Source organism: Pseudoalteromonas sp. APC 3250 (assembly GCF_030407915.1).
GTDB classification, from domain to species: domain Bacteria; phylum Pseudomonadota; class Gammaproteobacteria; order Enterobacterales; family Alteromonadaceae; genus Pseudoalteromonas; species Pseudoalteromonas tetraodonis.
In genome coordinates this window covers 1-57,671 of record NZ_JASDCM010000010.1, presented here as the reverse complement: position 1 = coordinate 57,671, position 57,671 = coordinate 1, and the positions used below count along the sequence as shown (strand labels likewise).

54 protein-coding genes and 2 pseudogenes (1 of these 56 running past the window's edge) are annotated in these 57,671 nt (G+C 39.0%); 18 read left to right on the top strand and 38 right to left on the bottom strand.

The window, feature by feature from the left end:
- The 3 genes in view from QL986_RS11780 to QL986_RS11770 are tightly spaced (at most 25 nt apart) and all read right to left on the bottom strand, a layout consistent with a single transcriptional unit that may run on beyond the window.
- Positions 1-2,064: the 5' end (the start) of an EAL domain-containing protein gene (locus QL986_RS11780; protein ID WP_290191567.1), read on the bottom strand. 2,442 nt of this gene lie to the left of the window's left edge; 2,064 of the gene's 4,506 nt are visible here — the first part of the coding sequence; its start codon is at positions 2,062-2,064; its stop codon lies beyond the left edge, outside the window.
- Positions 2,065-2,089: 25 nt separating this feature from the next.
- A complete protein-coding gene (locus QL986_RS11775) occupies positions 2,090-2,491 on the bottom strand; it encodes a GNAT family N-acetyltransferase (protein ID WP_076922118.1) in 402 nt (133 codons plus the stop codon).
- Positions 2,492-2,503: 12 nt separating this feature from the next.
- Positions 2,504-2,707 (bottom strand): DUF3283 family protein, encoded by a 204-nt coding sequence (locus tag QL986_RS11770; protein WP_013465864.1) that lies wholly within the window; start codon positions 2,705-2,707, stop codon positions 2,504-2,506.
- A 381-nt stretch (positions 2,708-3,088) separates the two neighbouring features.
- Here QL986_RS11770 and QL986_RS11765 point away from each other — a divergent pair, with 381 nt between their 5' ends.
- The gene (locus tag QL986_RS11765; RefSeq protein WP_254843657.1) at positions 3,089-3,787 is read left to right on the top strand and encodes a transporter substrate-binding domain-containing protein; all 699 of its coding nucleotides are present in this window, start codon (positions 3,089-3,091) and stop codon (positions 3,785-3,787) included.
- Here QL986_RS11765 and QL986_RS11760 read toward each other — a convergent pair.
- Together QL986_RS11760 and QL986_RS11755 are read right to left on the bottom strand one after the other, a co-directional pair.
- The gene (locus QL986_RS11760) at positions 3,784-4,029 is read right to left on the bottom strand and encodes a DUF1289 domain-containing protein (RefSeq protein WP_013465866.1); all 246 of its coding nucleotides are present in this window, start codon (positions 4,027-4,029) and stop codon (positions 3,784-3,786) included. The genes QL986_RS11765 and QL986_RS11760 overlap by 4 nt on opposite strands.
- Before the next feature lie 103 nt (positions 4,030-4,132).
- Positions 4,133-5,266 carry a 1-acyl-sn-glycerol-3-phosphate acyltransferase gene (locus QL986_RS11755; RefSeq protein ID WP_013465867.1) on the bottom strand — a complete coding sequence of 378 codons (1,134 nt, stop codon included), beginning with the start codon at positions 5,264-5,266 and terminating at the stop codon, positions 4,133-4,135.
- Between the two features lie 440 nt (positions 5,267-5,706).
- On the opposite strand from QL986_RS11755, the gene QL986_RS11750 reads away from it, so the two are divergent.
- Positions 5,707-6,651 carry a D-2-hydroxyacid dehydrogenase gene (locus QL986_RS11750; RefSeq protein ID WP_290191566.1) on the top strand — a complete coding sequence of 315 codons (945 nt, stop codon included), beginning with the start codon at positions 5,707-5,709 and terminating at the stop codon, positions 6,649-6,651.
- Between the two features lie 174 nt (positions 6,652-6,825).
- Positions 6,826-7,206, top strand: a complete 381-nt coding sequence (locus QL986_RS11745; protein WP_013465869.1) for a DUF3192 domain-containing protein — start codon at positions 6,826-6,828, stop codon at positions 7,204-7,206.
- A 13-nt stretch (positions 7,207-7,219) separates the two neighbouring features.
- Here QL986_RS11745 and QL986_RS11740 read toward each other — a convergent pair whose 3' ends face one another.
- The 3 genes and pseudogenes from QL986_RS11740 to QL986_RS11730 all read right to left on the bottom strand — a co-directional run.
- Positions 7,220-8,119: a diguanylate cyclase gene (locus tag QL986_RS11740; protein WP_290191565.1), complete on the bottom strand. Its 900-nt coding sequence runs from the start codon at positions 8,117-8,119 to the stop codon at positions 7,220-7,222.
- Positions 8,109-11,879, bottom strand: coding sequence for an ATP-binding protein (locus tag QL986_RS11735; protein ID WP_290191564.1), 3,771 nt, complete (start codon positions 11,877-11,879; stop codon positions 8,109-8,111). Before QL986_RS11735 ends, QL986_RS11740 begins: the two co-directional genes overlap by 11 nt.
- A 66-nt stretch (positions 11,880-11,945) precedes the next feature.
- Positions 11,946-12,203: pseudogene (locus QL986_RS11730) on the bottom strand (PhoH family protein); the annotation flags it as partial.
- 85 nt (positions 12,204-12,288) lie between these two features.
- Between QL986_RS11730 and QL986_RS11725 the strand changes: the two are divergent.
- From QL986_RS11725 to QL986_RS11695, 7 genes are all read left to right on the top strand, one after another.
- The gene (locus tag QL986_RS11725) at positions 12,289-13,779 is read left to right on the top strand and encodes a site-specific integrase (RefSeq protein WP_008113382.1); all 1,491 of its coding nucleotides are present in this window, start codon (positions 12,289-12,291) and stop codon (positions 13,777-13,779) included.
- The gene (locus QL986_RS11720; RefSeq protein WP_013465872.1) at positions 13,763-16,534 is read left to right on the top strand and encodes a hypothetical protein; all 2,772 of its coding nucleotides are present in this window, start codon (positions 13,763-13,765) and stop codon (positions 16,532-16,534) included. Before QL986_RS11725 ends, QL986_RS11720 begins: the two co-directional genes overlap by 17 nt.
- Positions 16,531-18,615 carry a hypothetical protein gene (locus QL986_RS11715; RefSeq protein WP_008113384.1) on the top strand — a complete coding sequence of 695 codons (2,085 nt, stop codon included), beginning with the start codon at positions 16,531-16,533 and terminating at the stop codon, positions 18,613-18,615. Before QL986_RS11720 ends, QL986_RS11715 begins: the two co-directional genes overlap by 4 nt.
- A complete protein-coding gene (locus tag QL986_RS11710) occupies positions 18,612-19,076 on the top strand; it encodes a hypothetical protein (RefSeq protein ID WP_008113385.1) in 465 nt (154 codons plus the stop codon). The genes QL986_RS11715 and QL986_RS11710 overlap by 4 nt, the downstream gene beginning before the upstream one ends.
- A gap of 222 nt (positions 19,077-19,298) precedes the next feature.
- Complete coding sequence (locus QL986_RS11705; RefSeq protein WP_008464133.1) at positions 19,299-19,676, top strand: MerR family transcriptional regulator; 378 nt, start codon at positions 19,299-19,301, stop codon at positions 19,674-19,676.
- A gap of 60 nt (positions 19,677-19,736) precedes the next feature.
- Positions 19,737-20,126 (top strand): organomercurial transporter MerC, encoded by a 390-nt coding sequence (merC, locus tag QL986_RS11700; protein ID WP_008109712.1) that lies wholly within the window; start codon positions 19,737-19,739, stop codon positions 20,124-20,126.
- Complete coding sequence (locus QL986_RS11695; protein WP_008109710.1) at positions 20,114-20,332, top strand: GDCCVxC domain-containing (seleno)protein; 219 nt, start codon at positions 20,114-20,116, stop codon at positions 20,330-20,332. The genes merC and QL986_RS11695 overlap by 13 nt, the downstream gene beginning before the upstream one ends.
- Positions 20,333-20,354: 22 nt before the next feature.
- On the opposite strand, the gene QL986_RS11690 is transcribed toward QL986_RS11695, so the two are convergent.
- Genes QL986_RS11690 through QL986_RS11665 form a run of 6 tightly spaced genes read right to left on the bottom strand, consistent with a single transcriptional unit; the run spans position 20,355 to position 25,914 of the window.
- Entirely contained in the window at positions 20,355-20,894 is a 540-nt protein-coding gene (locus tag QL986_RS11690) for a manganese efflux pump MntP family protein (protein ID WP_008109708.1), read from the bottom strand.
- Positions 20,895-20,945: 51 nt separating this feature from the next.
- On the bottom strand, positions 20,946-21,677 hold the full coding sequence (qatD, locus tag QL986_RS11685; protein ID WP_128583154.1) for a Qat anti-phage system TatD family nuclease QatD: 732 nt from the start codon (positions 21,675-21,677) through the stop codon (positions 20,946-20,948).
- Positions 21,674-23,008 carry a Qat anti-phage system QueC-like protein QatC gene (qatC, locus tag QL986_RS11680; protein ID WP_008109704.1) on the bottom strand — a complete coding sequence of 445 codons (1,335 nt, stop codon included), beginning with the start codon at positions 23,006-23,008 and terminating at the stop codon, positions 21,674-21,676. Before qatC ends, qatD begins: the two co-directional genes overlap by 4 nt.
- Positions 23,001-23,888, bottom strand: a complete 888-nt coding sequence (locus QL986_RS11675) for a hypothetical protein (RefSeq protein ID WP_008109702.1) — start codon at positions 23,886-23,888, stop codon at positions 23,001-23,003. The genes qatC and QL986_RS11675 overlap by 8 nt, the downstream gene beginning before the upstream one ends.
- Position 23,889: 1 nt before the next feature.
- Positions 23,890-25,650 carry a P-loop NTPase fold protein gene (locus tag QL986_RS11670; protein ID WP_024596196.1) on the bottom strand — a complete coding sequence of 587 codons (1,761 nt, stop codon included), beginning with the start codon at positions 25,648-25,650 and terminating at the stop codon, positions 23,890-23,892.
- Between the two features lie 18 nt (positions 25,651-25,668).
- Entirely contained in the window at positions 25,669-25,914 is a 246-nt protein-coding gene (locus QL986_RS11665) for a helix-turn-helix domain-containing protein (protein WP_016899212.1), read from the bottom strand.
- 509 nt (positions 25,915-26,423) lie between these two features.
- Here QL986_RS11665 and QL986_RS11660 point away from each other — a divergent pair.
- From QL986_RS11660 to QL986_RS11640, 5 genes are all read left to right on the top strand, one after another.
- The gene (locus QL986_RS11660; protein ID WP_013465880.1) at positions 26,424-27,323 is read left to right on the top strand and encodes a cation diffusion facilitator family transporter; all 900 of its coding nucleotides are present in this window, start codon (positions 26,424-26,426) and stop codon (positions 27,321-27,323) included.
- A gap of 8 nt (positions 27,324-27,331) precedes the next feature.
- Entirely contained in the window at positions 27,332-27,703 is a 372-nt protein-coding gene (locus QL986_RS11655; protein ID WP_016899211.1) for a hypothetical protein, read from the top strand.
- A gap of 72 nt (positions 27,704-27,775) precedes the next feature.
- Positions 27,776-29,068 (top strand): TolC family protein, encoded by a 1,293-nt coding sequence (locus QL986_RS11650; RefSeq protein WP_033103104.1) that lies wholly within the window; start codon positions 27,776-27,778, stop codon positions 29,066-29,068.
- A gap of 70 nt (positions 29,069-29,138) precedes the next feature.
- Entirely contained in the window at positions 29,139-30,035 is an 897-nt protein-coding gene (locus tag QL986_RS11645) for an efflux RND transporter periplasmic adaptor subunit (protein WP_008109684.1), read from the top strand.
- 10 nt (positions 30,036-30,045) lie between these two features.
- On the top strand, positions 30,046-33,174 hold the full coding sequence (locus QL986_RS11640; RefSeq protein ID WP_290191563.1) for a CusA/CzcA family heavy metal efflux RND transporter: 3,129 nt from the start codon (positions 30,046-30,048) through the stop codon (positions 33,172-33,174).
- Positions 33,175-33,257: 83 nt separating this feature from the next.
- On the opposite strand, the gene QL986_RS11635 is transcribed toward QL986_RS11640, so the two are convergent.
- Positions 33,258-34,145, bottom strand: coding sequence for a cation diffusion facilitator family transporter (locus QL986_RS11635; RefSeq protein ID WP_005245161.1), 888 nt, complete (start codon positions 34,143-34,145; stop codon positions 33,258-33,260).
- Positions 34,132-34,863: a transglutaminase family protein gene (locus tag QL986_RS11630; protein ID WP_005245162.1), complete on the bottom strand. Its 732-nt coding sequence runs from the start codon at positions 34,861-34,863 to the stop codon at positions 34,132-34,134. The genes QL986_RS11635 and QL986_RS11630 overlap by 14 nt, the downstream gene beginning before the upstream one ends.
- A gap of 79 nt (positions 34,864-34,942) precedes the next feature.
- Between QL986_RS11630 and cadR the strand changes: the two genes are divergently transcribed.
- Positions 34,943-35,338: a Cd(II)/Pb(II)-responsive transcriptional regulator gene (cadR, locus tag QL986_RS11625; protein WP_016899209.1), complete on the top strand. Its 396-nt coding sequence runs from the start codon at positions 34,943-34,945 to the stop codon at positions 35,336-35,338.
- Between the two features lie 517 nt (positions 35,339-35,855).
- Here cadR and QL986_RS11620 read toward each other — a convergent pair.
- Positions 35,856-36,218, bottom strand: a pseudogene (locus tag QL986_RS11620) (recombinase family protein).
- Positions 36,219-36,651: 433 nt separating this feature from the next.
- Here QL986_RS11620 and QL986_RS11615 point away from each other — a divergent pair.
- Positions 36,652-37,173: a DUF305 domain-containing protein gene (locus tag QL986_RS11615; protein WP_008109672.1), complete on the top strand. Its 522-nt coding sequence runs from the start codon at positions 36,652-36,654 to the stop codon at positions 37,171-37,173.
- A gap of 1 nt (position 37,174) precedes the next feature.
- On the top strand, positions 37,175-37,906 hold the full coding sequence (locus QL986_RS11610; RefSeq protein ID WP_008109669.1) for a glutaredoxin: 732 nt from the start codon (positions 37,175-37,177) through the stop codon (positions 37,904-37,906).
- A gap of 216 nt (positions 37,907-38,122) precedes the next feature.
- On the opposite strand, the gene QL986_RS11605 is transcribed toward QL986_RS11610, so the two are convergent.
- The 21 genes from QL986_RS11605 to QL986_RS11505 form a co-directional block, all read right to left on the bottom strand.
- The gene (locus QL986_RS11605) at positions 38,123-38,473 is read right to left on the bottom strand and encodes a hypothetical protein (RefSeq protein ID WP_004589646.1); all 351 of its coding nucleotides are present in this window, start codon (positions 38,471-38,473) and stop codon (positions 38,123-38,125) included.
- Between the two features lie 50 nt (positions 38,474-38,523).
- On the bottom strand, positions 38,524-38,895 hold the full coding sequence (locus tag QL986_RS11600) for a hypothetical protein (protein ID WP_008467865.1): 372 nt from the start codon (positions 38,893-38,895) through the stop codon (positions 38,524-38,526).
- Positions 38,896-38,905: 10 nt separating this feature from the next.
- Positions 38,906-39,328, bottom strand: coding sequence for a hypothetical protein (locus tag QL986_RS11595; RefSeq protein WP_008467863.1), 423 nt, complete (start codon positions 39,326-39,328; stop codon positions 38,906-38,908).
- A complete protein-coding gene (locus tag QL986_RS11590) occupies positions 39,312-39,977 on the bottom strand; it encodes an isoprenylcysteine carboxylmethyltransferase family protein (protein WP_008467861.1) in 666 nt (221 codons plus the stop codon). The genes QL986_RS11595 and QL986_RS11590 overlap by 17 nt, the downstream gene beginning before the upstream one ends.
- Positions 39,970-40,305 carry a DUF2933 domain-containing protein gene (locus QL986_RS11585; protein WP_016899208.1) on the bottom strand — a complete coding sequence of 112 codons (336 nt, stop codon included), beginning with the start codon at positions 40,303-40,305 and terminating at the stop codon, positions 39,970-39,972. Before QL986_RS11585 ends, QL986_RS11590 begins: the two co-directional genes overlap by 8 nt.
- Positions 40,306-40,314: 9 nt before the next feature.
- The gene (locus QL986_RS11580) at positions 40,315-40,668 is read right to left on the bottom strand and encodes a cupredoxin domain-containing protein (protein ID WP_004589267.1); all 354 of its coding nucleotides are present in this window, start codon (positions 40,666-40,668) and stop codon (positions 40,315-40,317) included.
- Positions 40,669-40,679: 11 nt separating this feature from the next.
- Positions 40,680-42,923, bottom strand: coding sequence for a heavy metal translocating P-type ATPase (locus QL986_RS11575; protein ID WP_016899207.1), 2,244 nt, complete (start codon positions 42,921-42,923; stop codon positions 40,680-40,682).
- A gap of 101 nt (positions 42,924-43,024) precedes the next feature.
- The gene (locus QL986_RS11570) at positions 43,025-43,438 is read right to left on the bottom strand and encodes a MerR family transcriptional regulator (protein ID WP_008467855.1); all 414 of its coding nucleotides are present in this window, start codon (positions 43,436-43,438) and stop codon (positions 43,025-43,027) included.
- Between the two features lie 299 nt (positions 43,439-43,737).
- Complete coding sequence (locus QL986_RS11565) at positions 43,738-44,160, bottom strand: hypothetical protein (protein ID WP_290191562.1); 423 nt, start codon at positions 44,158-44,160, stop codon at positions 43,738-43,740.
- A 642-nt stretch (positions 44,161-44,802) separates the two neighbouring features.
- Complete coding sequence (locus QL986_RS11560; RefSeq protein ID WP_016899204.1) at positions 44,803-45,663, bottom strand: copper resistance protein B; 861 nt, start codon at positions 45,661-45,663, stop codon at positions 44,803-44,805.
- Positions 45,660-47,483, bottom strand: coding sequence for a copper resistance system multicopper oxidase (locus QL986_RS11555; RefSeq protein WP_013465888.1), 1,824 nt, complete (start codon positions 47,481-47,483; stop codon positions 45,660-45,662). The genes QL986_RS11560 and QL986_RS11555 overlap by 4 nt, the downstream gene beginning before the upstream one ends.
- 27 nt (positions 47,484-47,510) lie before the next feature.
- Positions 47,511-47,975 carry a nuclear transport factor 2 family protein gene (locus tag QL986_RS11550; protein ID WP_016899203.1) on the bottom strand — a complete coding sequence of 155 codons (465 nt, stop codon included), beginning with the start codon at positions 47,973-47,975 and terminating at the stop codon, positions 47,511-47,513.
- 21 nt (positions 47,976-47,996) lie between these two features.
- Positions 47,997-48,884, bottom strand: a complete 888-nt coding sequence (locus tag QL986_RS11545; protein WP_016899202.1) for a CopD family protein — start codon at positions 48,882-48,884, stop codon at positions 47,997-47,999.
- Positions 48,885-48,903: 19 nt separating this feature from the next.
- Positions 48,904-49,251, bottom strand: a complete 348-nt coding sequence (locus QL986_RS11540) for a copper resistance CopC family protein (protein WP_008132134.1) — start codon at positions 49,249-49,251, stop codon at positions 48,904-48,906.
- A 53-nt stretch (positions 49,252-49,304) separates the two neighbouring features.
- Positions 49,305-52,469, bottom strand: coding sequence for an efflux RND transporter permease subunit (locus QL986_RS11535; protein ID WP_016899201.1), 3,165 nt, complete (start codon positions 52,467-52,469; stop codon positions 49,305-49,307).
- 14 nt (positions 52,470-52,483) lie between these two features.
- Positions 52,484-54,241: an efflux RND transporter periplasmic adaptor subunit gene (locus QL986_RS11530; RefSeq protein ID WP_016899200.1), complete on the bottom strand. Its 1,758-nt coding sequence runs from the start codon at positions 54,239-54,241 to the stop codon at positions 52,484-52,486.
- Positions 54,241-55,668 carry a TolC family protein gene (locus QL986_RS11525; protein ID WP_290191561.1) on the bottom strand — a complete coding sequence of 476 codons (1,428 nt, stop codon included), beginning with the start codon at positions 55,666-55,668 and terminating at the stop codon, positions 54,241-54,243. Before QL986_RS11525 ends, QL986_RS11530 begins: the two co-directional genes overlap by 1 nt.
- Positions 55,668-56,165, bottom strand: a complete 498-nt coding sequence (locus tag QL986_RS11520; RefSeq protein ID WP_036956660.1) for a DUF411 domain-containing protein — start codon at positions 56,163-56,165, stop codon at positions 55,668-55,670. The genes QL986_RS11525 and QL986_RS11520 overlap by 1 nt, the downstream gene beginning before the upstream one ends.
- A 107-nt stretch (positions 56,166-56,272) precedes the next feature.
- Entirely contained in the window at positions 56,273-56,632 is a 360-nt protein-coding gene (locus QL986_RS11515) for a hypothetical protein (protein WP_004589251.1), read from the bottom strand.
- A 157-nt stretch (positions 56,633-56,789) separates the two neighbouring features.
- A complete protein-coding gene (locus QL986_RS11510) occupies positions 56,790-57,137 on the bottom strand; it encodes a hypothetical protein (protein WP_016899198.1) in 348 nt (115 codons plus the stop codon).
- A 12-nt stretch (positions 57,138-57,149) separates the two neighbouring features.
- On the bottom strand, positions 57,150-57,467 hold the full coding sequence (locus QL986_RS11505) for a hypothetical protein (protein ID WP_008109627.1): 318 nt from the start codon (positions 57,465-57,467) through the stop codon (positions 57,150-57,152).
- Between the last annotated feature and the right edge of the window lie 204 nt (positions 57,468-57,671).

Sequence of the window (57,671 nt, the reverse complement as noted above, 5' to 3'; positions counted from 1 at the left end):
GTCCCGAGACATTAAGTTGATGCGCGTGATATTGACCTGATCTAATAAACCTTGGCTATTTTTATTGTCTTTAGGGTCAAAGTAGGTAAAACCCTTGAGGCTACCGAAGGCAATTCGACCATCCGCTAACTTAGCCATAGCGCCATTATTAAACTCAGCAGAGAGCACCCCATCTGATGTTGTAAATTGCTGAAAATGAATTGTTTCAGGATTTAGTCGCCATATTCCTTTATGGCTACTCATCCAAATCATTCCCTCTTCATCAAGAACCATATCGTACAACAAGGTACCGAGTTTATTTTTATCTAAATCAATTGTGTGCACTAACTCATAGGTCGTTGCATCTATACCAATCAGCCCAAAATTAGATAACGATAGCCAAAGTATGTCTTGCCCATCTACCACGTAGGAAAGAATACTAACGGCTACATTTTCATGGTGTTTTGGCACTTTATAAATGGTGTTTAAACTTAAATCATTGGGGTTAAATTGATATAAAACGCCACCACTAAAAAATAATGGCTTCTCGGGTTGGTTCGGTAATGGGGGTAAAAAGCCATGCGCTAAAAAAGGGTCAAATTGTGCTAATTCGCCTTTTAAGTGAACTAATTGTCGGCTATCAATATTATATTTAAACATACCATGATCTGGGTGTACAAAATACAAATCCCCGTTTGGTAGCAATGTCAGGCCATGCATCCAATCATTTAAAAAAATCTGATTGGTAGGACTGTTGGTTTTTGGTTGGGTAAGTTGCTGAGTTTGCGGGTCAAAAATGAATAATCCTCGGTTTGAGTGCAACCAGAGTTTATCTTTGTAAGGCATAATTTTGAAAATAGTAAACTCTGTGGTCAGTAAATCGACTTTATAATCTTTTAAATACACCTTTGAGCGATTACTTTTTAAATCAACCGCAGTTAAACCATTGTGTGTGCCTAACCATAGCTTTTCTTGGAACTCCTTAATTGACCATACCGAATGATGTGATAAACCATCCCCAACCAGTGCATTTCCCTCTACATTATAAAACTTGTAATTGTCGCCCGATAAATAAAACGCACCATCGGTTTTAGTGGCTAGCCACATTCCGCCCGATTTATCTTTCACCATATCAATAATACTGTTATCGGCGAGGGTGTACTTACTCTGTTGGATACGTTTATTTTTTACCACTTTTTTAGTAGTTAAATTAAAACAAAGCAGGCCTTTATCTGTTGCTAAATCGAGCACTCCTTGCTGATTATCAATATCCCAAACATTCAAATCGGCCAGTAATTTTTGGCTTGTAAATGATTGTTCGCGGTTGTTAAACATTGCCTCTAAATTACTAATATCAACAGCGTATAAGCCCTTAACCGCACCTACAAGCAACTGATTGTTATTACCTAGCGCAAATGATTTCACATTCTTTTGATAAATATGTACATCCGTTTCGCTCAAGTACTCGAGTGGCCTTACCTGCTGTGTTGCGATGTTAAAAACATACGCGCCGTCTGTGCTACCGATAAAAATATAACCGTTATAATGAAACAAAGTACGCACAAACGCATTTTCAAATTGCTCAGGAAGTGTAAATAATGAGGTAATAGAGCCGTTGTCTATATCGAGTTTTGCAAACTCTCGGCCTTGTCCAATCCATAAGGTTTTATCATCGGTGGCTAACATAGTAAAAACGGACTGCTGTAGTATTTGCTCTTCTGTGACAGGTTTTTCTATGTATTGTTGGTAGGTATCCGTTTTCGGATCGTATCTGAACAAGCCTGCTAATAAGGAGGCAATCCAGATATGCCCTTGTTGGTCTTGATATATGCGATCGATGATCGCCTCTTCTAACTCACCATTAGGGCCATTGATTGGAATAACTTGATAGCCATCGTATCGGTTAAGGCCTCCCTCAGTAGAGAGCCATAAATACCCATTGTTATCGATAAGCATGGTATTAACGTAACTTTGAGATAAGCCTTCGCTTGGGGATAATCGTTTTACTTGCGCTGTTACTTCAACGCTTATGAGCATAAACAGCACAAATATGGCTGTGATAAACCCATTAATACTCATACCCATGCTTGTCCTATTGCTAATTTATGTTTTATTGATATTTCAATGCGGTAATATTTCGGTGCTTATAGGCATCAAATAGCGTTAATAATGCAGGAGTATATGTTAACACTTGGTTAAAACCAAGTGCTTGATAAAAATCAGTAAGGCGTTGATAAGCAAAGGTGTAAACTGGTTCTGTTTGCGCATTTAAAAGGGCAACTAATAACTGGGTTGCCACCCCCTTTAAACGATAAGAAGGAGCCACGAACACCGTTGATAAAAATAAAAAAGTGGGCTTATTCTGTAACCGGCAGGCGGCAATAATCGTATTATTATCGTAAGCGACCCAGACTTGATCCTGTTTGTTAGCACGGCCGCGGACGTGATGTAACGTATAAAACTTATTAACTAAGGGCGTTTTAATTGATTCTAATTGTTTAATTACAAGCATAGTAGGCAAACCCTAGCTAAGCATAATAGCCAAATACTGCTCAAATTTTTGTTTTAAAACACCTTGCTCTGCAACAGGACGACTATGCAGAGTGTCGTACACTTGCTCACGCGTTTTTTTACCGCGCTTAATTTGATAAGCCCAAAATGAGGCCTCGTAATCTAACTGAATTTGATACTTTTGCTCTCGCGGCAAGTTACACAGATTAAAACTCATATTCACTCCAATTATTAGGGGCTATAAACTTATTGTTGCCTGCATGAATACAGGTAAGGGCCGTGAGCAGCACACGGAGGCTTTGCTCGACTTTTACTAGCCCACTAGATTAAACAACTCGCGCCGAGCGCCCCTAGTTTGAACAAATTTTCATCCGCAAAGGTCAACAACCCCTCGCTCAATAAAACGTAGATTATACGTTTAAACTTATAAAAAACTAACTCAATAACTAATAAAAATAAGCGACTGTAAATAATTCAACGTAATCAATAATTGTTGGTGGTAACTGTTGCAAGATTACTAATGCAAACTGTGCAAAAGACAGACAATTTGTTACTATAGCCGCTTATTATCTTGCCGCAATTAATTGGAAATACTGACGTGCTTAAACGCTTTAACGGATTGCTGGTATTACTGTGCTTAGTTTTTAGTAATATGTCTTTTGCGCACAGTTATAGCTACACATTTAATCGCCCGCAAAACACTCAACAAGCAAACTATACCATTGAGCTATTACAATTGGCCTATGCAGATATGGGCTTTAAACTAAATATTGTCGATTTTAATCGTCAAAATGCATTATTTGCAGCGGATAATGGCATGTTGGATGGGCAGCTTGCTCGCGATATCAGTATTGAAAGTGCCTATAAAAATTTAATTCGAGTTAACTATCCACTCTTTAAATTTAACCTTGAGCTTTATAAACACTGTGAGCCCAGCTCCACTAAAACCATAGATAGCATTGCCATTATTGCCAGTTACCCTGTGCAACAGCGATATTTAGACAGTATTGATTTTCAAGGTAAGGTAATTGAAGTTAAAAATAATAATACGCAGCTTAACTTACTGATCCAGCAAAAAGTACAAGGAGCGTTACTTATTGATTTTGCGATGGCAAATAAAACCATTCCCCCCTCTTTAGGCTGCTATGAAAAACAAGTAGTTACAACCTACCCGCTTTATCATTATTTACATAACAGTCATGCGGATATTGTTCCCCAGCTAGAAGCAACACTGGATAAGTTACACAATAACGGCGCAGTTGCAAAACTCAGGTCAAAATACAACCTACAGTTTTAAAAATCAAAACCTTGTTGATCTGCTTGCGGTGATGATTGTGCCACTTTATTTTTTTGCTGTAAGTAACGTTTATAGCGCTGCTGGCATAAACTCAATACTTTTTTCTTTTGGGAATTCGTTAACGAATTCCAAGAAAAACGTTCATCGCGACTGCGATAGCAGCCTTTGCAATAACCGCGATTATTAACTAAGCAAATACCTTTACAAGGGCTAGGAATATCAAATATTTCAATTTGTTGCATTTTACCCTCCGGTATTAAAAGCATAGCCTGAGTATAGCGCTATTTTTGTGCAAAAAAAAAGCAGCAAATAAATTGCTGCTTTGTTGTTAGCTTAAACTGTTAATTACTGCTCACAGCTTTGTTCATCTACTTGTGTTTTTCGATGAAATGGCTTGGCATACATAGCTAAAACCAAAGCCCTTAACTCTTCTGGCACCTTGGCCAAACGTTCTTCAAACTGTGCTGCGTCATTTTTATTGATCACCGCCTCAGTGCAACCAGCAGCAATAAAGTTGCCTGGGTGTAAGTAAAACGAATCAATAATTTGCTTATCAATGGTTTTTGCCAGTTCATCGGCACTGTCACAACCTGACTCAATGGGCTGACCAAACGATAAATGCACATGCCCTTTGGCTGAACTAAACCCTTCAACAATGCTGGCAATATCTTCACCCGCCGATTTAACATACTTGCCATGATGTTGTTTATGATATAGCTCTTTTGCCTTGGCAATTGCACATGGTTCGTATTGGTAAGAGATTGCAACCGGCACCACTTTGAGCTCTTTAATGTATTCGCCAAATTCTTTCTTTTGTTTACGGCCATTAAGTTGCAACATTTTTAAAAGCGCAGGATCAGTTTGATCAACCCCATCTTTAGCGCGCCCTTCTTTTTGTGCAATCCAAATTGAGTGCCCGCTACTGAGTGAATCATAAATATAAGCCGATAACTGAGTCAGCGCTTTTAACATCTCTTTTGGGGCTTTTGCTGAGCGTTTCACAATAAAACTTTTATTTAAGCGCATAAGCTCAGTAATGTAAGGAATTTGCAGCAAGTTATCGCCAATCGCAATTCTCACTGTTTTCATTTTATGCTGGAATAAGCCCCAATTAACCAGTGCAGGGTCAAGTACAATATCTCTGTGGTTTGAAACAAAAAGATAGGCTTGATTAGGGTCTAAGTCTTCTAAGCCAGAAAAAGTGACTTTTGAGGTGGTACGTTTTATTAATTTATTTAAGTAATGTGCCACTTCATTTTGTACATCTTCAACCGTTTTAACTTTGCCCCACTTTTTGCGCAACTGATGCTTTATTATAGCGCGTGCTAAAAACCCAACTGCGGATATAAAGCGTGGCAAATTGTATTTTGCAATTACATCAATAAACGCATTATCATTAATTAATCGCGTTAATGAGGCGGCAACTTCATCGTCATTGTAAGGTCTTATATCTGCGTACTTATCTTCTAATTCAATCATTTACTGCATCTACAAAGTTAAAAACGGCGCGTTAAAACGCCCCGCTGTGTCTGATTTTGATTATAACTCAATCAAAAATACGAAACTAGCAATACTAAAGTTCGATTTACTGAGTTTTCATAGCGTTATAGTTTAACGCCGAGCCAAGCTGTCTTGCTAACAACGCATACGTATAAACTATGGCTATTAATTATTAATTTAAATGGGTAGACCCTACTAACAGCACTTTGTTCAAGTTAACTTAGCAAGGCAGTTGATCATAATAACATGCAAGTTAACCGTCAGTGGGCAGACCACATTTAAATATGGCTCTACAACTGCTAATGTAAACGCAACATGATAAACCCAATAACATTCAAATAGATGATACTCTTTTTATCACAAGCATTTTGCGTACAGGGGTTATTATTCCCTTAACACATACACTATTAGGACACACCGTGAACATAACAATTCTTGATAACGCTACACTGGCAAACACCTCACTTGATTGTATCTCAGCACTGGGAAAGCTTACCGTGCATCAGCTAACTAGCCCAGAGCAAGTGCTAGCACATAGCCAAAATGCAGAGGTGTTAATCACCAATAAAGTAGTGATTAATCGTGACACCATGGCACAATTAACATCACTCAAACTTATTTGTGTTAGTGCCACCGGCACCAATAATGTTGATTTAAATGCCGCGAAAGATTTAGGTATTGCGGTAACCAATGTTGCTGGTTATTCAACCCCCTCGGTTGTGCAGCATACCTTTTCGTTAATTACTAACTTATTAGGCAATACTCATCGCTACCAAGCGGACTGCCAACAAGGCGCATGGCAAAAAAGTGAAATGTTTTGTCGCCTTGATTACAGCTTTAATGACATTCAGGGTAAAACATTAGCCATTATTGGTGGGGGAACTCTGGGCAATGCTGTATCTAAAGTGGCTGAAGCCTTTGGTGCTCATGTCATTGTTGCAGAGCGCAAAGGTGCTGAGTGTCGCCAAGGACGCACGCCTTTTGAAACCGCAATAAAAACAGCGGATATTATCAGCGTACATTGCCCACTTAATGATGAAACGCGTGACTTAATTACGCTTAATGAATTAAAAATGATGAAACCGACTGCGCTAATTATTAATACCGCGCGCGGGGGGATCATTAACGAAGCCGACTTAGCACAAGCCTTAAAAACCAATGTGATTGCTGGTGCAGGTGTTGACGTACTAACCAAAGAGCCTGCTGAGCACAACAATCCACTGGCCAATTACACGGGAGATAACTTACTACTAACCCCACATATAGCGTGGGCCAGTACCGAATCTATTGTGCGCTTGGTTAAAGAAGTGAGTTTAAATATCGCTGCATTTAGTCAACACGAGTCGCGTAATCGCTTGGTTTAATGCCGTTAAATTAAGTTAGTCAAAATAACTAAAAAGTGGCTTTTTAATTTTATTTCTTAAAAAAGCCACCACCCCACCAAACACAACAAAAACAACCCATTGATTTTTAAGGATTAAAAAACTGGCCTAGTCTTTGCTCTAAAGTCTGTAATTAATTATCTAGGATAATAAAAAATGAAAAAAACACTTTTAATCGCCGCCCTCACCGCTCCTTTTTTAACTGGCTGTGTTATTGCTGTATCCGATGGCGAAGCGGAAGGTCATTGGGCTGGTAATAGTTCTTCTAGCTGGCAAGCAACACATAAGAATAATCGTGAAATTATTTCAGGCTTGGCAATGGATAGCTCTTATCAGTCGGTATTAAAAACCCTAAAAACACCTGACTTCACCGAATTACTCAAAAAAGAAGAGGATGTTTACCAAGTCTTATTTTATGCAACGCACAGCATCCATTCAGATGGTAAAATGACTAAAGATGAATGCACACCGTTGGTATTTAAAAATGATAAATTAGTTGGTATTGGTGCCTCAGCACTGCAAATGCTGACAAACTAAGTAACTACAGCATTTATTGGGCGCTAATTTGATTGCGCCCTAACTTTTTCGCATTATACAAACCGGAGTCAGCTTCTTCTAACAATGCTTTTTCAGTGTAAGCTTGGCTACTCTCACTAGAAGCAATACCGATGCTAATGGTGACGTGTGTAGCGTTTAAAGACGCATTATGTTCAATATTCAAATCATTAACGGCGTTACATAACTTGTTGGCAAAAGCGATTGCACCTTGCTGATTGGTTTCTGGTAATACGGCCACAAATTCTTCACCGCCGTAACGCGCAACAAAATCACCGCCACGCTCACATTGCGCGGCTAACGTTTTTGCCACTGTTTTTAAACATTCGTCTCCAGCTCGGTGGCCATAGTAGTCGTTATAACGTTTAAAATGATCAATATCTATGAGTAAAACGCACAAAGGAGAGTTGTTACGCTTACTTCTACGCCACTCTCTTTCTAAGTTCTCATCTAAATAACGTCTATTGGGTATTTCTGTTAAGCCATCAATAGAGGCAAGCATTTCTAGCAAATCATTTTTTTGCTTAATTAATAACTGGTTCCGCACTCTAACTTTCACAATAGCGGCACTAAATGGCTTACCAATATAATCCATTGCGCCGAGCTCTAGCCCCTTTACCTCATCTTCATGACGGTTGTTTGCAGAGATAAAAATAATAGGAATAGCCTGGCTTATACTGTTCTCTTTTAGCTGTACGAGTACTTCATAACCATTCATACCAGGCATCATGATATCTAAAATGATTAAGTCTACTTGTGTGTGTTTAACAAACGCCAGCGCGTCTTCGCCGCTTGTCACTAAGTAAACATCATGCTCATCACTTAAGGTTTTTTCTAAAATGATTCGGTTAAGCGCATCGTCATCTACAATTAATATTTTTGCTTTATTTATCATTGCTTACATCTAAAATTTTTATATAAATATGAACTTGTTTTAACTGTATTATCAGCTCTTTAATTGCAGCATTGGCGCTCTTGTCGCCCACTTTTAATAATTGCTCAGTATGTTGAGCACATAATAACAATCGGTTAAACCCTAAGTTTCCTGCTATCCCTTTTAGACTATGCACTAAGCGTACCATTTCAATAGTAGGTATGTCTTTTTGAAGCTCAGCTGAATATGACTCACTTAACACCGCTAACTTAGTAAGCATGCTTTGCAATAGCTTCTCATCATCATTGAACTGTGTCAAAGCGAAGGTTTTATCAAAAAAGCAAGGCTTAGATATGCCTAAATCAGCTATCGATGCAAATAAAATAGGCGCAACCACGGGCTTAGTTAAATGTTTATTCATACCACTATTCAATGAACGTGCAATATCGGCAGGCTCACAATGTGCAGTTAATGCAAAAATAGGCAATTGCTGGGCGTCAAACTGTTGGCGTATTATTTGGGTTGCTTGATAGCCATCAATACCCGGCATTTGAATATCCATTAAAACTAAATCGGGGCGTAATATATTCACCCATTCAACTCCCTGTTTAGCATCACTAGCAGTCACAACATTCACTTCGGCTTTACACAATATACTGCTAATAATGTCGAGATTGAGCGGGTTATCATCTATGGCTAATACTAAGGTTCCCGCTATTTCTTCTTGTGGTTTATCCGCTTTATATTGAGTTACTTTCTTTAACTTTTCAGGGGTTAAACTAAGTAACCGCTGCGCCAATGCACTGCGCGGTAAATACTGGCTAATAAAAGAGTCATTTATTGAAAGTTGATTCGGTTGCGAGTGCTCTATAACGATGAGTGAAGTAGTACGAGTGTTTAATACTGCTTTTATTGCTGACGTGAGAAAGGCAGGTACGTCATCAGCATCGATTACAATGGTATGTGCTTGTTGCAAACAATCAGGATCAGTTACGACTATTTCAAGAGCTTGATTATTGAAAAAAGGATGCGCGGTAATAACCTGATTAAGCAACTGACTCTTCGCGCTGGTGATCAGTAATAGCCTATCTGTAAAGCTTGCTGATTTCTCGGTATCTGTCGCTAAATCAAGCGTGAAGTAAAAATGACAGCCATGGCCTTTATCACTACTGATTGCAATTTCACCTCCCATTAATGCCACACTATGCTTTACAATTGCCAGCCCTAAGCCAACCCCTTGATGCAAGCGAGTAGATGATTCATCACCTTGTGTAAAGGCATCAAATAAACGGCGTTGATCCGCTTGAGCAATCCCCACTCCCGTATCGATAACCTGAAAACAAATACGCTGCTCTGTATGGCTCTGGCTCGGCTGTAATGTCATTTTTAATGTCACACTGCCTTTATTGGTAAACTTAACGGCATTGGTAAGTAAGTTACCTAATACTTGTTGCAAACGAATTGTATCGCCGACTAAAAATGGAGAAATTTGCGAGTCTATGTCGATTTTTAGCTGTATCTGTTTTGTTTGGCATAAAGGTAAAATTAAACTTTCGCAGGTATCAATCAAATCAACTAAGCACAATGGCGCTAATTGCAGCGTTGCTTCTTTACTTTCAACGCGGGCAAAATCAAGCATACTATTTAGCATCTGCAACAAATTATTGGCCGCATATTTTGCTTGGCTAGCTTGTTGAATTTGCCGCTGTGTTAACCCGTGCTCTGCGAGCATATCCAATAATCCCAACACGGCATTGAGGGGGGTGCGTATTTCGTGACTTAAATTAGCAATAAAACGGCTTTTAGCTAACGTGGCACGCTCTGCATCATCTTTGGCTTTGGTAAGTTCTGTAACATCTTGAATATGAATAACATAATAAAGCGGCTGACTATTTTCATTCCAAATTAACGACATACTCAACTGTAACCAGGCATTTAATTGGGTATGAGCCAAGGTTAAGTGAAACACCCTTTTTTTATTATTTAATAATTGCTGTAGTAATGCTTCAAGCTCCTGCCATTGCGTATCATTAAAAAGCGCATAAAAAGGAGTATCGGTTAATTTATCATGCTTGGAAAATAATTTTCGTGCGGCTTTGTTTACCTGTAAAATAGCGTACTCAAGCGAGAGTAAAAACACCCCATTTGCGGCAAATTCAATTGCGCTTCTAAATATAGATTCAGACTCTTTTAATGCATACAAAGTATGTTGTTGTTCTGTAATATCACGACCAACCCCCATAGTTCCTAATAATTGTTGCTGTTCATTGTAAAAGGGAGCAATGGTTAACTGATAAGTTCGCTCAGCAACATCTATGCGCTGCTGAATTTGCATTTTATGCTGTAATACTTGATATTCCAGAAAACTAATTTGTTCATACTCGTTACTTATGTTGTGTATTTGCTGCCCAAGGAGTTCACCTTGAGTTTTTCCTACAAACAACTCAAACGCTTTATTACAGCCTAAAAAAATGCTTTCTGTATTTTTAAAATAAATAAAATCAGGCACGCTATTAAGTACTGTGTTTAATAACGCTAAATGACGCTCTTTTGCTTGGTCGCTATGTTTTAGCTTTTGCGATTGTTGCTGTACTTGATCATCTAACTTTTGATTAGCATTTTGCAAAGAAATAACTAAATGCTCATTTTTCGCAAAAATAGCTTTTACCCGAGCAAACCAAGGTTGCCAGTTTAACGGTATTTGATAATTTAAATACCCGCTATTGTCATCGTTATGATGCTCTAAATAACGCATCAACTCGGTCATAGGTTTGATAAATATACGTTTGCTTAACCAAAAAAAGATGTAAAACATCAAACATAAAAATAAGGCTAACGAAATAAACTCTATCAATACTTCATACACAATACCGCTTGAGAGAGTGTGCTTGTCAGCAAGAAACGCCAGATGAATAGGGTTCTTTTTTGAAGGCTGAATTAAAAATAATGAGTCTGCTCGCGCATTACTCTTTTGTGAGGGGCTATTAATATTAGGCCAATAGGTCGATAACTTTATGGCTTGATTAATTGGCTGCTGTGAACTGGCAATAATTTCATTCTCTTGGTTGATAAAAACATACTCGCCTTGCTTTGAGGTTATTTTTTTCAACCAACTAGAAATAGCCTGTAAGTCATATATTAAAACAATATAATCTGAGGAGTTAAGCTCTCGCTGTCGGCCAACTGCAAAATATGCGTTATTGTCTACTTTAATAACGGCACTTGAAGTGAGTGTGTTCGCTGAAGGTAAAGGTTTAAAGTCGCCATTAAGTACCTGCGTTAAAATATAACTTTGTGTATTGTTACGCCGAGCTAAAAAAGCAAAGCCGCGCTCATCAACATAGGCTACAGAATGCAGCGACGAAAGCAGCGCTAGAGCAGTATTGAAAGACGGAGCCAGCGACATGACTTTTTGCCAGCGTGATAATGCCTGTTCGGAATAGCTGAATTGGCCTTTTCCTACTATTTCGCCATTAAAATGTGCTATCTGGCTATAATAATAATGCTCGTATTGATTAATGTTTTTTGTGAAGGCATGATTCGCTGGTTGTGGGGCGTGTTTGTCATACATAATAAACATCGCATTAAGTAAATCGTCCATGGCTTGCATATCATGGTCAAGCTGCGCCGATAACGCACTAAAATCGGTGGTCTTTTTTGTTATTGCACGGTCCATTTTTATATTATAAAAATGCAAACACAAAAAAGAGGCCACCAATAAAGGGATTGCTAACGCCACAAAAACAGAGCGATGATAATGTTTTAGCGGTAAAAAATTCAACGACCTACCTAATTATTAGCTCAAAAATCAAACTGTAGACTATAGAGCCAAGGTGTTAAGCGCAAGTTATAAATTCTCCTCGGCAAACGACGCTAGTCGGCTTCTTACCACACCATTAAGATTAACAGTAGCGCCACCTTCAAAGTGCTTAAATCGCTCTACAATATAAGTAAGCCCTGAGGTAACTGCGGTTAAGTAATTACTGTCTATTTGTGCTAAATTTCCGGTACAAATAAGTTTAGTTCCTTCACCACAGCGGGTAATTATGGTTTTGAGCTGAGAAGCCGTTAAGTTTTGGCTTTCATCTAAAATCACCCCCGAATTGATATAATACTATCATACCCTCAATAAACTTGAACAAAAAAGTTTTTACACACATACTCTAGCTAAGAATCAAAGGTGAACGAAAATGATACTTCGAAATACAACAAAAACTAAAATAATTAAAACATCAGTCAACTTTGGAAAAGGAATGTCTTTTCACCTCGATAAATCAGGGCAACCTATTAAGACTGAAAAAGGCATCAGAACTCACTCATATAGGCACGATAAAATAGAACCTAATTTTCCAGTGCTATATCACCCGACTCGCTTCACCGAATGCCAAGAAATGAACTTATTTTTAATGCACCGCTTTGAAGGTCATTTCAGTCTCAAAAAGAATCAAATAGACAATGAGGCTTTTAGTGACGCTTATCATGCCAGCCAACCGGGAAAGCCATTAGATGTTAAGTCTGTTCGCAGTATAGCTAAGCACTTAAAAGCTTTCTTAGATTGGTTGGATAAAGATGATGCATCCTATTTTGAAGTAATAGCTGCACCACTTTCAAAACAATCTGTAGATGATGATATTTCTAGGTTACCTGTGTGGAGATATCACAAACATTTATGTGAAAGAGTCGAAACCAAAGATAAGTCTAAACGCATAAGCTTTAACAGCGCTCAAGAACGAATTAGAGCTGTTAAAGCATTCTATATATGGAGCCATAAGCGCGGAGCTATAGATAGCCTCCCCTTCTCACTTGAATACAAACAGGTACGTATTAAATCGAAAGCTAAATCAGGTGTCAGTTCGTTGTTTCAATTACCTACCAGCAACAATCGTTCTGGGGGCTTATGGAAATGGGTCAGTAATTTGAGCATTCCAAATACATTGAAACAAAAAGAAGACTCACCAGACAAAGGTCTACAACCATATTCTCCAAAAGAACTTAAACAGTTACTGGAGACGAATACAGCTCAAAAAGAGACTTATAAACTTTATTTGCAGTGTGCCTTGTTAGGTGGACTTCGATCTTTTGAAATTTCGGCCATCGACCAGAAAGACCTCTTTAACCCTGATGAAAAAGAAAACGAGAAACGTATTCCAAAATTGAACATTGTACGAAAAGGACATAAGCCAGTGAGATTAACAATAGCGCGAGTTCTAATGAAGCTTTTGTACAATCACACTTTGACAATTCAAAATATGAAGCGACGTACCAAACATGAGACTAATCATGGTATGGACAATAGCGAACATCCGCTTCCTTTGTTTATGAATAGTTCAGGATCGCGGATAAGCGAAGATACACCGGGGAATACTATTTCCATAGTTAGAAAAGAACAAAGGAAGCAGGGATTAGAAATACTATTACGCACATTCCATGACTTACGCGCTACCTTTGCTACTTATGTCGCTAAATACCTAATTGACAAAGGTGAATCAGAAAGTTCCATCCGACAAACACTAATGACTTTGATGAGTCACGAAAGCTTTAAAACAACCAAACGTTACATCGACTTTGCCAAAAGTGTATCAGTGGATGCATACGGAGCGATGTCAGAGTGGGTAAAAGATATCTACGGTGATGTTAACGAATTGCTTATGCGTGAGGCTGAAGATGCTACAGCAAGTTAAAACGCGGAAGTCCAATCGTATTCCTGCTAGATTTAAACCTCATTCAATTGTTCTAGCCGAACAGTTAGACGTTTTATTTAACAGGGCATATGACAAAGAAAGCAATATTAGCACAGGTGACGACACTGCTATTTCAATGAGTCGCTTGCGGAATGCTTGTGTCAGTTTACAGCACATTCTTCCTCTAGCCCTTAATAAGGTTAGTGCAGATACTGCGACATCAATTCAAACTTCGGGATTAAATGCTCTATCAGACTTTGAAATTTGGCAAGAACTGGAATACTTTTGCATTAATGAAATAAATGATGTCAAGCTACCTAGTTATGCTACTCGTATAGAAGAAGCTTTAGAAAACATAGCTAAGTTTCATTTTTATGATAACGCTATCAACGCTCCTTTTAGGCTAGTAAATGGGGCTACTTCAATCGACATAACTAAATTATTCGAACTTGAATTCCATCAAGTAAAAGAGACTCGTAAATTACTAAAAAAATATCTGGACTATCTCGTCCTTCCAGAATTAAGCCTCAAAGATTCTTCTATTAGAGACAACATCCTCAAAACTGCGACTGCTATTATAAATATTTGTCTACATGATACTTTTAAGAATACTGAACGCGTCAAACTGCCATTATTGGCAACATTAAAGGATAGGGAATTCGTTTCATCATTTATATGCAATCACAACTTCCGTACTTTTTTAAAATTTATACTACCCGATGTGTGGGGTAAAGCTAGAGTCAATCAATTTAAAACTGAAGCCGAAGTGATAGGGTATGCACAAAGCATATCATCCAAATTTGGCAATGAAGTTGATGCTTTTTTGAAAAATCAGATAGCAAGCGCTTCGGAAGCTAATACAACAAGAGTTAGATCCTCAACTTTATCATTTCCAAGGTGGTTGAATAGTGCTGGTAGCGTAGCATCACCAATAATTAAGCTGCTTAGTGAGCGTGGAATTCAAGGGTTTGCAGAAAATGGCCTTCAGGGATTTAAATACCTTTATAAGCATTACCAAGAAGAAACTCAAAATAACCAGCAGTTTTTACTGCTACTAAACGCTGCATTGGACCTTTACCACTTTGTTACGGGTGAAAAAATCGCAAAGGAAAGTTTATTACCCTACTCATTGGGCTATTACCTTAAAGAAAGTGACACTACCGAATGGCAGAAGCATGAGTGGGTATATGACAATGCCTATAAATTTTATCAAAACCTAGTCGAATACCATAAAGTTTTTACAAAGCGAATTGATGGCGAGAGCATAGGCATCGTCACTCTCAAAGGTTACATAGGTAGTATGGCTAGAGCATTGAAAGAAAATGCATCATCATTAACAGATGAACAAATGAAGCTTATTGCCAATCATGGGGTTCATGCTTTTGTTGAAAATAACTGTGAGATACTAAAGGCTATAAGAGAGGCAATTCAACTAAAATCAAAACAAGGCGATTTGTCGGTTTTTGTTGGTAATCAATATCAGAGCGCTATCGACAAATTACTATCGTTTTATGGTCTAGATACTATTAAAAGCTTTCCGGTCAACACCGAATTAACTGCACAACATCAAGAGCAACTCTCTCAGAATCAAGATAAGCTCTACTCATATAGAGAAGTAGTAGAATTAGCATATTACATAGAAAAAGGGCTTTCTGAGACCTTACTCACAATTAAAGACAAAGTTACACTTTATGCAGCAAAAGTCATATTGAAAACTGGTTGGAATTCAACTCCTACGCTAGAGCTTGATACTGACGACTTATTTTTCTTTAACACGCCATTACATTCAAGTAAAACTCCTGCTCTTCGTTTATTTAAACGCCGAGCTAATTATCAAACACAATGGCATAAATTTGAAATTAAAGCCGAAGATCTAGAAAAAGAAGGCGTCTTATACGGCGACGTTGTCGAACCAGTAATATTTGATATTAAGGCTGCGACTAAACTTACGTCTATTTACCGCCCTTCTATTGAGAACCTATCAAAAAGAATTTTTGTTTTTCCCAAAGTAAATAGTATTGGAGAAGTAAAGATTCAATTATTAACAGCATCACGTTTCAAGACCACTATAGATAGGATATTGACTGAGCTTGGGTGTGATATCGTATTTAATTCGCAAAAGATCAGAAAATCAGGGCTTAACTACATTTACCGAAAAGTTGCCAAAGAATTTAAGTGGTATCAAAAAGCTGGCAAGCACTCTTATGAAACGTTCTTGCGTCATTATTTAATGCAAGATAACAAAGATGTTGCAATGACAATCAACAGAGCGACAAAAACAATGGCAGACTATTTTGTTCGCGATGTTACCGACAAAGTAATCATTTTGCAGACTCCACCAGAAGACGGTAAAAAAGTCCCGAATGGCACATGCATTAACTCAAAAGATAAATCCGCAGTAGTGGCATTCGAATCACAAAACAGGAAATTATTAGACCAGCGAGATACAAACGAGCATGCATGTGCCGACTTTAACGCATGCTTGTGGTGTCCGTTCTATCGCTGTGTTGCTGACGCATTGCATGTTTGGAAACTTTTGTCATACCGGGATTTTGTTGTTGCTGATATGGAAAACTCAGCCGCAACATTTGACTCTATAACAGAGCAACTGGAAAACATAGAGCAGTTGAAAAATAGGGTTAACGAAATATTAGCTGATATTGCCAAGCTTAATGCTCAAGCTGTGACTGATGGAAAAGAACTATTGAGAACAGAGGGTATTCATCCTCATTGGAAAAACACAGGTTTGCTATGACCAAAGAGATAACTAAAACAAAACTACTTGATATCGCTGTTGTAAAAACACATACAGGTCAAATCACTATAAAACCTTTGGTTCAGGTGTTAGAAGATTTTAAAGTTGATGATACTAGCGCTTTTAATTCGATTGCTTTGTGGGAAAACAGAGCATTGAATATTGCTAAACATGGCACTATTCACTTTGGCGATGACACTTGGATAAGCTATGAAGAAACGCAAAGAAATGTGAATTTTAAAGGTGTTGATGAATTAGCATATCAAATTCGAATTTATTCACTAATTAAACTCACACATGGTGATGTTGTAGGCGGTAAACCTCTAAAAATCTCTACACTTCAAAATGATGTAACGTATCTAAATTTATTTGCAGCCTTCTTAAGACAAAGAGGTTATCACTCATTTCATGAGTTGGAGTTCAAATCTGACTTAGTTATTAGGAATCTCATAAAAGACTATTTATATGAAGTCAGGAAAATAGCTATTTACAGACAATCACACTCATTTACTAAACTATTTGACGTGCAGCGCAGCTTTCGTCTTTTTGGCCCTAAGGTGTGTAGTGTTTTTATTGATGTACTTAACCAACTAAACGAGTTACACCATCCGAGACCAGTCACTTATTCGCACCCTGTCATTCCTACTAAAGTAATGAAAAAAATTCTGAAGTTTGCAGAAAAAATAGTTGAAAACTCTAAGGATAAGATAGAACGATGGCTAGAATTAAATGCACGCTTAATAGATAGTTTAAATGAAGGCTCCGTTGAACCACCGCCCAAAATTAGTACAGGTGAGCTAATAGCAAAACATGTAAGAAACTTACCCGATGAAGTGGAATTCATTCAATTATCCGAAGAATTAGAAGATTTAAAATTAGCCACATACATTAATATCTTGGCCTATACAGGCATGAGATATAACGAAGTACTTACATGCAAGGTTGGCTGTGCCAATTACAAAGATGATATTTATTACATTACGGCAATCATGACCAAAACCGACAACAGTAAGGTTGAGATGGAATGGTTTTCAAACGCTGAAGTACATGAGTGTGTTGGTATTTACGAAAAATATGTGTTCGGTATGCAAGAAAGGGCAAAAGCTGTACTTTCTTCATGCAGAGCCAATATAACAAGTAGTCAAGCACACAACTTGAAAGAAGGGTTAGAAAGAAACCGTCTTTTCGGGGTTTCACATAGTAGCTGTAGTGTTAGTTTTAGCGATGCTGGGCGATTCACAAAATTTGAGGTTAAAAACAGTGAAAACATTGAGCTTTTTGACTTAACTCTAGACGATGATGATATAGCAGAGCTTGAACGCCTTGAATCTAACTACAAAGAAGTTAGAGGAGAGAATAGAGGTGTCCCATACGAAGAAGGCGATACGTTTAGATTAACCGCTCACATGTTTCGACATACGTTGGCCTACTTTGTCATTGCCAATAAATTAGGTGAGCTTGATGATATTAGATATCAATTTAAACATTTAACCAGCCTAATGACGTTTGTTTATACTCGAAGAGCATTTTTGGCCTCAACAACTTTAATTAAAACTACTGAAGAGTTTAATGAGATTTTAATTGACCGTGTTGCAGAAGAGTTAATAGATGAAGCCGAGTCACAATCACTTAAAGGTGGTGCTGGTGAGCAAATTAATAAAACATCTAAAGATCTGATAATAGGTATTACTGATAGTCAAAGTAAAGATTCGACTGTGATTAAGCAGATCCATTTCAGTTCAATTGAAGAACTGAAAAAATTTCTCGTCAAAAATATTAAAAACATACGTGGCTTGCCTACGGGGTACTGCACTGCGGGAGAAGCTTGCAAGATAAAAGGAGCAGGAATCCCTAGTGGCTGTGTGTATTGTGGTAGTAAAATCATTACCAAACGCCACAAGGTCAATTGGCAAGTGATAAAAAAAGATGCGACCCAGAAACTAGAGGCATATGCAGCATCAACCACAGAAGAGCAAGAAGATTACGAGCTATTTGCTATTCACTGGAAAAATAATATAGCAGCAGCTGACTATGTATTAGATGAAGGCAAAGCGCATACAAACCAAGGAGAACAAGCATGAGTAGCGCATATGATGATATAAAACGTGCTTTTGAAGAGATGAAATCTGATGGCAGCAAGATAACCAAAAATGCAGTAGCAACGAGAGCTAAAAGAAATATTGCGAATCTATCTAAAGAAGAAGAAAAATGGGTAAAGTTACGAGAAAGTATTGAAAAAGCTCAATTAACTTGGGAAGAAAAAAATAAAGATAATTTAATAAAACAACTCAGAACAAAGGTAGCCGAACTAAAAAGCAAGCTTGCTAAAGAAAAGCAAAAAAATAATATCGGCACTAAGGAAATCGATAATAAAGATACAAAGTTATTAGTGTTGTTGAGTGAAATGTACGCAGAAATAGATAAGCTCAAACTGATTAATGCCGATTTACAAAATCAACTTCAGCATTCAGGGCAACATACAGAAATAAGAGTGGATACGTCTACTGGTGAAATTATTGAATTAGTTTCAACGAAACAATAGATTAGATGTAGTAGCTCATATCTCAACTTACAGTTTTGTTGATTAGGCTTAGACTTCACCTGACAGGCAGCAAGAGCGAACAAGAGACGGTCAGAGTGATCTGGATATGTGAACTTAATTCTACAAAGAGGACGCTTAGCGACCCCGTTCATGCAATAAAATTGAGTTTAGGCAATCCGCATTAATTGTATAATGATATTTCTGCTTCTAAAGAGTATGTTTATGAGAACCATTGGAAAACTGGCAAAAGATTTAGATATCAATGTTGAAACAATCCGTTTCTATGAGCGCCAAGGTCTGATAGAGCAACCTTTAAAACCAGAGTCTGGTTACAGAATGTATGGCGATGCCCTTACCAGTCAACTCAAATTTATTCTGAAAGCTAAAGCATTAGGGTTTACGCTGAAAGAAATTGAATCGCTTATGTCACTAAGTGACAGTTGCGCTGATATTGAGTCGATGGGGTTGCAAAAACTTAATCTCATTCGTAATAAAATTGCTGATTTACAGCGATTAGAGAAAGTAATTCAAGATATGACAGATTCTTGCAAGGCCAATCAAGACCCTCAATCCTGCCCGGTAATAAATTCACTTAAATAGCTATTGACCCCGTACTTATGTACGGAGTTTATACTACCTTAAAAATTGAGGTAGATAGTTATGATCAATAAAATTCTAGATAAAGTAGGTTCTGGTGGCGTTTGGCTAGCCGCCCTTAGCTGCACAGCATGTTTTCCTGCACTCGGCTCATTGGCATCTGCTCTTGGGTTAGGTTTTCTTTCACATTTTGAAGGGATAGCGGTGAACACCTTATTGCCATTATTTGCTTCACTAGCGTTGTTAGTTAATTTCTATAATTGGTATCAACATCGAGATTCATTGAGAGGCGTTTTAAGTGTCATTGGCCCAATTGCAGTATTGCTGACCCTTTATCCTTTATGGCAATACGACTGGAGCACTTACTTATTTTACTTTGGGATCATTTGGATGGTCGTAATGTCTATTTTAGATATTGTTAAGCCCATTAAGGAACCAGTATGCAAGGTATAGAACTAGAATCTAAAATCACTTGCCCTGAATGTGGATTTAGCAAAGTTGAAACCATGCCTACAAACGCTTGCCAATGGTATTACGAATGCGAAAGCTGTAAAGCACTACTTAAACCGTTAAAAGGTGATTGTTGCGTTTATTGCTCTTATGGAACAGTTAAGTGTCCTCCTATTCAAGAAGGCAATGCATGTTGCTCAGGTAAGTAGCCTAGTATTCGGTGGTTCTGTGTCAACCAAGTAATATCTTAAATGCGATTGCGATTAACACTAAACCACCAAATAGTTCAGCTTTAGATTCCAGCCATACGCCACTTCTTTCGCCGATATTCACACCAATCCAGCTAAAGGCAAACGTCGTGACGCCTATTATCAAGCAAGCTACGGCTATATCTACCTCAAGCAATGTGATTGCATAACCTGCCGCCATTGCATCAATACTGGTGGCAATAGCAAGAACAAATAGTACACGATGAGTAACATTAGCAATATCTTCTTCAATTCCTTCAGATTGGGACTCATAAATCATTTTGCCACCGATAAATACTAGCAAAATAAAAGCTATCCAAGGTGCATAATCTTCAATCCAAGATGATAAACCTTTACCGCTGTAATAGCCTAAAAGAGGCATAAAGCCTTGGAAAAAACCAAAATAAGCAGCGGCTTTAATAAAGAGCTTTTCAGCATTTACTACTTTTTTAGAACCTAAGCCTATGGATACTGCAAACGCGTCCATACTGAGTGCTATAGCTAATACAAATACTTCAAACAAACCGATTAAACCTGAATAAAATTGTTATAAGATTACGTGACGTATAATTAGTTACTTGATTGATGTTAAACACCTAAGATTTACTGACAATTTTTCTATTATCAAAGCCTTATTTTTACACCAAATTTCAGCCAGATATTCAGTAACAGTGCCAACACTTGAAGGAAACAGAATATTCCCCGCCACTTTGGCGAAAGGTCCATCAGTTTCGAGTAGAACTCTATCTTGAGGTATCCACGATATTACTTTTTTAGCTCTGGCTGAAGTTAGCATGGCTGGCCCAATAGAGAAGAAACAGCCTAGCTCGACGGCTTCTAGAACTTGCTTCTTAGTACCTAAAAACCAATGAAGAATAGAAGTACCAGCATTGGGATGTAACTTAAGTTGTTCAAGAACTTCACCAGTCGCGTTAAGACTATGGATAGTTAGTATTTTGTCATCAAAGCCTTCACATTTTTTTAGAATATGCGTGAAAACCTCTAATTGATCATCAAAGTAATCAGCGTAACCTTTTGAGCCATCCAGTCCAATTTCTCCAATATATCTAGTTCTATCAACTAGCTTATCGAATAGTGCTAATTCATTTTTTCTTAGATGAGCAAGTTGAGGGTGAAGCCCCAAGGCCGTCTTACAGTGTTTTATGCCACTTGTTAACTGGACAGTACCTTCAAAAGCTGAAGGCACCGTAGTTACTGATAGCACGTAATAATTACTGCTTTTTATGTCGTTCAATACCTCTTGATGATCTGGATATAAATCAACGTGGCAATGAAGATCCATCATGACGATTTATCCGCTTGGAGAAATAATTCAACCTCTGCCAATCCTCGCTTAATAGTTGATTCTAATTTTTCTCGTATATCTTTTTCTTGTGGTATTGGCCCTGAACTTCGAAGCCAAGAACGATAGTTATCGGATTGTTTCAATCTAATAATGGCAGTTTGAACCGCTTGGAGATCATCGCGAGTATCTTTTTCTTTGATAAGATCTCTCAACCGCTTTGTCTTGTATGGCGCATCTTGTGTAAAACCAGCATGAAAAACTGACGCTCTTCGAATAAGGCAAGGTACACAATGCCCACACTGTTTATGTTCTCTGTGCCAATGACTGCATGAAACACTTAGGGGAACTGCTTTTCTAATTGCGTCTTGATCAACACATTCCGCTAACATTTCACCTTTAGTTTTGAATTGATAGGGGTTTACAAATTTGACATGAAACCCAGTGTCTCTAAGCAAAGATTCAAGCCTGCTTAGAAAATTAGGATGAGTAGTTCTAGTGCTATGGCTACCAATCCGTCTTCTGGTAAGCGGCGGATTTATAGAAATATAGCCATTCTCTGGGACGACAATAGTTTCAATACTGCTATCGCAATTAGCATTTCTTAAGGCTGATATACCAAGTACCGCCATAGCTAGGAAGTTAAAGCTTCTTCCCCTCATACTAATGTCAGTTTTACCTTCTAAGTGCTTAATAATATGGGGAGACATTGAATAGGACAATTCGCCGAATGGCGGGGATAATAATTGCTTAATGTCTTCTTGCTTAGCGCCATCACCACGATAAGCGTGACTAACCAAGAGAGGCTTTAAATCTGATTCTCCGTTCAAAATATCAATTGCACCAACTGCGCTATCAAGACCACCAGAAAAAAGGCAAACAGAGTTGAGTCCAATTAATGATTTTGCTTTTGCTTTCGCTTGCTCACTTGTTTTAGGAGTCGGCATCGGCATAGTTGTTTTTTCAAAAGTAAACAGCCATTGATCGCCTGTAAGAAAGTTGAGCAAAGAACTCAGTTCAGGTTCTACAAAATTCCACATATCCTCATCAGTTACAGGAACATGCAAATGCATTTTTCTAGCCCATGCATTTTCTGCATTATCCCTTAATTCAAATGTATCAGCAGCGGTAACGGCGGTAGCAATTGTTATCAGATCTATTGAATCAGCATCTACATTCAATCCTAAATCACGAACTGTTTGTAGTAGTTGTTTTGACACCAAGCTGTGCTTAGTGATGTCATTTTGATGCGTATGAAACATTTGGACAGGATGACAATCATCAGAAAAGTCAGGCAAGTTAGCAGGGTCATGGTTAAAGTAAAAATTAGTCATTAAAGCTCTCCCATTCATCAACCGTCATAGCAATAGCATCGGCTTGAATTTTAGTAATATTTTCTTTGCTAATAGTACTGGGGTTGCCATTAGTTACTTTGTCTAACTGCTCTTGTGTAATCACTTTTATTAGTTCCCTTAATTCAACTTCCATTTGATGATGCTTGCTTGCTGGCTCAACATGAAACCAAGCTCTGCCCATGCCTTCAACCACATCCTGAAAAATAAGGTCTGTTAAATAACAGCCTATGGCTTCTTGGATAACTTCGTCAGTAAAACTGTTTGGGTCAAATTCTTCTGTATCGGGGAGTGCTTCTTCTAGTGCGTAATCCAACGCAACTCTTACAGCATCCGAATCGGCATTATCAGGCGCTAAATGGCTAGCAATTTTGTCGATTGCTTGATCAGTCGATAGCCCAGTTAGATCACCTAATGATAAGCTTTGATTATTAACCGTTACGGTGTCGCCACGCATGACACCAAGCAATCCAGAACCAGCAGTTATGCCGCTTGATAGTCTCCTGCTTGTGCTTTTACCTCCGCCAGAGCCTTTTCTAGAGTAACTTTTTAATGAACGCCTTAGATCTGAGGTTGAGCCACCTGTTTGCGCATATTTACCAAATGCTCTTCTGGCACTGGCAAACCTATTTGGAGGCGGTGTTGCTGTAGGTGAACCACCGATTTCTTGTTGAACCTTGTCATTGTCAATATCATTGCTATTGTCATTCTGATCATCAGCTTGATTATTATCAGAGCCAGCTTGCTCATCCCCATCAGTACCTGATGCAGGTTCTATTGTGACAGGATCTCCTTGCTCTGCCCAAGATGGAATAAGTGGACTCTTATTATTTGGTCCTGTTGACGATGCGGACGTACCCATATTACTTAGTTCCCTCTAGTTCTTTTAAAATTGGATTAAGCCATCTTTGGCGGGGCAAGCTTTTTAAAAATGTAAGAAGACTTAAGCTACATTTATCATCCTGCTTGGCAAGTAACACAGCCCCATAAATGCCTGTTGGTCTTTCGGTCCAATCACCAATCAACTTAAAGTTTTCAATCAAACCATCCATGACTGACATGTATTCTTCCTTCGGAGTTGTGGTAATCGCAGTAGAGTTAACGCCACTGACCCTTACCTTTTGCTTCATTAATTCTTCTACGAGTTTTTGAGCGGCTCCAGACATTACCGAATTAACAGCCCCCATTGGAATGCTTTCTCTGCTCAGATATGCCGCTGGTGTCAAATCCATTTCAGTGAACATGGGAGGTAATTTCGACCATTTATCAATAAAAGCTAGGTCGAGTTTCCACTCTTCAGGTAAATTAATTTCGTCAAATTCGACTTCTGAATTTTCAAGATCCGCTAATACTTTTGGATATCCGTTTTCCTTATCAATTAATTCATAAAGCTTGTTGGTAGCCTGAGTGCCTAAGCACCTCTCAAAAATTACCAGCTTAGTGATAGTTTTTTCATCAAGCTGCATTCCTCTGCGATGAGCGGTTTTCTTTCTCATCTTAACCTGATTGAGTAATCGCTTAACTATGCGAGGGTTGCCGTTAATGTTTGTGGATTCAGCTAATAGTGGAGCTAACTGTTCAGCAACCACAAATTTACTTCTGAGTTCGGAATGCTTTTCAATCTCGTGATCTTGAAGTAGCTCGTCAACGGTAATTTGTGGTTGTTTCCACGACAGCCTTAATGACTCTTCAAGGGCACATCTTATCGTTTCTAATTGCGCATCGGTAACGCCGTGATCTTGAGCAGTAAGCATCATTAAATATGCCCTTATCTCCAGAACGCCGGGTCTTGGTACATGCACAGGAATTTGAATAAGCTTGTCTAAATAATCAGTTTGATGTCGTTGAGATGCACCTTTGTGATACTCAGGCACTGCCAAGCGGATCATGTCCTCATCGGCGGCAATAACAAATGCAGTATTGGGTAAAAATAGAAATAACCTGATCGCCTCAAGGGTCGAAATAGCATTAAATGGAGAGCAGCGATCTAAATTATCGACATAGACAATAAGTGGCTTATCAAACTCCTTTAACAGATCAGAATATGCTTTTCGGAATTCTTTAATTTCTTTAGGAGGTGAAAATGATTTATTATCTTTGATCAAACCTTTGTTTTTCTTCGCGACATCCTTAGCGCCATCGACAGCACCTTTTACATCATCAACATCCAGTTCACCATCGTCACCACCACTGAATAGTCCCATGATCTTCTGTATACCACCCATAGTTGGTATACCAGCTAATGCTGCACCACCATCCATTAGCAATCCCATCAGTCTGATCTTATCTATTCGTCCAGCAAACTCTTTTGCTTTTGCACTGAGATTTTTATCGTCTGCTGCTTTTTTAACTAAAGTAGATGCAATTGTTTCTAGTAACGCCGCTTTAGCGTCATCATACCCTTGGAAAGTCCATGCATCGAAATGTACTTGGATATATTCTTGTTCATCACTTTCCAGAGAAGCCTTAGTAAGTTCAAGAATCGTCGATTTTCCAGCGCCCCAATCACCAAAAACGCCTATACTAATAGGCATTAACTCCTTTTCTGTTATAAGATCTTTTATTGACTCAGCCGTTTCATTAAAATTTAAGAAATCAATTTTTGATTCTTTATCAGACCACATAACGTCTCCTTTTATTTATTATTTCTTTTGTTCCATTCTTTCAATAATTCGGTGAACCGTGGGGCGGCTAACAGAATATTTCTTCGCTAATGCAGAGATCGATTCACCATTTAATTTATCTTTATATAATTCTTTCGCTTGTTTGTCTGATAAAGCAGGCAATCTGCCCATGTGTTTGCCTTTAGCTTTAGCCTCTTCACGACCTTCTGTGGTTCTGGCTTTTATAAGATCCCGCTCAAGTTGAGCGAATATGTGGCTACGCATAATGTTTGAGATTATTTCTCATCAAGCCAGATTGGGTGAGTACTAGGAAATCTTCGTCAGATTTGAGCCTGAAGCAGTCGTAAACGATGGTACAAAATTACTTCAGCTAAAATTCACTTTGATACGAAACCGGACATTAGGCTTAGCGTATCTCATGACAAGTGTTCCAACAATATAGTCGTTGCTCTTACTTTTAAATTTAAATCTTGTTTTAGATCCTCTGTACAATTAGTAACACACCAACGCGACTTTAATGTGGAATTAGGATCATCGGTTAATTTATTCTATCTAGATAGCTCTTCTATTTTTTATCTTTGATAAACATCGGTATAAAACGGGCAGTCCAAATAATGTTAGCAGTGTTTGCTGTCACTACCCCCCAACAATTATTTTCTTGGAATAGCTATTTGAGTTACTTCCCAATCTTTTCAAATTAAATAACTTTTTATTTGACTCTATAGCCACTATAGATTTTATACTTATTTTAATATTGTTTCGGAATGTTAAATATGTCAGAAAAATGTAGTGGTCAGTGTCAATCATCTCCTACCAACGAAGACGTAAAAATTGATACACAATTAGATAACTATAGTGGCGCGTTTGTCAGTACATATAAAGTGCCTCAAATGGACTGTCCTTCAGAAGAGAGATTGATCAGATTAGCACTTGACTCAATTCAGCCTTCAGTTGGATTGCAGTTTGATATTCCTAATCGCTTAGTCAAAGTTTTTCATGATGAAAATTTAGATGAGATAACAAAAAAGTTACAACAACTTAAACTCGGTGCAGAGTTAGAGTCAACTAAACAAAGTTGCAGCACCGAAGCTGCAAAAGCAAAAGACTTAGCCCAAAAAAATGAGATGAAAGAAGCATCAACCCTAAAATGGTTGTTAGCCATTAATGGAGTCATGTTTTTTATAGAAGTAATTGCTGGGATTATTGCACAGTCTGCTGGCCTAATTGCAGACTCATTAGATATGTTTGCTGATGCTGCTGTGTATGGTTTAGCTATTTATGCCGTAGGTAAAAGTATTAGCATGAAACTTAGAGCAGCACATATATCTGGTGTGCTTCAAGTTATTCTAGCGCTAGGTGCTTTGAGCGAAGTCGTAAGACGCTTTGTTTACGGTAGTGAACCGATCTCTTCTTTAATGATGATATTTGGTGGAATAGCACTAATCGCTAACGTTGCTTGTCTGTTTTTGATATTTGGCAACAAAGAAGACGGCGCTCATATGAAAGCGAGTTGGATTTTTTCCGCAAATGACGTTATCGCAAACGTTGGTGTAATTTTAGCTGGCTTATTAGTTACAGCAACAAGCAGTCGTTATCCAGATTTAGTGATTGGTTTGATAATTGCTCTTGTCGTTTTAAACGGTGCTCGCCGCATCTTACAGCTAAAGTATTAAGCAGAGAAATGAAAATAATGCACTCATCGTATATCAAATCAAATATATCATACGTGATAATGATTTTAATCGCGGTGCAGTCTGTGTTTTTTTCGCTAGAAGAGCTTGAAATAAACTTAAGTGAAAGTTCTTTTAGTTCATCACTAACTAAGTCTATTACCCCGCTAAAAGCTCCAGAAGACTCCAATATGCTTGAGGTGAATAATAGCAACTCTTCAATTGATAATTGTAATTTTTGTTGCTGTTGTCACTTATTTTTAAATGCTGATTCTTCCTGTAACATTTTCCAAGCAATAGAATATTTCCTTACCTACGCCTTAGTTTCTCCTGAGCTAAAAGGCTATATCTCGGTGCCATTCCGCCCACCTAAATACGCCTAAATTTTATAGAAAATTATGAAAGGTCAAATGTTAATGACCGAAAAAAACATATAAATTTATAGGAAAGTATACATGGCACTTAATACCTGTGTGCATCGCAAGATAGCAATTTTGAGGTGTGTAACACCTCGGCTTAAATATATCGCGTTTCTCGCGTTGTCACTTTTTACATTTAATGTTTATGCCTTTGAAAAGCAGTTAAATCTTCAAGAGGCAATTCAGTGGACGCTTAAACAAAATCCTGAACTCAAAATATTTGATTTCAAACAAACCGCATTAACAGGACAAGAACAAACAGCAAGTTTAAATCCTGCTTATGAACTAGAAGTTGAAGCTGAGAACTTTGCAGGCTCAGGTGAATTTAATGCATTCGACAGTGCTGAATTAACAGTCGCTCTATCTTCGGTTATCGAAATGGGAGATAAACGCTCAGCGCGGATTGGACTTGTTTCAAAATCAAGAGCACTACTCAATGCTGAGAAAGAAGTCTCTGCGCTTAATTTAATGGCTCAAGTCACTGAGAAGTACGTGGAAGTACTTGCAGCCCAACAAAGAGTTATATTGGCAGAAAATGCTTTGAGCTTAGCACAAGAAACGTTAGAGATTGTATCTCAGCGTAACCGCGCAGGTGCTACTCCTGAGGCTGAAGTGAAACGCTCAAAAGCAGTTATTGCTCAGGCTAACCTCACCCTTCAATCTGAACAAAAGCGCTTGGAATATTTGAAGCTCTCATTAGCAGCCTACTGGGGGGAAAACTCTGTAACCTTCTCTGAAGTACAAGGGGATCTTTTTCAGTTTGGCAATGATAGTGACTTTAACAGCCTTTTTGCGAAGTTAGAGAAAAACCCTGCTATTCAAGTTTATGCAAGTGAGCAGCGACTAAAAGAGGCCGAATTACAGTTGGCTAAAACAGAGTCAACGGCCAATATCAAATGGTCTGTTGGTGTTAGGCGCTCTCAAGAAGCCAATGATACGGCACTGGTCGCTGGCTTTAGCTTACCTTTGTTTGCTGAAAAGCGAAATTCTGGTGCAATCGCTAGTGCGCTAGCAGAGCGTGACCAAGTTGCCATAGAGAAAGAGGCGACTAAGTTGAGGTTTAGAAATCACTTACTACGAGCATACTCCAATAGAAAACAAGCCATATTAACAGCTAATTCATTAAAGCAGTCGGTTATCCCAATGCTTGAAGATGCACTGGAAGATACTCAAGACGCCTATCAAAAAGGTCGATATGGATATCTTGATTATGTATCGGCTAGACAAGAGCTGTTAAATGCTCGGCGAACCCTCATTGATGCGGCATCTGCTGCCCTAATTTATGGCGCAGAGATAGAAAAACTAACAAACGAAGCGCTGTCACTCTAAATAAACATCACTTTAAGTTTAATAACAATTTATTGATTCAGTTATTAACTGAATCGTTTAGGAATTCAAAATGAAAAACTATTTACTCGCACTATTGATTTTTATTGGGTATCTATCACCCATTCAAAGTGTTATCGCTAGTGAAGATGAACATGAAGGCGAAGAAGGCATTAGCAAAATAAACAATAACATGGCAAAAAGGCTTGGTGTTGAAACAGCCTATTTAGCTTCAAAAACGTTGAACCAAACTATCCCTGTATACGGCGCTACGACGATAGGCGCTGAACAATTATTTCAAGTTGGCGCTAGATATAACGGCGTTATAAAGACAATTAACTCCACTGTTGGTGATAAGGTAAAAAAAGGAGATCTATTAGCCGTTATTGAATCTAATGAAAGCTTAAATACCTATAAAATAACATCCCCTGTTTCTGGGACTGTTTTACAGCGAAATGGAAATATTGGCGGTATCACGCAAAACACTAGCTTGTTTGAAATCGTCAATTTTGACACCTTGTGGGCTGAATTTAAGGTGTTTACCAGCCAATATAATCAAATCAAAGTCGGTCAACCTGTTGATATTGAGCATGGTGAACAGGCATTCAACTCAACCATCACCAATATAATTCCAGCTAAAGATCAGTCTTATGTTTTAGCACGTGTACGTTTAAATAACACTGAGCTAAACCTAACCTCAGGCCAATTATTAATGGGCAGCGTAAAGATAAACCGATTTGAGGTGGATTTAGCCGTCGAGAAAGTTGCGATACAAGAACTGGGAGGACAATTTGGTGTCTTTGTAAAAGAAGATGAAGAGTACGAGTTTGCGCCACTTGTGCTCGGACGTTCAGACAAAAACTATATCGAGGTCATTGATGGCCTCAGTAAAGACGCTGAATATGTAAACAAAAACAGTTATCTGATAAAAGCGGATATTTTGAAATCTGAAGTAGAAGACGACGATTAGGAGACGCAATATGATTGAATCAATTTTGCGTCTTGCAATAAATAGACGCTATTTAGTATTAAGTCTGCTGATGGTAATCATCGGCGTTGGCATGTGGAGTTATCAAAAACTTCCCATTGATGCTGTTCCAGATATAACAAACGTGCAGGTACAAATAAACACTTCTGCCCCCGGTTATTCACCTTTGGAAGCGGAACAAAGGGTGACCTTTCCTGTAGAAACCGCCTTAGCCGGATTGCCAAAGCTGTCTCACACCCGCTCCCTGTCAAGATATGGATTATCTCAAGTAACCGTTATCTTTGAAGAGGGAACCGATATTTATTTTGCTCGCAACTTAATCAATGCAAGATTAGCTGCGATAAAAGGCGTTATTCCCTCTGGCTTAGAGCCAGAAATGGGTCCTATTTCGACAGGGCTTGGCGAAATATTTATGTATACCGTACAAGCTTCTCCTGACGCTAAAATGCCTAATGGAGAGCCTTATACCGCTATTGCCTTAAGAGAAATACAAGACTGGATCATTAAACCGCAATTGGCTCAAGTTAAAGGCGTCATTGAGGTCAACAGTATCGGCGGCTACAACAAGCAATATCACATAACGCCTAAACCCGAAAAATTACTTTTTCATCAGGTAACCTTTGAAGAAATATCTGATGCATTACGTAAAAACAATGACAACCGTGGCGCAGGTTATATCGAACAAAACGGACAGCAAGTTTTAGTACGCTCCATTGGGCAACTAGCGACAATAGATGAGATCCTCAATGTCATCATCAAAAAGAACGATGGTATTCCTGTAAAAATAAGTGATGTTGCCAATGTTGCTATAGGCAAAGAACTTAGAACAGGGGCTGCTACTCGTAATGGCATTGAGACAGTGCTTGGTACAACCATGATGCTGATTGGTGAGAATTCTCGCACCGTTGCTTTAGAAGTGGAACATAAGCTCAGCGAAATACAAAAATCTCTGCCAAAGGGCATTACCGCAGAGCCTGTTTACGACAGAACAACGTTAGTAGATAAAGCGATTGCAACCGTTACCAAAAACCTCGTTGAAGGTGCGCTTTTAGTTATTGTTGTGTTATTTATTCTACTTGGAAATTTACGTGCAGCTCTCATTACCGCTGCTGTTATCCCTATTTCCATGTTAATGACAATCACAGGTATGGCGCAAGCAGGAGTATCTGCCAATTTAATGAGTCTCGGCGCATTGGACTTTGGCTTGATAGTGGACGGGGCTGTAATCATCGTTGAAAACTCTGTCCGTAGGTTAGCACAGGCCCAACACAACGGTCATAGGCAAGACTTAAGAGAACGCCTAAATACCGTTTTTGAAGCCACTTCAGAAGTGATACGTCCAAGCTTGTTTGGTGTGGCAATTATCACTGTTGTTTACATCCCCATTTTCACGCTAACTGGCGTTGAAGGGAAAATGTTCCACCCTATGGCGGCAACTGTCGTTATGGCGTTAATTTCCGCAATGATCCTTTCAGTTACACTGGTTCCTGCTGCTGTAGCTGTGTTTATGAAAGGTAAAATCAGCGAAAAAGAAAGTGTAGTTATTCGTTCAACCAAGTCTATTTATGAACCATTGTTAAAAATGGCGTTGAAATTTCGTTGGGTTATTGTTTCATTCTCAACGCTGTTAATGGGGTATAGCCTTTGGTTAGCAACAACGCTGGGTAGTGAATTTGTTCCACAGCTAAATGAAGGGGATATAACAGTCCAAGCGCTAAGAATACCTTCTACCGGCCTAGAGCAATCAGTAGAAATGCAAGAAGTACTTGAGCAACGTATTAAAGCGTTTCCTGAAGTTGATAAAGTATTCTCGCGCATCGGCACATCAGAAGTAGCAACTGATCCAATGCCACCGAGTATTGCTGATATCTTTGTTATTTTAAAACCACGTAAAGAATGGGCCGAACCTTCAAAGCCAAAGAGTGAATTAGTTGAAGAAATGGAAGAGGTACTGAAAAACATTCCGGGCAACAACTATGAATTCACTCAGCCTATTCAAATGCGTTTCAATGAATTGATTTCTGGCGTTAGAGCTGATGTCGGCATCAAAATATTTGGTGATGATTTGGATCGGTTATTACTCACCGCAAAAGATATTCTAAATATAGTGAAAACCGTGGACGGTGCTGCTGATGCCCGAATGGAACAGGTCACAGGTGTTCCATCTTTATCAGTAATTCCTAAACGAGAAGCGCTTGGTAGGTATGGTTTGAGCGTTACCGAACTGCAAGACTGGGTTGCTACTGCAATTGGCGGTGAATCTGCGGGGATCATTTATGAAGGTGACAGACGATTTGAGTTAGTTGTTCGCCTACCGGAGCAAATAAGAACGGATATCGATAGCTTGAAGCATCTGCCGCTTCCACTTGAGAATGGTAACTATGTGCCACTTGAAGAAGTTGCAGAGCTTAAATCTGAGTCTTTACCTGCTCAAATTAGCCGTGAGAGAGGTAAAAGAAGAGTTGTGGTTACCGTCAATGTTCGTGGTAGAGATTTAGGCGGTTTTGTCAAAGAAGTGAAAGCTAAAATTAATCAGGAAGGAGAAATTCCAGCAGGATACTGGCTTGATTATGGCGGAACCTTTGAACAGCTAGAGTCAGCGAGTAAAAGATTAAGCTTAGTTGTGCCGATCACACTAATTGTTATCTTAGGTATTTTGGTTATTGCATTTGGTTCATTAAAAGATGCATTGATCATTTTCAGTGGTGTACCGTTAGCATTAACTGGGGGCGTAATTTCTCTTTATTTAAGAGACATGCCTTTATCTATTTCGGCAGGTGTCGGCTTCATAGCATTGTCAGGTGTTGCCGTATTAAATGGCTTGGTTATGTTGGCTTTTATTCGAGATCTTTGGCATGAAAAAGGCGACCTTTACGTAGCGATCATTGAAGGTGCCATCATTCGTTTAAGACCTATTTTAATGACGGCACTGGTCGCAAGTTTAGGTTTTATTCCAATGGCGTTAAACACTGGAATTGGTGCAGAAGTGCAACGACCACTAGCAACAGTTGTTATCGGCGGTATTGTATCTTCTACAATTTTAACTTTGTTTGTATTGCCTATTTTATATCAATGGGCGCATGGCGCTGAGAGTAGTAAACAGCAATCTGACGAAATTTAAAAACAAAAAAGCAGCTTAATTACTAGGTTATGCCTAATTAAGCTGCTTTTTATATTGTATGCCCAACATTTTATTGATAAAGCTTACTGCGCTTCATCCCGACAATTTTCATTTAAAAACTCAAACTCTATCGTTGTATGCGATAAATGATAGGAAGATAATTTAGCTGCAACTTCTTGTTTAAGCCTAATTAATTCTTTAACGTCAAAGTTGTCACTCAGCTCAAGGTGCGCTGTTAAAACGTGACTTTCACCATCTAGTGACCAAAAGTGCATGTGGTGGATACCATTAACTTCAGGAAATTCCATTAGTGATAGTTTAATACGCTTTTGAGTCTCTTTATCGGGTGCAGCTTGAAGAAATAAAACGAGTGTTGATTTCAGGTTTTTGAAAACATTAAACAAGATGAACAGCGTGAACCCTATTGATAAAAGGGGATCTAATATCGGCAGTTCAGCGAACAACAGTACGATAGAGACTATAAGAACGGCAACCCATCCAAGTACATCTTCAAGAAGGTGCCATGTCAGCACTTTCTCATTTAATGTTTCACCCGCTTTTAATTTTAATACAGCATATCCGTTAACGGCAACGCCGAGTATCGCTAGCCCTAACATCCCCTCGACTACAGGCATTTCAGGATTGGACAGCCTTGGAATTGCTTCAAATAAAATCCAAATTGAGCCAATGATTAAAACAATACTGTTTATCAATGCGCCAAAGAGAGTAAGTCTACGATAACCATAACTAAACTTATCTGATGCTTCTTTATCTGAAAAACGACTTAAAATCCACGCAAAACCTATTGAAAGACTATCACCAAGATCGTGAACTGCATCTGCCATTATCGCCGTACTGTTAGTGAGCCAACCACCTATAAATTCGATAATAGTGAATGTCACATTAAGGAAAAATGCCCAACCAATACGGTCATCTTTACCATGTTGATGACTATGATTATGGTTGTGCATTTTGTACCTCTAGTACTTTTCTATTTCTTAGTTTTGATACATTCATATTAATCAAGTGACGTATCAAGCGTTGATATATCCAGCGTTTGAACCCCGACAAGTTAGTCCCTTTTTCGAGATAGAACTCATCAGGGGAATCATAAAGCCCAAAGTCATCATGAATACCTTCTTTTTGAATATAGGTATTTTCTCCACGCCAATCTGTATCTGGTGATGAAAAGCACTTTGTTGCAACACCATAACCACAAAAATCATCTTTTACTTGGTCAAATTTCTCCTGTAGAGAGCTTAAGTATTGCTCATCCAATATAAAGCCCTCTAAGTTTATCCAACGCCCTTCAAAGTAAACTTCTACCCAACTATGAATGATGTATTTAGGTGCTAACCAAAATACATAGCTTGGGATAGCACCTTTTTGTAGTTGCTGGTCTATGGTAAACCCATGAAATCGGCATTGAATGCCTAGTCCACGCAATAGTGCCATTAACAGATTACCCTTAGTATTACATTGTCCATAACCATCTGCTAGCACATCGCTTGCTGCAATATCATCGCTTTCATTATAACCAAAGAAAATCTCATCTTTTACAAACTGATAAGCGGCACCAATTTTGTTGAAGTTATCCAAGTTTTTCCACCTACGTTGATCGATCAAGGATTGGATATCTTTGTGTTCAAAATTAACGATATTCGTATTGTTTAAATATTTCTCAGTCATTTTTTATATATCCTTTTCGTTGCATACTTATACTATAGACTCTATAGTAACTATAGAGTCAAATGTCTGGGGGAAATTGATGAAAATAGGCGAATTGTCTAAAAAATCGGGCTGTTCAATACAAACGATTAGATATTATGAAAGAGAAGGATTACTGTTAAATCCAAACCGTTCAGAAGGTAATTTCAGGCTGTATGATAGTAAAGCACTTAAACAATTGGAGTTCGTAAAACATTGTCGCAGCCTAGATATATCACTCAATGATATTAAACGTCTTATCGAATTAAAAAATAAGCCAGAAGAAAGCTGCTCTAGCGTTAATGCATTAATTGATCAGCAACTTGCACTAGTGAATAAACGCATGAAAGAATTAAGGGCGCTTAAAGCTGAATTACAACAGATGGCTAGTGCTTGTGGTTCGAACAATACTATTGAAGCATGCGGGATCATTAAGTCACTAGATAAACTCTGTTAGAGGCATACGGGCAGAATATAGAACATTAATCGACTATTGCATGTCCTAAATGTGGACAGATAAAAACGGAAGAAATGCTGACAAATTCATGTCAGCGGTATCACAAGTATGAGTCACACAAGGTTTTGCCAAACTATTGAATGGTGACTGGTGTGTTTACTTCTCATATGGAACAGCAAAATTCCGCCAATTCTAGAACGACAAAATTAGTTGCAGCCGTTAATGCACTAGAGTGTTTAAATTGAAGTTTATTATTGACTCTTCAACGTCTGCTTTACACTCTGAATTTTCGTTAATAACTCAAAAGCTAACTTCCGCTTTTGGCTAAGTGAAATCATAAGGTATTCATTGATGCTAATGTCCGCAATGTCGGAGGAGCTGCCGTTAGCAAATAGCATCAAATTATCGTAATATAACTGATTGAGTCTCAGATATTATGATTAAAAAATCATACTTTCATAAAAAGAGAGATTGGCGGCATCCCTTTAAAACCTTTCAGTCTAAAATGAGATCAATCTCAATCATTATGCACAGTCACAAATACTCCACATAGGTTGATCATGGCAGTGGCAAACGGATTATCATTTTTGGTATTGAGAGAGCCGTCGATAATATTCAAACAAGCACCTTTCTTATGGATGCTTTCAATTGCCTCAAGAATAGATTTTAACGACCGTCCCAAACGGTCGAGGCGAGTAACAATAACTTCATCACCTTCCCTGATAAAGTCGATGAGTTCCTAAAGCTTTTCTTCATTTCGAATCGAAGCACCAGACTGTTTGCCTTGGAATATTTTTTCACAGCCCTGAGCGTCCAACTTGGACAGTTGAACATTTAAATCTTGTTCTTTAGTTGAAACTCTTGCAAAACCAACTTTCATATATACGAAACCTGTAACTTTCGCACACCTTAACAATTAAATGAACGAAAGTATATTAAATAAATTTCGTACATGAACGTAATAAAAAATAGAAATTCGTACACTACGGATAGAAAATGAATGACAATTCTAACTATAAAGTGACTTAATTATTTCACACGCTTCACTTGTACACGAGCTTGCCATTTGTTGAAGCTCAGCTTGTAGTGCTTTGAGTTCTCCCATTAGATTGTTAACTAAAGCCAATTTAGCCTGTGTCTATCATAAGTTCAAAACTTAAACTTTAGATATAAGCTGAAATTGAGTCAATCGTATTACAAATACTCTTATTGATACTGGCTCATTACTTGCACTTTTTCGAGAACATGACCACATGTAGAGAATAATAGGCTAACAGTGGGAAATATTTACACTATCAATGTAAGGATTACTTATGAAATACTCAAGATTTGCTGCAATGATCATCACCTCAACCATTGCTATGTTTGTCATGATGTATCTCAACACTTACGCAGTATCACATATATGGTTTAGTGAAACGCGTATCTATATGGCGTTGTATATGGGAGCAGGTATGGCAATGATCATGCTGGCCTTTATGCTTGGCATGTACAGTAACAAGAAGCTCAACATGGCTATTTTTCTATTGGCGACAATACTGTTTGCCATATGTCTTTATCTTGTTCGCTCTCAAAGCACAATTTCTGACACTGCTTACATGAAAGCGATGATTCCTCATCACTCCATTGCTATTCTTACTAGTGAGCATTCAACTTTGGAGGATGTACGCGTGCGTGAATTGGCAAATGGTATTATTAAAGCCCAACGAAAAGAAATAAAAGAAATGGAATGGCTGATTAAAGATATTTCTGAAAATGGAAAGGTCAGCTCACAAGCTCAGGCTGAGCAACGACCGCTCCCAAAGTTTGAAGGCACACTGAACAAAGGAGACTAAGATGACTAAGACAGCTACCCTGTACAGAATGGTCACTGACGAACATATCTGCCCCTATGGTTTAAGGTCGAAAGATTTGCTGGAGAGGCAAGGGTATGATGTAGAAGATCATAAGCTCACGTCAAGACAACAAGCTGATGACTTCAAAGCTAAGCATGATGTCAAAACTACGCCACAAACCTTTATTGAAGGAAAGCGTGTCGGAGGATACGATGACTTAAGAGAGTATTTTGGTAAAGATGAAGCAGGTCAAACTGGCACAACCTACACGCCCGTTGTAGCCATTTTCTCGATAGCTGCACTTCTTGCTGTCGCATCTCAACATTTTGCTTCCGGCTCATTTATCTCCATCAGAACACTGATGCTATTTATAGCTTTTTCAATGACGCTCTTAGCGGTGCAAAAACTGAAAGACCTATACAGTTTCACAAATTCGTTTATTACTTATGATTTACTAGCGATGAGATGGATAAGATATGGTTATATTTATCCCTTCATTGAAGCATATGCAGGTATTGGTATGGTTGCCCAACTACAGCCTCTCGCAGTGGCACCATTTTCATTGTTTATCGGCACAGTTGGAGCAATTTCAGTTTTCAAAGCCGTTTACATCGACAAACGCCAGTTAAAGTGTGCCTGTGTAGGCGGCGATAGCAGTGTGCCACTTGGATTTGTATCGCTATCTGAAAACTTATTTATGATCGCGGGAGCATTGATTATGCTGCTGATGTAAAGGTATAGCTCTATTCGGCGGCCCCTTAACTGTTAAGATTAGACCTAGGATGCCAGCCCACACCTTTCTAATTCATATGTAACATTCTTTCTGTCGTACTGGCATCAAGATAACCAGAACTGAGCAAACAATCTCAAAGGTTGTACAAAATAACACTAAAGTTTTTTCATTAAGTTTTATTGTTATGCTCTTGTGGTGGCTTTCGCCACCACTTTATTAGTTTTCAAGTTCCACCATATCTTTCGCTGCAATGTCACCAGACACTAGCTTTACAGTTGCGAAATGATCATTCACAATTTTAGTAATTTGTACCGTTCCTACCTTTTCGATAGTGTAGGGATCTTCACCTTCACTCAATACTATTCTTTCATGGAATCTAATAACACTGTATTTTTGCCCAACCTCTGCGCCATGCTTAGCACCAATACAGATTAGAGTTCGATTATCAGAACTTTCTACTACCTGACCTCTCATCATGTATTTATGATAAAAAGTGGTATTGGAACAACCCACTAAATATAAACCGAATGTAAGCAATAAAAGAGCTTTTATATAGGGTGTTTTCATCACTGTTACCTCATTTGACTAACTAATTATCTATACACTTTTTTATGAATTCATTTGTTTTTCCGGCCAGCCCCCGAAGGTGCTTGATGACAACTCCAAGGCTTATGAACAGAGTTATCTTTGATGTTCTGATCAACAAATTTATAGTAACTTTCTTTAGTATGTGTCCACCAATCATCATGAACATCTGCGCCATACTTACGGATTACCTCCTCAATCCCATCAAGGCTTACGTTTGCGGCATCATAGGCAAGGTGTATTTCACCTTCTTTGATGTTGTAACTAACTTCATCTATACCAAAAAGCTGATCTATTTCTTTTACTAACTCGTCACAGCTTTCTTCTGTGACATTGCTAAGCTTTAGGTTTCGAACAACTAAATTTTGCTCTTTAACGCCAACTCTATGATTTAAATCGCTCATAATTTTTCTCCTAATGTTTGTGTGAATGCTGTTGATTGCTATCTTTCATTTCTTCCATTTTACGGTTCATCTGCGGCATCATGTTCCCCATCATTTCTAAATGATGTTCAGCCATCTTGATTTGTTGATGCATTGGCATTTCTTCCATGTTTTTGTGCATGGATTGCATCATCTTCATCATTGAACGGTGATGTTCAACCATCATCTGCTGTTGCTTTTCAGGATCTTTTTCAGTTTTAATGGCATGGACTTCCTTTTTCATTTCCATCATCTTTTTGTGCATTTCTCCCATGTTCTCATGTGGTATTGCCATGCCTTGATGCATATCAGCTTTGTTCGCACCTTCATGCTTATGCTCATTGTTTTGGGCAAATGAGCTAGTGGTTATAAGTAGTGAACTAATAAATAAAATTGATTTAGTTAACGTTTTCATGATTTTTACCTTCTACACTTTTATTAAAATTTGGGATCCAACTTGGTGTCGATTCCATATACCTGTGGTACTCCGAACCAAACTCAGCAATCGCTTGTGCTTCTTCGCGTTTCGCTAGCTTGACGTAAACAACGACTAAGATCGGAAACATCGCAAGTGTTGGGATTGTCGGCCACTGCAATAAAAAGCCGAACATGATTAGAATGAAAGCTACATACTGTGGGTGGCGACACCTTGCATACCATCCAGTTGTAGCCAATTGATGATGTTTTTGCGCGTGATGCAATACATTCCATGCTGAAGACAACATAAAGAAACCTGCAACAATTAACACCATACTCACTATATGAAATGGGTCCCAATGGGCATCACCTTGAAATCCAAAGAAAGTATGTAATAAATGCCCATTTTCATGCGCAAAGAAATTTACTTCTGGATAGGTCTCCGTCAGCCACCCCGACAGAAAATAGATAGTTAAAGGAAAGCCATACATTTCAGTAAATAGGGCAACAATAAAGGCAGAGAACGCGCTTAGACTTCTCCAATCAGTTGATGTTTTTGGTTTGACAAAACTAAAGGCAAAAAAGATAAAAATTGCTGAGTTCAGTATCACCATTGACCATAAGCCATAATCATATGTTTCATTCATCACTGCTTTCCTTTTTATGTGATTCCTTACGTGCCTTTTCTAACCCTTGTATGTAGCCATCGTGATAGGCTGCATTTTTATCCGTGAGTTCTTGAAAGCTCTCTTCCTTTTTTTCATCAGGCGCATGTGAATGATCGTGACCATGTTTACCATGACTGCCATGCATAAATACGTGCATCAAGGGGCATAGCAATAAAATCAAGTAGGGAAGAAATTGCAGCATATGTTGACCATGCTCAAGCACTAAGAAGTAGGTCACTGCGGCAATAAGTGCCAGTGCAGCCCAGCCTGTAGGTGTTGACCAAAAATTAGGGTGTTGATTTTTCATATTGCCCTCCTAAACGACTTTTAAGACACCGCGATACATTTGCATCTGACAGTGAAACTCATGCTCTCCCGGTGATAAGTTCAATAGGGTAATTTGAGTAATTTCATTTAATTTAAGCTGTTCGCTTATATCCAATGAAGGAATAAGCATTGTTTCAGCGCAGGGGGATTGATCTTTGCGCATAAACTTCAGAGTGACAGGTTGGCTAGCAGACACCTGAATTGAGGATGGGGAATACACACCATCCCTCACTTCAATGAGTACTTCATTACCTTGAACGATTGTTTTATTGGGTTTATATAGCCAAAACCACCAAACAATCAGCGCGATTAACATTAAGCCTAATAAGTTAATAACCATCATTGTGATTCTCCTTAATGCTCTTTTGCTTTAAAAAAGCGAAGTCGATTTGCATTTGACACTACAGTCAATGACGAAAACGCCATTGCAGCACCTGCAATTACAGGGCTAAGCAGAATGCCAAAGAAGGGATATAGAACCCCCGCAGCAAAAGGAATCCCGGCTACGTTATAGACAAACGCGCCAAACAAGTTTTGTTTGATATTTCGTAAAGTAGCTTTGCTTACCGCTATGGCATCAGCAAGGCCATGAAGTGAACCACGCATTAGGGTAATGTCAGCACTTTCGATAGCTACATCAGTCCCTGTGCCTATGGCGAAGCCAACATCGGCTAACGCTAGCGCAGGAGCATCGTTGATGCCATCTCCTGTCATACCAACAATTTCGCCGCCTTCTTGTAGCTCTTTCACCTTGTTGGCTTTATCTTCTGGCAGCACTTCAGCAAGAAACTCACTAATACCCACTTTTTTAGCTACGGCGGCAGCGGTTTCCTTGTTATCACCCGTTAACATGATGACGCGTATACCATTAGCCTGAAGCCGTTTGATAGCAGAGATTGAGTCTGACTTGATAGGATCTGCAACAGCAATGATTGCTGCAAGTTCACCATCTACAGCAAAGTACATAGGTGTTTTGGCTTCTTTGGCTAAAGACTGCGCTTGTTCAACAAAGCCTGTGAGGTCTATGCCTTTTAACTTCATTAGTTTATCGTTTCCGAAAAGCAGGGCTTTGTTGTTGCAGCTTGCTTCTACACCAAAACCCGTAATGGCGTTAAAGGCTTCAATTTTTAGTAACTCAATATCCTGATCTAACGCACTTTCAACAATCGCTTGCGCTAAAGGATGCTCTGAGCCGCTTTCTAAACTTGCTGCAAGCTGTAGTACGTCTTTTTCGTCAGTAGCTTTTGCTAAAATAATATCGGTTACCTTAGGTGCCCCTTCAGTAATAGTGCCCGTTTTATCTAAAATCATGGCAGTGATTTTAGAGGCGGTTTGCAGTGCCTCACCGTTGCGAATAAGCACTCCGGCTTCTGCTGCTTTTCCTACTCCCACCATGACAGACATGGGTGTTGCCAAGCCTAAAGCACACGGGCAGGCAATAATAAGCACAGTAGTTGCTGAAACGATGGCAAAAGCAATGGCTGGCTCAGGTCCAAAGTTAAGCCATGCTAGCGCACTTAACACAGAGGTGATCATCACGACAGGTACGAAAAAAGCTGAAATAACATCGGCCAAACGGCCAATCGGCGGTTTCGAATTTTGTGCTCGTTTCACCATATTGATGATCTGTGCAAGCGCCGTGTCTTTACCAACGCGTGTGGCTCTAAATAAAATCATGCCTGATTTGTTCAAAGTACCTGCGACAACCTCATCTTCTTCAGCTTTTTCAGCAGGCATAGGTTCGCCTGTCAGCATGGACTCATCAATAGAGGTGTGTCCTTCCAATACCACGCCATCGACGGGAATTTTTTCACCCGGTTTTACCTTCACAATATCGTTAAATAAAACCTGCTCAATACCTATCTGAACTTCTTTGTTGTCACGAACCACGGTTGCTGTTTTGGCTTGCAAGCCGATAAGACGTTTAATGGCCTCAGAGGTTTTACCTCTGGCTTTGATTTCTAATGCTAAACCTAAATCAATTAAGCCAATGATCATGGCGGTAGCTTCAAAATAAACATGCCGTGCCATCAATGGAACAGCGTCAGGTGCAAACACGACAACCATCGAATACAACCAAGCTGTACTTGTTCCTAAAGCTATTAGAGTGTCCATATTAGCGGAGTGGTTTTTAAAGCTTTTCCAAGCGCCAACATAAAAATGCTTACCTGAAAAATACATAACACCAAAAGTTAAAATGCCTACAACCAGCCAAGACATGCGCTCAAGGTTTGTTTCAACCGTCATTTCTCCAACCACAATGCTGTAGATCATCAAAGGAACGCCGAGTGAAAGGGCAATAAACGTATCGCGCATTAGCTTTTTGTAATATGCAAAATCCGCCGCCTCTTTCTCATCAAGCGCATCTGTTGCTGAGCTATCATCAATTGGCTTCGCGTTATACCCCGCTGACTCAACAGCTTTGATCAACTCTTTTGTTTTAGCTGTCCCATAAACTGTTACTGTCCTATCAGCAAAATTCATTTCCGCACTGACGACTCCAAGAGTTGCCTTCAACGCCCCTTCAATTTTGCCTACACAGCTAGCACACCCAGCACCTTCAATGATAAGCTGTTGGTTATGTGATACTTTCTCCAACGTATTCTCCTTACTTTTACACGAAGAGGATTGAGCTTTTGCCTGACAGCAACAGCCTGATTCAGTTTTTATATTTGTGTTAGTAGCCACCCTTTTTCCTCCTATGCTTTTTTAATTTGCTCAAAGTTTTCGATGAGATGACAAACCATGTTTGCAGTCGGTGCTTTGTCTTCCATTTCTTCCCATCGAGAAAGCGCAGAAGACATTTTTCCTCGAAGTGCCAACATTGCTTGAAACTGCTTTTCTGTTTCTTCAAGCCGCTCTTTGATCAGGCTTCTGACTAATGGGCACGCACTTTTACCATCTTCAGATTCATTAATAATTTCCTTGATATCTGCAACGGAAAAACCAAGGTTTCTAGCACTTAAAATGAATTTAAGTCTCGATACTTCTTTATTCGAGTATGACTTGTAGCCGTTCACTGACTTAGCAGGTTTTAACAATCCTAATCTGGTGTAATAGCGCACCGTATCAGCAGTCGTTCCAAGGCTTTTTGCCAGCTCCGCAACTTTCATATTCACTCCTCAGTTTTTTAGCTAAGTTTGTACTCTCATCTTCAGCTTAGACCTGTGTCTAAGACACAGGTCAAGTACTAATTCTAGTGAATAAGCTAAAAACTAATTTTTTGGTAAAAGAGAAATCTCGGTCAAAATCGACAGCATTAAGTACTGTAAATAGCAATAGTTTGAGCATGTTCATCATGCCTCCAAAAAATATTGTGCTAATTGTTCAAAACGGTTGGTAATTTAAACCAATCAGTAAATCGTTTTATTTTTGATGGGACTGGCGAAAAAAAGGCGCACTGATCCCGTGATTAGCCAATAATTGGTGGACGATAAAGTAAGAGATGGATACCAGATTTTGGTAGGGGTATACGCTGTAGAATTAGCTCAGAATGAATATTGCAAATACCTTCGTCTTGCGCTTCCACAAGATAGGCATTTAAATGAAAGCTTGTACAAAAACCGCCTTCACAACAAACACAATCACCAGCTTTACATTTTTCACAGTCTTCATCACCATGAAGGTGTTTAGAGTCTTGCGAATTTTCAGTGTGATAGTGACTATTGTCAATCATTGATTGATGATGCATATTTTTGCTTGGTTGTATAATATGCGTGTCGGATGAGCCATTATGATGCTCTTCACAATTCATTGGTTTAGCAATAGCAAAACTATGCTGCGTAAGCAACAGAGTAATTATCACTATTTTAAACCACCTGAAAAGTCCAAACATTATCATTCCTTCTTTAGCACCTACAATATTAGCCACTTTATAAAAATAATTTTATGATCTTGATCAACCTTTGAACTAAAACCTAAACTTTTTACTTTTTACTTTTTACTTTTTACTTTTTACTTTTTACTTTTTACTTTTTTAAACAGCTTAAACTTCACAAGTATAAAGGGGTGTCTAATTTATACTCATGAGATTGAAGCCAAGCATGAGCACCATTAAAAGAAATAAAAACCCTACGCTCATAACTAGGTATTGAGTAAGGGATCATTTTTCCAATTGTTCAGCTTTAAGCGCAGTACTTTGCAACAATCGGTTCTATCCCGGGCACACCCAATTCCCGTTCATCAAAAGTGATAAAATGGCCTATTGTACGTCTTTCAATGGCGATGTTTTTTGCCTTGACTCTTTAACCTTAACCATTCGCCAACTTTACTTCTTAGCTGATATTCCGGTATACACCAGACTGGCACCGACTGAAAATAAGAAGTAGCTTACTATTACTGCTCTTAGTTCTTTCCAAAAAAACTATTAGCTAGGCCTTTCCTAACATAACTAAAATGGTTTAAATCCCAAAAAACGAAAGCTACCATCAATATAGTTGCGGTAGCTCTCATCAAGTCAATATAGTATTTCTTCACATCAGAGCCAGAACTTGATACCTGCAACAAAAGCAGTATCACGAGTACTTTGCCCATTTAACTTCGCAAAGTCGGCTGTATTACCAAATTTATTTGTCCACTCAACGCCAACATAGGGAGCAAACTGGCGGGTAAACTCATAACGAACCCGAAAACCAATAGTACTGCTCGATAAACCACTACCAAGGTTATTTTGGACGTCGTCCTTACCGTAAAGCGTTAACTCTGCACGTGGTTGAACAATTAACTTTTGTGTGAGTAATAGCTCATATTCCGCTCTAAGCGATAGTGCTGTATTGCCTTTTTCGCCCAAGTAGCCAGTCATGTCGAGATCAAACCAATATGGAGCAAGCCCCCTAAGGCCAAAAGCTAGCCACTGTCGGTTTTCACCGTCTTTATTGTAATCAAACCGAATCCCTGCTTGTGTATCCCAATATGTTGAAACAGCATGGCCCCATAAAATATCTGTTTGGTTCTCCTCTAGATTTCCTTTGCTAAAATCACCCTCGGTTTTTATGACTAACCTGTCAAAAGTAGTGCCATACCATGCCTGAAAGTCAAAAACACCTGCGTTTGTTTGCTCATTATATTCAAGACGATCCCCTAGTAGCGCGTAAAATGAATGCTCATCTGCCAAAGTCAGTCGTTTGTCGCTACTGAGTGCATAAGGACCTTCAGTCAAAGTTGTACCTGCTGCATAAGCATGGGGGTCTCTAGCATCTTTAGGTGCATCTCCACCTTGTGCTTGCATTTTAGAATCACCCATCTCAGTCATCTCATCTTTTGCAGATACAGATACACTTATAAGGGGCAAACCTATTAATAATAGTCTTAACGTATTGGTTAGTATTAATTTTTTCATGATACAACTACCTCTCTAAACATACCTGCATCCATGTGGAATAATAAATGGCAATGCCATGCCCAGCGACCTACGTCATGAGGTGTTGTTAAAAAACTAATTCTTTGCGCTGGTTGTACAGGGATAGTATGGCGACGAACCTGTACATCACCTTTTTCATTCTCCAAATCGCTCCACATACCATGCAGGTGCATGGGATGTGTCATCATTGTATCGTTTTGTAAAATAACTCTTAAACGTTGATTATGCTTCATGTGAACTGGCGTGCTTTTTCCAAATTCCAAGCCATCAAATGACCAGCTATAACGCTCCATGTTTCCAGTTAAATGTAATTCAATTTCAGCCTCTGGCTCTTGCTGGTTTGTAATTCCCTCAAGAGAATGTAAATCTGCAAGTGTTAAAACACGGCGTCCATTTTTACGTAAACCTATACCGGGATCATCAAGGTTTGTTCTAGGCATATCAACACGCATATCAACAGAAGCTCCATACTCTGTTTTTGCATGACGCACTTTAGTGCTAGCAACAGCTAATGGGTTTTTAGTCATTCCATGTTTACTATGATCCATTGCCATCGCTCCATGACCCATTGCACTATGATCCATTTTATTAGAATTCATGCCCGACATGTCTGCCATACCTGCCATCGCGGAATGCTCACCACCTTGGGCCATATTCCCCATCATATCTGTCATCGTTAACCATTCAACGGGATCTAGAGCAGGTACTGGTGCATCAATATTAGGTGCCATTGATAAAGTACCTTTAGCATAACCTGAGCGATCCATGCTTTGTGCAAAAATCGTATATGCATCATTTTTTGGCTCGACAAGTACATCATAAGTTTCACCGGGACCAAATCTAAATTCATCTACTGTCACAGGTTCAACATTTTGTCCATCAGCTTGTACAACTGTTAACTTCAGCTCAGGTATTCTTACATCAAAAAACGTATTGCTAGAACCGTTAATAAATCTAAGCCTAACCTTTTCGCCAGCTTTAAACATTCCACGCCAGTTTGTCAAAGGCGCACAACCATTCATTAAAAAAGTCATTGCAGATGCTGATAAGTCTGCAAGATCTGTAGGGTTCATTCTCATTTTATTCCACATTTCCCGGCGTTGTAGCGCATTTGAAACGCTGCTATTTGAAATGTCATCAAAAAACTCTGGAACAGTAGGTTGATTAAAGTTAAATACATCGCTTTGTACTTTTAACTTGCGGAACAAATCCATTGGGTCATCATCAGTCCAATCAGACAATTGGATAACATGCTCATTGTCAGCACTAATAATATCCTTTTCTCTTGGCTCAATAATTAATGCGCCGTACATACCTGTCATTTCTTGAAAGCCACTGTGTGAGTGATACCAATATGTGCCGCTTTGTTGCAGCTTAAATTTATAAACAAAGGTTTCACCCGGCATTATACCTTTAAAGCTAATACCCGGTACGCCATCCATTTGATACGGAAGAATGATCCCATGCCAATGAATTGAACTCGGCACTGATAATTTATTAGTTACCCTGATAGTAACGTCATCACCTTCTCTGAGGCGCAAGGTAGGAGCTGGTATTGAGCCATTGATTGTTGTAGCCATTCTTACAACACCTGTGAAGTTTACGGGTGACTCATCTATCACCAGATCTATTATTTCTCCACTTAGTTCGGGCACAGTACCTGTTATTGTTCCAGCCACTAAAGATGAAGCAGCATGAAGAATGCTTGGAAAAGCAGCTAATATACCGCCAGCAGCTAAACCTTGTACAAAGCGTCTACGCGGTGTAGAAATTTGATGTAATGGATCTTTAATTCTCATTTTACTCTCCGAGGTTTGACCAATAAATTAGTGTGACCAATGAATGTGCGTAATTTTCCATTCACCGTTTTGCTTTTCGAGAACCATTGTTTCCATCCCTTGATAATCACGTTCTTCACCATTGTAAGTACCTTTAGTTTGACTACGCGAGGCAGAGATAGCTGTATTTCCAAGTATCGTCACTTGATGTTCAAGTGTGTCGCTCTTCATCGCTGCTAAATACTTCATATCCGACAACATATGATGATGAGCATATTCATCAGCGCTCCTTTCAACGCGGCCTCCCTCGAAAATGGTGACATCATCCGCTAACTGCGCTCTAGCCTGTTTTTGATTGCCAGTTTCAAGTGCTTGATGAAATGCCAAAACAACTTTTGCGGCTGGTGTATCTACACCTTTAAACAATCCTTTGTCTTTATTCTTATCACCATGAGCGTTTGCTGCGAAACTAAACGTCATTAATAAAACGAGTAGGATATTTATTGTTTTCATTTTCTTTTTCTCTTTTAGGTTTTAATTTGCAGGACCAACAACACTAGTAAGCCCAGCAGTTACAGATAAAATGGCAAAAGCTACTACCATTTCTATCGAGATAGATTTAGATAAAGCCTCTCTGCCTTGACTATTTTTAAGTTGTGGAACGAGTATTAGTTTATGTTTAGCAGCAAGTGCCAAAATAGACACTACAAGGGCCAATTTAAACAACAGTGTTTGTCCGTAACTTGAGCTTATTAGTGCATCAAGACTTCCGACCAATTGAATCACGAGCCAGAGGCCTGCTACCAACAATAGGCTCAATGTAAAACTTGCTTGTTTGCCAAAGCTTTCCATCAGCAAATGAAGTTCTGCATAACTTAGCTGATGGCAAGCCTGTTTTAGTGGCAATAACGCCCCAAACCACCATGCCATAACGAGCACATGCAAAATAAGCAAGCCTTTTTCAATTGTGCCTAACTCAGAAATATGACCCAGTAACGTGAATGAGTATGCAAGGATTAATAAACTCAACATTAAAGCGCTTTGTTTTAAGTACGAGTTCACAGCGAGTTTGAACCTTAAAGCTAAAGCGATTATTGCGGTAACTAGCCCAAGCGCTCGAAGCAAAGCTCCAGTGCCGACAGAGGAGTCCCACATAATAGCCAATATATCAGCGTCTATCGCCCCCTGAATTCCCTCTTCTGCCATTGCACCAGTACTGGCAAAGAACCAAGTAATATTAGCGATCAAAGCCATAACTATATAAGTTCTTGTCCACGTTAAATTCGCTATTACAGTATTAGTATGAGATTCATTATTCTCAAATATTTGCCTGAAAAATGTATAACCTGCAATACAGGCAAAGCCGACGTAAAATACAATTTTTGACAGTACAATGACTGTATTCCAGATATACATTTCCATATCAATCACACCGCCTATTTTAGTGAACCATAAAGCCGAAGCTATGTTTCATTTTATGACCATCGTTACCTAAGAAGGTTACATCCACAGTATAGTTTGCAGGAGCTAATTTAGGTAGTTTCCATGTAAATTTGCTAGTAGCGACTTTAGAAGGCTCGAATCCAAATTTAAATTCTTCGCCTTGTTTATTGGCCAATGAAACTTTTACAACACGTACCTCTTTGGTGAACACCAAAGTTAACTCTTCTGGAGGATTCATTAGCATTGCATTATCAGCAGGCACACTTTTTTCAAGATGCACATGCGCAAATACCGCACTACTAAAAACGACACTGATTACGGTTAAAAATTTAATTAGTTTTTTCATATTTACCTCTATTTTAGTTTATTGAAATTGCTATTTATGGTTTCTTAACTTCGCTAAGCATTACTTTTTAGCTCCGCCTTAGAAAGCTCCTTGTTAAAGGCGTTTAATTCTGGCTTTTTAACGATTGAGTAAATTACTGGGAGCACAATAAGAGTGAGTAGCACAGCACTTGTCATTCCGCCTACCATAGGTGCAGCAATACGACTCATAATCTCCGAACCTGTTCCTGTACCATATAAAATGGGCATCAAGCCGATAATGATTGTTGCAACTGTCATCATTACTGGACGAACTCGTAAGCCTGCACCGTGCAATAATGCATCTTGATATGCATCATCAGAGATAGGTTCAGCTCGCTCTTCAGCTTTTTCCTTAAGCTCAGCAAGTGCCTGATTGAGATAGACCAACATTATCACACCAATCTCAACCGCTACCCCAGCTAGAGCAATAAAGCCCACGCCAACAGCCACAGAGAAGTTAAACCCTTCCAGATACATCAACCATAAGCCACCAATCATCGCCATCGGCAAGGTAACGATAATGATAGCCACCTCACTAAACGCTCTGAAGTTTAAGTAAAGTAGAATAACAATAATGGCGAGTGTTAAAGGCAATACATAGGTGAGCTTTTCTTTCGCTCTTTCCATATATTCGTATTGCCCAGCCCAAGTAATTGAATAACCTGCTGGTAGTTTTAGATTATTAGCCAAGTGTATTTTTGCACTTTCAACATAAGTACCTACGTCAACACCGTCTATATCGATAAACGTCCAGCCATTTAAACGAGCATTTTCACTCTTAATCCCCGGCGGACCGTTCTCAACTCGAATATCTGCGACATCACCTAGTGCAATGCGTTGACCACTTGGTGTTACAACAGGTAATCGTGATAGCTGCTCAGGAGAGTCTCGATAGTCTTGCGGATAGCGTAAGTTAACAGGGTAACGCTCTTGACCTTCTACCGTTTGGGTAACGTTCATACCACCAATAGCTGTAGAAACCACTTGTTGAACATCTTCGATGTTTAACCCAAAGCGACTTGCCTTATCGCGTGAAATATCAACCTTGATATATCGTCCACCTGCAACTCGCTCTGAGTAAACTGATGCTGTGCCTGTAACTTCGGGTAAAATTTGCTCTATTTGTTGGCCGATTTCCTGAATCACATCAAGCTCTGGTCCGGCGACTTTAATACCCACAGGCGTTTTTATGCCTGTTGCTAACATGTCGATTCGGGTCTTGATTGGCATAACCCAAGCATTCGTTAAGCCCGGAAACTTAACCAATTTATCAAACTCAGCTTTTAACGATTCAGTAGTCACACCCTCTCGCCACTGCTCTTGTGGCTTCAATTGAATAAAGGTTTCAATCATGGTTAAAGGTGCAGGATCGGTTGCAGTTTCAGCTCTTCCTACTTTACCAAATACAGTTTCAACTTCTGGCACAGTGCGAATAAGCTTGTCTGTTTGCTGCAATAACTCCCTTGCTTTACCAATTGAAATACCGGGATAGGTAGTAGGCATATACATGAGATCGCCTTCATCCAATGGCGGAATGAATTCACTACCAATTTTATCGACAGGCCAAAAGCCAACGATAGTCACTAATATTGCTGCTACTATTGTCGATTTTGGAAACTTCATGACTTGCTTTAAAACAGGCATGTAGATAGCAATCAATAATCGGTTTAACGGGTTTTTCTTTTCAGAAACAACTTTGCCTCGAATAAAGTAGCCCATCAAAACAGGCACCAATGTGATCGCCAAACCTGCTGATGCCGCCATTGCATAGGTTTTTGTATAGGCGAGCGGAGAGAACATTCTTCCTTCTTGCGCTTCCAAGATAAATACAGGTAAGAATGAGACTGTAATGATCAGTAAGCTAAAAAATAGTGCAGGGCCTACTTCACTCGCAGCCTTAGCAACAATTTGCCAGCGATTTTCATCTGTTAGTGGTGTTTTCTCCATATGCTTGTGCATATTTTCAATCATCACTATTGCACCATCAGTCATCGCACCAATCGCAATAGCGATACCGCCTAAAGACATAATGTTGGCATTGATGCCTTGCATATACATGATAATGAACGACACCAAGATACCTAATGGCAGAGTAATAACTGCCACAATAGATGAGCGAAGATGAAATAGGAAAGCCACACAGACAATAGCCACGACTGCAAGCTCCTCTAGCAACTTGCTCCAAAGGTTATCAACAGCACGATCTATTAACTTCGATCTGTCATAGACAGGGACAACCTCCACCCCCTCTGGTAAAGAAGATTTGAGCGACTCAAGCTTTTCTTTTACCCCATTTATGGTTTGTTGAGCATTTTCACCAAAGCGCATAACGACAACACCACCAACAACTTCGCCTTCGCCATTAAGTTCTGCGATACCACGGCGCATTTGAGGACCAAGGTTAACGTTGGCAACATCTCCAATACGCAACGGCGTGCCTTGTTCGTTAATACCAAGTGGAATTTTCTCTATATCACTAACTGATTGAATATACCCCGTTGCGGTAACCATATATTCAGCTTCAGCCATTTCCACAACGGATGCGCCAGTTTCTTTGTTCCCTTTTTGTAAGGCTATTTGTATTAAACTTAGAGGAATATCGTAAGCTCTCAATTTGTCAGGATCTACTTGCACTTGATACTGCTTAACCATACCGCCAACGGCGGAAACCTCAGACACGCCCGGAACAGTTTGTAGTTCATACTTTAAAAACCAGTCTTGAATACTTCTTAATTGGCTTAGATCATGGTTTCCTGACTTATCTGTTAAAGCGTAGATGTATACCCAACCCACTCCTGTCGCATCAGGTCCTAATTGTGGTTTTGCCGAATCAGGCAGGCTTGATGCTACTTGGCTTAAGTATTCAAGTACTCTGCTTCTAGCCCAATACAAATCAGTATCATCATCAAAAATGATATAGACGTAGGAATCACCAAAAAATGAGTAACCACGAACAGTTTGCGCCCCCGGCACTGATAACATCGCTGTAGTAAGGGGAAACGTCACTTGATCTTGCACTACTTGTGGTGCCTGTCCCGGATAGCTCGTCTTAATTATCACCTGCACATCAGAAAGATCGGGGAGTGCATCTACTGGTGTTTTTTGTAATGAATACAAACCACCAAACGCGATAATTAAGGTAATCAACAAAACAAAGAAACGATTGCCGATAGACCATCTAATAATTGATTCAATCATTATTTTTCTCCCACTTAATGATTAGAATGATCAACAGCAGCTTTATTTTCCTTGCCGTGTTGTTCATCTGATTCAAGAGAAATGTCAGTGATAACTAAGTCATCTCTAACCTCAAAAGTGAAAGTGACATTATCACCGACATTGAAATCAACCATTTCTATATTGTCCGCGACGATAAAATCCATCGTCGCAGCAGGTCTATCCCATTTCTCTATTGGGCCTCTGCTAATATTTAGAACACGCGTATCAACATTAATAGAATTAATTAGACCTGATACTGTTGCAAAAGATACTTCTTCACTCATATCACCAGGCTCACTCATGATATGAATTCCAGTAATTTCATATCCACCGTCTTCGGTTTTGCTCACTTCAAAGTGCAAAGATTGACCTGACTTTAATGAGTCAATATCGACTTTTTCAGCCACAGTAAAATCCATAACCATTTCAGGCCAATCCCAAGCTTCAGCAGGGCCATGTGAAATATTAACCATGCGGTGCCCTGCCATAACACTATTAACATCCCCTTGCATCCAAACAGAGTTAGGCACTTCATCATGAGTCATTCGTTTAAAGTCAGAGCTTTTACTTGATTCAGAATCAATCAAGAATTGGGCAGATGTCACCACAACGTCATCTTCATTTAAGCCGTCTAATATTTCGATGCTGTCGATATCAACCCGGCCAATAGTCACTTCAATAGATTTAAATTGCCCATCACCTAACGCAAGTACTACTCTGTCCTGTTTACCTGTTCTAATAACGGCTTCTTTAGGCACGAGGATGGTGCTATCAGCTTGATTAGCGTGAATAGAGACTTGTGCAAACATATTTGGTTTTAATTGATAGTCTGTGTTATCAAATTTCAATCTCACTCGGAGTGTGCGTGTTTTACTGTTCAATGTTGGATAAACATAATCAACGACACCAGCCCAGTCCTCACCGGGTAAATAATCCAGTGTCATTGATACAGGAAGTCCTTTTTTAATTAAGGCTGCGTCACGTTCAAACACTTCTGCTTCAACCCAAACTTGATCTAGCTGGCCAATGCTTAATAAGGTGTTTCCCGGCTTTACATAAAAACCTTCTCTAACCTTCAAACCATCGACAACACCTGCTTGTGGTGAATAAAAGGTAATTGTTTGCTGAACCTTTCGTGTCTTTTCTAGCTTTTGAACAAAGTCTGCTGAAAGCTGTAACGCTTTTAGGCGATCTTTGGCTGCTGAAATTAAAGAACTATTGTTGCGCTTTAACGCTATTAACAGCTCTTCCTGAGCATTAACTAACTGAGGAGAATATAGTGTATAAAGAGGCTGCCCTTTCTCTACAGGGTTACCTGCTGCTTTGATGTAAAGTTTATCAATCCAGCCATCAACCCGTGGGTGGATATGAATTAGCTTATCTTCATCATATTGAACATAACCTACCGTTGAGATTTCAGTATGCATATTTTTCAGTTCAACAGGTGCAGTGCGAACCCCAAGGTTATTCACTACATGAGGCGCAATTTTTACTGCTCCGGGGCCAAAGTCATCACCAGATGATTCTTCCTCATACACAGGTATTAAATCCATCCCCATAGGCGACTTACCGGGCTTGTCCCGGCGGTAATTAGAATCCATCGGTGCAACCCAATACAGAGGCTTTTTTTCTCCTGATGTTGCTTCATTACTATTACTGTTTGAGCCAGTACCTTGATATAAACTCAATGCTCCAGCACCAAGTGCTGCCCCAATGATGATGGCAATAATTGTTTTTGTATTCGTTGACATTATTTTTCTCCAAATTGCTGACTGGATAAGTGCTGATTAGTTTTGTGTGAAGTTTGCATCGACTTATGTTCAGCATTTGAGTTAGATTGAGAATGCGCAAAGAAATAGTTGATACGAGCAACTGTTTTAAGTGCGTCAACATCAATTCTTAAGGCTGATATTCTGGCATTTAATTCTGCGATTCTTGCTCGAACAACTTCGGCAAAATCGCCATCATCATTTGTATAGGCTGTCAATGACGCTTCTGCTTGGTCATGAGTTTGTTTAAGGAGTTGTTCTTGATAGATAGATTGTCTATCTGATAAGCGTTTAAGCTGTCTTAGTTCTTTTTCTAAAACACTGATCATTTGCTTTGTCAGTAATAGTTTCTCGGTTTTAATAGTCTCTGAATCTGCAATAGAAGCTGCAACTTGCTTATCTTGTCTGTTCTCGGTAAACAAGGGTAAATCAAACGTTACCCCAACAGAAAATAAATCAGCTCGGCTATCACCAGAGGGCATATTGTCGCGATAGGCATAACTAGCATTAACACCCCATTGCGGCTCATATTGCTGTTTGGCTAACTCAATTCCTTTTTCTGAAGCTTTGCGTTTTATATCAATTGCAAGTATGGCTGGGTGATTCGAAAGCTCCTGAGCCAATAGATTTCTTGAGTAATTAGATGCTGTTAGGACTGTTGGATTATTCAATTGAATCGAAGGCAATTCTTTTGAGACGCTAAACTCTAATGGTTGCGCGTCAAAGTTGAATGATTCATTCAAACGATCCGCATCGTAAATATGAAGCCACTCATTGAGACGAGCGATTGTCGTTTCTAGTTTCTGCTTTTGCGAAGTTAATCTGTCATCTAACTGCACGATTTCCAACTGAGCACGAATAACATCTTGCTGTCTAGTTTTACCAACAACGTTTGAATAGCTAGCTTTAGCCACTTCTGCCATCTGCTCAAAGAGAGACCAATCATCTTCAATCAATTTAATAGTTTGTTGGGCTAAGTAAGCATCTAACCAAAGTTGTGACACTTGGCTTTTCAACTTAGCTTTACGATCCTCTCGTAACAGTGGAAATTTCGTGGACTCAATTTGTAACTGGTCTTTCTTGATCTCTAGACTGTCGCCTCTCGGAAACATTTGAGAGACGCCAACCTTTAGCTGAGTCATTCCTTCCTGATCTAAATCCCAAGTATCTGTTGGTAAATTCATTATCCCTAGCGATACTTTCGGATCAGGCAAAGTACCTGAAGCAATACTTCTATTTTCAACTGCACTTTGTTTCAATCGGCTACCATGAAGCCAAGGATCATTTTGCTGAGCTAAGGTGATAGCTTGTTCAAGCGACACTACTTTCTCAGCTTGAGCTGAGAATACAGATAAGCCGAGTATTAATGCAGTTGAAAGTGAAGTAAGGTTTGAAGAGTTCAATTTCATTAGAATTGCTCCTCGTATGTCTTAACTTTTGCATAGACTTTGCTCGTTCCATCTTTAAATAGAATTAACACGTTGTATGGCATAAAGCGGTCATCGACTTCCATACCGGGAGAGCCAACTGGCATTGCTGGAACTGAAAGCCCAATCGCATTGGGATGTTCTTCTGATAAGAACTGCTGAATAAATTTAGCAGGTATATGACCTTCAAAGGCAAATCCATTTCTACTCACTGCCGTGTGGCATGAACGGTAATTAGGTTTGATACCATACTTAGTTTTGATGTTGCCGATGTTTCGGAAATCTTTGGAATGCGCAACGATCCCTTTGTCTTCAATATGAGTTATCCATTTTTTACAACACCCACAAGTAGGGGTTTTATAAACGATTAACTCCAAAGGTGTTACGTCGTGATTGTCTGCATGGTTATGTTCGTTGGCGTTTGCAAACGCAGGTGAAAGCAGCATTACTACTGCTATTTTTAAATACTTATTGATCATTTTTGCCCCCAGACATCGCTGGAAAATATCTATAGCGCTACGACGCTATATTGACTAACAGAAAAATTAATTACATGTGCGAGAAATTTGGACGCACTAATCCTGTATTAGGCAAAAATTGGTGGACGATAAAGGGAAGTGGAAATTGAATGAGGTTGTTTAGATTGCAGAGCAGCTACAGATTCACTGAATATTTGAATATCTGTCGAATCAATACTGGAATTTAGGACTGTCGTAGATGAGCAAGCATTTGCAGGACAAATACATTCAACGTCACAACAATCTTCTGATTGACCATTACTGCTTTTATTCATATCACCATGATCCATGTTCATGTTCATGTTCATGTGTGATTCGTGAGAACCTGATGACATTTCGCAAGGCATAGCAGAATACGCAAATGCTTGCCCTACAAAGGCAACCAGCATAAGCGTCATTACTAAGACTTTTGAAAATGCTTTAGACATAAAATTCTCTTACAAATATACATTTCTAATACTAATGCAAATTTTTGACTAAGTCAATTGATGCTGTATAAACATTTATGAATATTTGATTATCGTCAAATTTTTCAAAGAGGTAAGTGACAAATAATAATCTCATCAGACTTCTTATCTTCGCTATTCAATGGCTTTTATTTTGAGACTTAAGTTGCTCTCTCATTTCTAAAACTCGATCTGCCGAATAAGCTCCTGCTCTCATAACAACCAGTTCAACAAATGAAATATCAATTAACTTATGGTCAGCATCAATCACATAACAACTCCCACTATGTGTGTATATTTCTAACTTATCTTCATCAGCAGATTTGCTAACAATCTTTGAAGTCACGATTTGCTGAAATGGCCGAAACCTGAATGTTTCATCTTCAATAACCCCCCCTGATAAAAACTCGCCAAGAAATATTTTTTCAAATTCTTTATAGTCGTAAACAGATACTATGTAGGCATCCTTTAAATATATTCTATCCAACGTATTCCCTTACTAATAACTAGCCGGGAGCATATCTCGCAGCTCTAATAACTCATTAGGAGAATACATACACTCATGCATTAAATTAAACTCAAATGCATTTACATCAAACTCTTTAGATTCAGCATCTAAGATATAAAAGTCAACACCAAAGCACTTACTTTCTAGACCATTGATTTCCAAAACCTTTATCGTGAATAAAGCATCTCCTTCTTTACCATTTTCATTTTCGTCAGCAAATGTGCCGTAAAGCACCCGTTCAACTTTTTCCTCTGTATCAGATTGAATTGAGATAAGTTTTGCGTTGGTTAGTTTTACTCTAGGTCTCATGCTTGAACTCCTTTCATATCTTCTACAGAAAAAGGACGAAAAAAACTTAGATATTTAACCCCATCAACTTTAAGCAAATTGAATCGCCCCGAGTTCATCGGAGACCAGTTTGTTTAAGTCAGGCCACTTTACCTGACTCGTTTAAATTATCATAGTAGTCTGTTTCATATTGAGCTGGTGAAATATACCCAATTGAAGATAATA

Bases quoted from the DNA above. Each gene is read 5' to 3' on its own strand.
- QL986_RS11775 (WP_076922118.1), bottom strand. From the start codon at position 2,491: ATGCTTGTAATTAAACAATTAGAATCAATTAAAACGCCCTTAGTTAAT.
- QL986_RS11770 (WP_013465864.1), bottom strand. From the start codon at position 2,707: ATGAGTTTTAATCTGTGTAACTTGCCGCGAGAGCAAAAGTATCAAATT.
- QL986_RS11760 (WP_013465866.1), bottom strand. From the start codon at position 4,029: ATGCAACAAATTGAAATATTTGATATTCCTAGCCCTTGTAAAGGTATT.
- QL986_RS11755 (WP_013465867.1), bottom strand. From the start codon at position 5,266: ATGATTGAATTAGAAGATAAGTACGCAGATATAAGACCTTACAATGAC.
- QL986_RS11745 (WP_013465869.1), top strand. From the start codon at position 6,826: ATGAAAAAAACACTTTTAATCGCCGCCCTCACCGCTCCTTTTTTAACT.
- QL986_RS11740 (WP_290191565.1), bottom strand. From the start codon at position 8,119: ATGATAAATAAAGCAAAAATATTAATTGTAGATGACGATGCGCTTAAC.
- QL986_RS11725 (WP_008113382.1), top strand. From the start codon at position 12,289: ATGATACTTCGAAATACAACAAAAACTAAAATAATTAAAACATCAGTC.
- QL986_RS11720 (WP_013465872.1), top strand. From the start codon at position 13,763: ATGCTACAGCAAGTTAAAACGCGGAAGTCCAATCGTATTCCTGCTAGA.
- QL986_RS11715 (WP_008113384.1), top strand. From the start codon at position 16,531: ATGACCAAAGAGATAACTAAAACAAAACTACTTGATATCGCTGTTGTA.
- QL986_RS11710 (WP_008113385.1), top strand. From the start codon at position 18,612: ATGAGTAGCGCATATGATGATATAAAACGTGCTTTTGAAGAGATGAAA.
- QL986_RS11705 (WP_008464133.1), top strand. From the start codon at position 19,299: ATGAGAACCATTGGAAAACTGGCAAAAGATTTAGATATCAATGTTGAA.
- merC (WP_008109712.1), top strand. From the start codon at position 19,737: ATGATCAATAAAATTCTAGATAAAGTAGGTTCTGGTGGCGTTTGGCTA.
- QL986_RS11695 (WP_008109710.1), top strand. From the start codon at position 20,114: ATGCAAGGTATAGAACTAGAATCTAAAATCACTTGCCCTGAATGTGGA.
- qatD (WP_128583154.1), bottom strand. From the start codon at position 21,677: ATGATGGATCTTCATTGCCACGTTGATTTATATCCAGATCATCAAGAG.
- qatC (WP_008109704.1), bottom strand. From the start codon at position 23,008: ATGACTAATTTTTACTTTAACCATGACCCTGCTAACTTGCCTGACTTT.
- QL986_RS11675 (WP_008109702.1), bottom strand. From the start codon at position 23,888: ATGGGTACGTCCGCATCGTCAACAGGACCAAATAATAAGAGTCCACTT.
- QL986_RS11670 (WP_024596196.1), bottom strand. From the start codon at position 25,650: ATGTGGTCTGATAAAGAATCAAAAATTGATTTCTTAAATTTTAATGAA.
- QL986_RS11665 (WP_016899212.1), bottom strand. From the start codon at position 25,914: ATGCGTAGCCACATATTCGCTCAACTTGAGCGGGATCTTATAAAAGCC.
- QL986_RS11660 (WP_013465880.1), top strand. From the start codon at position 26,424: ATGTCAGAAAAATGTAGTGGTCAGTGTCAATCATCTCCTACCAACGAA.
- QL986_RS11655 (WP_016899211.1), top strand. From the start codon at position 27,332: ATGAAAATAATGCACTCATCGTATATCAAATCAAATATATCATACGTG.
- QL986_RS11650 (WP_033103104.1), top strand. From the start codon at position 27,776: ATGGCACTTAATACCTGTGTGCATCGCAAGATAGCAATTTTGAGGTGT.
- QL986_RS11645 (WP_008109684.1), top strand. From the start codon at position 29,139: ATGAAAAACTATTTACTCGCACTATTGATTTTTATTGGGTATCTATCA.
- QL986_RS11640 (WP_290191563.1), top strand. From the start codon at position 30,046: ATGATTGAATCAATTTTGCGTCTTGCAATAAATAGACGCTATTTAGTA.
- QL986_RS11635 (WP_005245161.1), bottom strand. From the start codon at position 34,145: ATGCACAACCATAATCATAGTCATCAACATGGTAAAGATGACCGTATT.
- QL986_RS11630 (WP_005245162.1), bottom strand. From the start codon at position 34,863: ATGACTGAGAAATATTTAAACAATACGAATATCGTTAATTTTGAACAC.
- cadR (WP_016899209.1), top strand. From the start codon at position 34,943: ATGAAAATAGGCGAATTGTCTAAAAAATCGGGCTGTTCAATACAAACG.
- QL986_RS11615 (WP_008109672.1), top strand. From the start codon at position 36,652: ATGAAATACTCAAGATTTGCTGCAATGATCATCACCTCAACCATTGCT.
- QL986_RS11610 (WP_008109669.1), top strand. From the start codon at position 37,175: ATGACTAAGACAGCTACCCTGTACAGAATGGTCACTGACGAACATATC.
- QL986_RS11605 (WP_004589646.1), bottom strand. From the start codon at position 38,473: ATGAAAACACCCTATATAAAAGCTCTTTTATTGCTTACATTCGGTTTA.
- QL986_RS11600 (WP_008467865.1), bottom strand. From the start codon at position 38,895: ATGAGCGATTTAAATCATAGAGTTGGCGTTAAAGAGCAAAATTTAGTT.
- QL986_RS11595 (WP_008467863.1), bottom strand. From the start codon at position 39,328: ATGAAAACGTTAACTAAATCAATTTTATTTATTAGTTCACTACTTATA.
- QL986_RS11590 (WP_008467861.1), bottom strand. From the start codon at position 39,977: ATGAATGAAACATATGATTATGGCTTATGGTCAATGGTGATACTGAAC.
- QL986_RS11585 (WP_016899208.1), bottom strand. From the start codon at position 40,305: ATGAAAAATCAACACCCTAATTTTTGGTCAACACCTACAGGCTGGGCT.
- QL986_RS11580 (WP_004589267.1), bottom strand. From the start codon at position 40,668: ATGATGGTTATTAACTTATTAGGCTTAATGTTAATCGCGCTGATTGTT.
- QL986_RS11570 (WP_008467855.1), bottom strand. From the start codon at position 43,438: ATGAAAGTTGCGGAGCTGGCAAAAAGCCTTGGAACGACTGCTGATACG.
- QL986_RS11565 (WP_290191562.1), bottom strand. From the start codon at position 44,160: ATGTTTGGACTTTTCAGGTGGTTTAAAATAGTGATAATTACTCTGTTG.
- QL986_RS11560 (WP_016899204.1), bottom strand. From the start codon at position 45,663: ATGAAAAAATTAATACTAACCAATACGTTAAGACTATTATTAATAGGT.
- QL986_RS11555 (WP_013465888.1), bottom strand. From the start codon at position 47,483: ATGAGAATTAAAGATCCATTACATCAAATTTCTACACCGCGTAGACGC.
- QL986_RS11550 (WP_016899203.1), bottom strand. From the start codon at position 47,975: ATGAAAACAATAAATATCCTACTCGTTTTATTAATGACGTTTAGTTTC.
- QL986_RS11545 (WP_016899202.1), bottom strand. From the start codon at position 48,884: ATGGAAATGTATATCTGGAATACAGTCATTGTACTGTCAAAAATTGTA.
- QL986_RS11540 (WP_008132134.1), bottom strand. From the start codon at position 49,251: ATGAAAAAACTAATTAAATTTTTAACCGTAATCAGTGTCGTTTTTAGT.
- QL986_RS11535 (WP_016899201.1), bottom strand. From the start codon at position 52,469: ATGATTGAATCAATTATTAGATGGTCTATCGGCAATCGTTTCTTTGTT.
- QL986_RS11530 (WP_016899200.1), bottom strand. From the start codon at position 54,241: ATGTCAACGAATACAAAAACAATTATTGCCATCATCATTGGGGCAGCA.
- QL986_RS11525 (WP_290191561.1), bottom strand. From the start codon at position 55,668: ATGAAATTGAACTCTTCAAACCTTACTTCACTTTCAACTGCATTAATA.
- QL986_RS11520 (WP_036956660.1), bottom strand. From the start codon at position 56,165: ATGATCAATAAGTATTTAAAAATAGCAGTAGTAATGCTGCTTTCACCT.
- QL986_RS11515 (WP_004589251.1), bottom strand. From the start codon at position 56,632: ATGTCTAAAGCATTTTCAAAAGTCTTAGTAATGACGCTTATGCTGGTT.
- QL986_RS11505 (WP_008109627.1), bottom strand. From the start codon at position 57,467: ATGAGACCTAGAGTAAAACTAACCAACGCAAAACTTATCTCAATTCAA.